The organism is Bordetella sp. 2513F2 (assembly GCF_054642735.1).
Map to the genome: position 1 here is coordinate 54,205 of NZ_CM137755.1, position 55,786 is coordinate 109,990.

The window sequence follows — 55,786 nt, forward strand, 5'->3', positions numbered from 1 at the left end:
TCGAACACGCTGATGTTGGTGGAAATGCGCGGCAGCACCATGTCGCCCGAAATCAGCACGCGGTGCGCCGCGCTGTAGAGCGATACGTGCTCGGGAGCGTGGCCGTAGCCCACGACGACTTCCCAGTCGTGGCCCCCGATGCGTACCGCGTCGCCATGCAGCATGCGCACGTAGCGCGCCGGCATGGACGGCACCAGGTCGGGGTAATAGCCCGCGCGCTGGCGGATCTTCTCCTGGGCCTCGGGATCCGCCAGCCCGTGGCGCGCGAAATGCCGCACGGCCGCTTCGCCGTTGGGGCCGGCGCCGTCCTTGCGCGCCGACCACAGGCAGGCCAGGGCGTAGTCCGTCATGCTCATCCACAGCGGCGCCTCCCAGCGGCGGCACAGCCAGTCGGCCAGGCCGACGTGGTCGGGATGCATGTGGGTCACCAGCACGCGCAGCACCGGCAGGCCCTCCAGGGCGTGCTCGAACACCTGTTCCCACAGTTCCCGCACCGGCTCGCGCGAGACGCCGCAGTCGACGATGGTCCAGCCGTCGCGGCCGTCGACGTGATCGCGCAGCAGCCACACATTGATGTGATCCAGCGCGAAGGGCAAGGGCAGGCGCACCCATTTCACGCCCGGGGCCACCTCCAGGGCGCGGCCGGGTTCGGGCTGGGTGTCGCCCCAGGGATACTGCAACTGGTGTTCGTTGGGGTTCATGGCGTATTTCCCTGCTTGACGTGTGTATCCGGGCCATCATAATTTACGTTTACGTAAACTGCCAGTTCCGGTATGCCGCCTGCCACCTGGACCATTTCAGAACTCGCGCGCGAGTTCGAGGTCACGCCCCGCACCATACGTTTCTACGAAGACCAAGGCATCGTCAGCCCGGCTCGCGAGGGGCGCAACCGGGTCTACGGCGCGCGCGACCGCGCCCGCCTCAAGCTGGCGCTGCGCGGCAAGCGGCTGGGGCTGCAGTTGTCGGAGATCCGCACGCTGATCGACATGTACGACGGGCCGGGCGACACCGAGCCGCAATTGCGCGAATACCTGGGCGTGCTGGCCCGCCACCGCGCCGCGCTGGAGCAGCAGCGGCGCGACATCGAGGAGACGCTGGCCGAGATCGACGAGCAGGAGCGCCAGTGCCGCATGCTGCTGCAGCAGCATGCCTGACGCCTGGCCCGGCGGCCACCGTCGGCCCCGGGGGTGCTATTGCGCGTGGATCCCGGCTTGCTGGATCACCAGACGGTTGCGCTCGTAGTCGGCGCGCACCTGGCTTGCGAAATCCGGCCCGATGCCGGTGCCGGGCTGCAGGGCGTGCCTGCGCAAGGTCTCCTGGAACCTCGGGTCGGCCAGGGCCTCGGCCAGTTCCGACTGCACGGCGTTGACCACGTTGGCCGGCATGCCGGTGGGTGCGAACAGCCCGAAGTTGGAGTAGTACCGCACCTCGGGCATGCCCAGGTCGGCCATGGTCGGCACATCGGGCCAGGCCTCCAGGCGTTCCGGCGCCATCACGGCCAATGGCTTGAGCGTGCCGGCCCGCACGTGCGGCAGGGTGATGTCGGTGTTGACGACCAGCAGGTCGACCACGCCGCCCAGGCCGTCGAAGACCGCCTTGCTGCCGCCCTTGTAGGGCACCTGCAGCATGTCCAGGTCCAGCCTGCGGTTCAGGTGCGCCATGCCCACATGGGCCACCGAGCCGACGCCGGGCACGGCGTAGGCGAGCCTGCCGGGATAGCGGTGGACGTGGTCGACCAGGCCGGCGAAGTCCCGTACGTGCAGTGAGCGGGTGGCCAGGATGGCCACCGGCCCCACCGCCACGCTGGCCAGCGGCACCAGGTCGCGCAGCGGGTCGTAGGTTGTTTTCACCAGATGCGGGAAGATCACCAGCGGACTGGTGGCCGACAGCAGCAGGGTGGCCCCGTCGGGCCGGGCGCGCGCCACGGCGTCGGCGCCCAGGCTGCCGCCGGCTCCCGGCCGGTGCTCGATGATCACCGTGGTGCCGTGGGCCTCGCGCAGGATCTCGCCCAGCGTATGCCCCAGGATGTCGCTGGTGCCGCCCGCCGAGTAGGGCACCACCAGCGTCAGCGTCTTGCCCGGCCAGTCGGGCTGCGCCGGTGCCGCCGGCGTGGCCGCCCCCAGCAGCAGCGCGGTTGCCGCCGTCAGCAGGTGTCTGAGCTTGCTCATCGTCGCTCCGGTCGTGGGCTGATGAGGAACGCCGTTCCGCCAGGGCTGCGGCCGGTTGCGCTGCCAGCTTGCGGCGGCATGCCCGCCGCGATTCTCACATGCGCGGGCGGGGTTGTGTGCCATGCGTCATGGAAAACCCGGATCTGTTTTACGTTTACGTAAACGTAAAATGATTCCATATTTCCGGGCCGGCCGCCTTCGGGCATGATGGACCGCGTCGGCCGCGCGTGCGCAGGCCGGCGTTGCCCGCCGCTCATAATGCGAGCACTTACTATCACGGAGACTTCCATGAACCTTCCCGGGCTGGACTTTGATCTGGGCGCAGACCTGGACATGCTGCGCGACGCGGTGCGCGCCTTCGCACAGGCAGAGATCGCGCCGCGCGCGGCCGAGATCGACCGCACCGACCAGTTCCCCATGGACCTCTGGCGCAAGTTCGGCGAGCTCGGCGTGCTGGGCATGACGGTGGACGAGGCCTATGGCGGCACCAACATGGGCTACCTCGCCCACATGGTGGTCATGGAGGAAATCTCGCGCGCCAGCGCCTCCGTGGGCCTGTCCTATGGCGCGCATTCGAATCTCTGCGTCAACCAGATCCATCGCAACGGCACCGCCGCACAGAAAGAGCGCTACCTGCCCAAGCTGGTATCCGGCGAGCACGTGGGCGCGCTGGCCATGAGCGAGCCGGGCGCGGGATCCGACGTGGTCAGCATGAAGCTGCGCGCCGACAAGAAGGGCGACCGCTACGTGCTCAATGGCTCCAAGATGTGGATCACCAACGGGCCCGACGCCGATACGCTGGTGGTGTACGCCAAGACCGACCCGCAGGCGCACCAGCGCGGCATCACCGCCTTCCTGGTCGAAAAAGGATTCAAGGGCTTCTCGGTGGCGCAGAAGCTCGACAAGCTGGGCATGCGCGGCAGCCATACCGGGGAACTGGTGTTCCAGGACTGCGAAGTGCCCGAGGAGAACGTGCTGGGCGAGGTCGACGGCGGGGTCAAGGTGCTCATGAGCGGCCTGGACTACGAACGCGCGGTGCTGTCGGGCGGGCCGCTGGGCATCATGCAGGCCGTGATGGACGTGGTCGTGCCCTACGTGCACGACCGCCAGCAGTTCGGCCAGCCCATCGGCCAGTTCCAGCTCATCCAGGGCAAGCTGGCCGACATGTACGCCGCGCTGCAGGCCAGCAGGGCGTTCTGCTACGCCGTGGGCAAGAACCTCGACAGGCTGGGTGTGGGGCACGTGCGCCAGGTGCGCAAGGATTGCGCGGCGCTCATCCTGTATACCGCCGAAAAGGCCACCTGGATGGCCGGCGAAGGCGTGCAGATCCTGGGCGGCAACGGCTACATCAACGAGTACCCGGTGGGCCGCCTGTGGCGCGACGCCAAGCTCTACGAGATCGGCGCCGGCACCAGCGAGATCCGCCGCATGCTGATCGGCCGCGAGCTTTTCAACGAGACTGCCTGAGGCCCGGCCCATGTCCGCCGACGTCCTCTACATCGAGCCGCTGCCGGCCCCTGCGCCGCAGCCGCGGGATGTCGCGGGCCTGATCCTGGCCGGCTTCGAGCGGCACTATGCGCTGTTCCGCTACAGCGCGCAGCGGGCCAAGTCGCTGTTCGAATCCGGCGACTGGCACGGCATGCAGCGCCTGTCGCGCGAACGCATCGAGTACTACGACATGCGGGTGCGCGAGTGCGCCAGCCACATAGAAGGCGTGATGCGCCGCGGCGGCGCGGCCGCCGGGGCAGCCCCGCTCGACGAGGCGCAGACCGTCTTCTGGCAGGCGGTGCGCCAGGAATACGTGGCCCTGCTCGCGGGGCACCGGCAGCCGGAGTGCGCCGAGACTTTCTTCAATTCGGTGTCGTGCCGCGTGCTGCACCGCGACTACTTCCACAACGACTTCCTCTTCGTGCGGCCTGCCGTGGCCACCGACCACCTCGACAGCCGGCTGCCGGCGTACCGCGCCTACTATCCGCTGGCCGAAGGGCTGCGCGCGAGCCTGGCGCGCATGGTGGCCGATTTCGGCCTGGCCGCGCCCTACGCCGACCTCCCGCGCGACATCCGCCTGCTGGCGCGCAAGGGGGTGGCCCACCTGCGCGCCGCGCTGTCGCGGTTGGGCGGCCCCCGGCTGGCGGCCGACTGCCAGCTGCATGCGCTGGGATCGCTGTTCTTCCGCCAGACGGGCGCCTACATCGTGGGCCGCCTGGTCAACCAGGGCGCGGTGCACCCCTTCGCGGTGGCGCTGCGCCGCGATCCGGCCGGGCAGGTGACGCTCGACGCCCTGCTGCTGGGCGCCGACGATCTCAGCCGCCTGTTCAGCTTCACGCGCGCCTATTTCCTGGTCGACATGGAAACCCCGGCCGCCGTGGTGGACTTCCTGGGCAGCCTGCTGCCGGCCAAGCCCAAGGCCGAGCTCTATTCCATGCTGGGCCTGCAGAAGCAGGGCAAGACGCTGTTCTACCGCGACTTCCTGCGCCACCTCGAGCACTCGCACGATCGCTTCACGCGCGCCCCGGGCATACCCGGCATGGTGATGGCGGTGTTCACGCTGCCCTCGTATCCATACGTCTTCAAGCTCATCAAGGACGAGATCGAGAAGGACGGCATGGACCGCGCCACCGTGCAGCGCAAGTACCAGATGGTCAAGCGCCACGACCGCGTGGGCCGCATGGCCGACTCCTGGGAGTACACGCTGGTGGCCCTGCCGCGGGCACGCTTCGAACCCGCGCTGCTCGACGAGCTGCGCCGCGTGGCGCCCAGCCAGCTCGAAGAAGACGGCGACACCGTGGTGATCCGGCACGTGTACATCGAGCGGCGCATGATGCCGCTGAACCTGTACCTGCGCCGCGCCTCGGCCGCACAGCGCGCCCATGCCATGCGCGAATACGGGAACGCCATCCGCGAACTGGCGGCGGCCAACATCTTTCCGGGCGACATGCTGTACAAGAACTTCGGCGTCACCCGGCTGGGCCGCGTGGTGTTCTACGACTACGACGAGATCCAGCCCCTCACCGCCATGCACTTCCGGCGCATCCCGCCGGCGCCCAACGAGGAGGCGGAACTGGCGGGCGAACCCTGGTATGCGGTGGGTCCGGATGACGTGTTCCCCGAGGAATTCGCCCGCTTCCTTCTGGCCGATCCGGCCATGCGCGCCGATTTCCTGCGCCATCATGCGCCGCTGCTCGAGCCGCAGTGGTGGCAGGCCTGCCAGGCCCGCGTGGCGCAGGGGAAGGTGGAGGATTTTTTCCCTTACGATACCGACAGGCGGTTGCGCGCCGGCCCTGCCCGACTGCGCCGTGCCGGCACGACCGCGCCGTATCTGTCTTGATTTCCAGGAGCCTATCATGTCCGATCCCGTCGTCATCGTTTCCGTCGCCCGCACGCCCATGGGCGGCATGCTGGGCAGCCTGTCCAGCCTGGCCGCGCACGAACTCGGCTCGGTGGCCATCAAGGCCGCCGTCGAGCGCGCAGGCCTCAAGCCCGAGCAGGTCGACGAAGTCATCATGGGCAACGTGCTGCAGGCCGGGCAGGGCCAGGCGCCCGCGCGCCAGGCCGCCCTGGGCGCCGGCCTGCCCCTGGGCGTGTCGTGCACCACCATCCACAAGGTCTGCGGCTCGGGCCTGAAGGCCGCCATGTTCGGCCACGACCTGCTGCTGGCAGGCACGGCCCAGGTGGTGGTGGCCGGCGGCCAGGAAAGCATGAGCAATGCGCCCTACCTGATGCTCAAGGGCCGCCAGGGCTATCGCTACGGCCACGCCACCGTGTACGACCACATGGCGCTCGACGGCCTCGAAGACGCCTACGACCGCGGCAAGGCCATGGGCGTGTTCGCCGAGGACTGCGCCAGCAAGTACGAATTCTCGCGCGAGGCCCAGGACGCGTTCTCGCTGGAATCGCTGCGCCGCGCCCGCGCCGCCACCGAAGACGGCAGCTTCAAATGGGAGATCGCCCCCGTCACGGTGGCCGGCCGCAAGGGCGACACCGTGGTCGACATCGACGAGTCGCCCACCAAGGCCATGCCCGAGAAGATTCCCACCCTCAAGCCGGCCTTCAAGAAAGACGGCACCGTCACCGCGGCCAATTCCTCGTCCATCTCCGACGGCGCCGCGGCCATGGTGCTGATGCGCGCCTCCACCGCCGAGAAGCTCGGCGTCAAGCCGCTGGCGCGCATCGTGGCCCATGCCCAGCACTCGCAGGAACCGGCCTGGTTCACCACCGCGCCGGTGGGAGCGCTGAAGAACCTGTTCGGCAAGACGGGCTGGAAGGCCGAAGAGGTGGACCTGTATGAAATCAACGAAGCCTTTGCGGTGGTCACCATGGCCGCCATGAAGGATTTCGGCCTGCCCCACGAGAAGGTCAACGTGCATGGCGGCGCCACGGCGCTGGGCCATCCCATCGGCGCCTCCGGCGCGCGCCTGGTTGCCACGCTGGTCGGCGCCCTGCGCAAGACCGGCGGCAGCAAGGGCGTGGCCACGCTGTGCATCGGCGGCGGCGAAGCCGTGGCCATGGCCATCGAGATGCTGTAGGCCCCTCCCGCACCGGTGCCGGGCGCCATGGCGCCCGGCACCGGGAGGAGCCGCCGCAGGTCCGCAACACAAGCAACAAGGCTGCCTCGAGCGGCCGGAACGAGACAACGCGCTGACGCGCCCACACAGGACGACGGTTCATGCCACGCATCGAATCCCGCATCAATCCGCGCTCGCCCGAGCATGCGGAAAACGCGCGCGCCATGCAGGCGCTCATCGACGATCTGGCCCGGCGGCTGGCGCAGGTGGTGCAGGGCGGCAGCGAGGCGGCGCGCGCCAAGCATGTGGCGCGCGGCAAGCTGCTGCCGCGCGAGCGGGTCGAGCGCCTGGTGGATCCGGGCAGCCCCTTCCTGGAGCTGTCGCCGCTGGCCGCCTACGGCATGTACGATGACGAGGCGCCCGGGGCGGGCATCATCACCGGCATCGGCCGCATCGCCGGCACGGAATGCGTGATCGTCTGCAACGACGCCACGGTCAAGGGGGGCACCTATTACCCCATGACCGTCAAGAAACACCTGCGCGCCCAGGAAATCGCCGCCCAGAACCGCCTGCCCTGCGTCTACCTGGTGGATTCGGGCGGCGCCAACCTGCCCCGCCAGGACGAGGTCTTCCCCGACCGCGACCACTTCGGCCGCATCTTCTACAACCAGGCCGTGATGTCGTCGCAGGGCATCGCGCAGATCGCCGTGGTGATGGGTTCCTGCACGGCGGGCGGCGCCTACGTGCCGGCCATGAGCGACGAGTCCATCATCGTGCGCGAGCAGGGCACGATCTTCCTGGGCGGGCCGCCGCTGGTGAAGGCCGCCACCGGCGAGGTGGTCAGCGCCGAAGACCTGGGCGGCGGCGACGTGCACACGCGGCTGTCCGGGGTGGTGGACCACCTGGCCGCCAACGACCTGCACGCGCTGCAGCTGGCGCGCAATGCCGTGGCGCGCCTGAACCGGCAGAAGCCGCAGCCGCTGGCGCTGGCGCCGGTGCGCGAGCCCCACTACGACCCGGCCGAGCTCGACGGCATCATTCCGGCCGACACGCGCAAGCCCTACGACGTGCGCGAAGTGATCGCGCGCATCGTGGACGCTTCGGAATTCGACGAATTCAAGGCGCGCTTCGGCACCACCCTGGTCACGGGCTTCGCCCACATCCACGGCATGCCGGTGGGCATCGTCGCCAACAACGGCATCCTGTTCTCGGAGTCGGCGCAGAAGGGCGCGCACTTCATCGAGCTGTGTGCCCAGCGCAAGATCCCGCTGGTGTTCCTGCAGAACATCACGGGCTTCATGGTGGGCCGCAAGTACGAGAACGAGGGCATCGCCCGCCACGGCGCCAAGATGGTGACCGCAGTGGCCACCGCGGCCGTGCCGAAGTTCACCGTGATCATCGGCGGCTCGTTCGGCGCCGGCAACTACGGCATGTGCGGCCGCGCCTACTCGCCCCGCATGCTGTTCATGTGGCCCAACGCACGCATCTCCGTCATGGGCGGCGAGCAGGCGGCCAGCGTGCTGGCCACGGTGCGGCGCGACGGCATGCAGGCCAAGGGCCAGGACTGGAGCGCGGAAGAGGAGGAGGCCTTCAAGGCCCCCATCCGCAGCCAGTACGAGCGCGAGGGGCATCCCTATTACGCCACCGCCAGGCTCTGGGACGACGGCATCATCGCCCCCGCCGAGACGCGCCGCGTGCTGGGGCTGGCCTTGTCGGCCGCGCTCAATGCGCCCATCGACGACACCCGCTTCGGCGTCTTCCGCATGTAGGAATGCCGCAGGTGCCCCGCACCTCGCGATATTCCTCCAGGCATCCATCCATCAGGAGCTACCGTGTTCTCGACCTTGCTGATCGCCAACCGCGGTGAAATCGCCTGCCGCGTTGCCGCCACCGCCCGCCGCCTCGGAATCCGCACGGTGGCGGTGTACTCCGACGCCGACGCCGGCGCGCGCCACGTGGCGGCCTGCGACATGGCCGTGCGCATCGGCGGCGCCGAGCCGCGGGCCAGCTACCTGCGCGCCGAGGCCATACTCGAGGCGGCGCGCCAGACCGGTGCGCAGGCCATCCATCCGGGCTACGGCTTCCTGTCGGAGAACGAGGCGTTCGCCCGCGCGGTGGAACAGGCGGGCATGCGCTTCGTGGGCCCGCCCGCCTCGGCCATCGCCGCCATGGGCAGCAAGTCGGCCGCGAAGGCGCTCATGGAGACCGCAGGCGTGCCGCTGGTGCCCGGCTACCACGGCGAGAACCAGGACCCCGCCTTCCTGCAGGCGCAGGCCGACGCCATCGGTTACCCGGTGCTGATCAAGGCCAGCGCCGGCGGCGGCGGCAAGGGCATGCGGGTGGTGGAATCTTCCGCCGCCTTTGCCGAGTCGCTCGCCTCGTGCAAGCGCGAAGCCGCCTCCAGCTTCGGCGACGACCGCGTGCTGATCGAGCGCTACCTGCAGAAGCCGCGCCACATCGAGATCCAGGTATTCGCGGATACCCACGGCAATTGCGTATACCTGTTCGAGCGTGACTGCTCGGTGCAGCGGCGCCACCAGAAGGTCATCGAGGAGGCACCCGCGCCGGGCATGACGCCCGAGCGCCGCCGGGCCATGGGCGAGGCGGCCGTGGCCGCCGCCCGCGCGGTCGGCTACGTGGGCGCCGGCACGGTGGAGTTCATCGCCGAGCCCGACGGCCGCTTCTACTTCATGGAGATGAACACGCGCCTGCAGGTGGAGCATCCCGTCACCGAGATGATCACCGGCCACGACCTGGTGGCCTGGCAGCTGCAGGTGGCCGCCGGCCTGCCGCTGCCGGCCGGGCAGGACGCGTTGCGCATCGAAGGCCACGCCATCGAGGCGCGCATCTATGCCGAGAATCCGGACAGCGGCTTCCTGCCGTCCATCGGCACCCTGGCGCGCCTGGACCTGCCCCAGCATGTCGCCTTCACCCACGGCGCGGTGCGGGTGGACGGCGGCGTGCGGGCGGGCGACGCGATCACGCCCTATTACGATCCGATGATCGCCAAGCTCATCGTGCACGGCGCCGATCGCGACGAGGCGCGGCGCCTGATGCTGCAGGCGCTGGCGCAGACGCGCGTGGTGGGCGTGCAGACCAACGTGGCATTCCTGGCGCGCCTCATGCGCGACGAGGCCTTCGCGGCCGCCGACCTGGATACCGGCCTGATCGAACGCCGTCGCGCAACGCTGCTGCCGCCGCCCGCGGCGGCCGGCGCGGAGGTGCTGGCGCTGGCCACGGCGGCCGAGCTGGCCCGCCAGGGCCTGGCAGGTCCGGCGCCGGCGCCGGCGGCCGACCCCTGGGATGCGCGCGACGGCTGGCGGCTGGGCGGCCGCTATACGCAGCGCTTCGACTGGCGAGAGCACGGCGAGCTGCGCGGCGCCGTGCTCTCGCGCGACGGCGCCGGCTGGCAGCTCGATTGCGGCGCCGGCCCGCAGCCCTTCCACTGGTCCGGCGATGGCGCGGACGGATGGCGCGTGACGCTGGGCGGGCACGCGGCAACCGGCACCGTGGCGCTGCATGGCGATCGGGTGCATGTGTTCCGCGATGCGCTGGTGCATGTGCTGGAACGGCATGACGCCCTGGCGCACGCTGCCGACGACGCGCAGGCGCATGCCGGAGGGCTGGTGGCGCCCATGCCCGGGAAGATCATCGCCATTTCGGTCCGGCCCGGCGACGCCGTGTCCAGGGGCCAGCCCCTGCTGGTGATGGAGGCCATGAAGATGGAGCACACCATCTCGGCGCCGGCCGACGGCAAGGTGGAGTCGGTGTTCTACGGCGTGGGCGACCAGGTGGCCGAAGGCGCCGAACTGGTGGCCATCGCGGTGGAGGCGGCAGCCGCGGCCTGACGTACCCCGGTCTGACGTGCCCCGGCCTCGGGGCCCGGATGCCGGGGCTGCCTGGCGTACACGCGCAGCCGGTGTCCGTCGGGATCCAGGGCAACGAAGGTGTGGCCGAACGCCAGCGTGGTGGGCGGCTGCGCGATGGCCAGGCCGCGGCGCGTCCAGTGGGCGTGCAGCGCTTCCACGGCCTGCATGTCGGCCACCGGGAATACGATCTCCACCCCCGAGCCCCGGCTCTTCAGCAGCGGCGCGACGTCGTGCCGTGCCCAGAGCCCGAGCCTCAGGCCGGAGTCCAGGATGAACAGCGCGAAGTCGGGCGTGTTCTCGACCGGATCCCGGCCGAGCAGGCCGGCATAGAAGGCGGCGCTGGTCTGCGGCGCGTCGACGTAGAGGATGATGAAATCGGGATCGGACATGTCTGCGCTCCGTCGTGGTGATGTGCCGCTCGTGCATGGGCGGCTGACACGATGCTAGGCGCAGGCGCTGTCAGTTTCTGTCAGTGGCGCGGCGGCGGCTGCATGGCGGCGTTCTCAGCCTCGCGCCAGGCCTTGAGCAAGGCCTGCCGACGGCCAGGATAAGGCTGTCCGGTGAGCAGCAGGCCGGTGATGCGGTCCACGCGGAAATTGCGGAAGGCCTGGCGCAGTTCGCACCACGCCAGCACGATGAGGGCATGATCGAAGAAGCCCAGGGCGAAGGGCCAGATCGTCCGTGCGGACGGCGCCCCGTGCTGGTCGCGGTAATCGATCTCTACCTTGTGTTCGGCGCGTATGGCCTGGCGCAGCAGCGCCACCTGCGCTTCGTCGGTGGCCGCGGCGCTGCCGGGGCCGACCAGCAATGTGGAGGCATCGAGCGATTCGCGCAGCGCGTCGGGCAATACGGCTGCGATCTTGGCCAGCGCATTGCGCGCCGCCGTCGCCAGGCTGTCGCCGGCGCGGCGCGCCACCCAGCGCGACCCCAGCACCAGGGCCTCGATTTCTTCTTCGGAGAACATCAGGGGCGGCAGCACGAAGCCGGGGCGCAGCACATAGCCCATGCCCGGTTCGGCGTCGATGCTCGCACCCTGCGCCTGCAGGGTGGCGATGTCGCGATACAGGGTGCGCAGGCTGATGCCCAGCTGCGCGGCCAGCACCGCCCCGGGCACGGGGTACCGATGGCGGCGCAGGATCTGGATCAGGTCCAGCAGGCGCTGGGCGCGCGCCATGGCCCGTGGTGCAGCCTCAGCGCAGCGCGCCGATCAGGCCGTCGAGCTGCTCCAGCATGCGCGCCATTTCGGCCTGCGTGACGTTCAACGCCGGCATGAAGCGCAGCAGGTTGGGACGCGGGGCATTGAGCAGCAGGCCTTCGGGGTCGAGGCGGCGGGCGGCGTCGACGATGGCCGGGCCGTTGTCGCGGTCGAGCACCAGGGCGCGCAGCAGCCCCATGCCGCGCTCGCCGCCCAGGCCCCACTTGGCCGACAGGGCCAGCAGGCCGTCGGACAGCTGCTGGCTGCGTTCGCGCACGCCGTCCATGAAGCCTGCGGAGGCCAGCGTGTCGAACACGGCCACGCCCACCGCGGCCATGAGAGGGTTGCCGTTGTACGTGCCGCCCTGGTCGCCGTGGGCGAACACGCATACCGCCTGGCGCGCCAGCAGTGCGGCCAGCGGCACGCCGCCGCCGATGCCCTTGGCCAGGGTCATGATGTCGGGTTCGACGCCGAACTGCTGGTAGGCGAACATCGTGCCGGTGCGCCCCATGCCGGTCTGCACTTCGTCGACGATCAGCAGCAGGCCGTTCTCGTCGGCCAGGCGGCGCAGGCCCTGCATGAACGCCTGCGTGGCCGGGATCACGCCGCCCTCGCCCTGCACGGGCTCGAGCATGATCGCGACCGTCTGGTCGTCGATCAGGGCGCGCACCGAATCCAGGTTGTTCAGTTCGGCCTTGGGGAAGCCCTCGACCTGCGGGGCGAACATCTTGTCCCAGCCGGGCTTGCCCGAGGCCGACATGGTGGCCAGGGTGCGGCCATGGAAGCCGTGGTCCATGGTGATGATCTTGTATGCGCCCTTGCGGTTCACCTGGCCCCACTTGCGCGCCAGCTTGATCGCGCCTTCGTTGGCTTCGGCGCCGCTGTTGGCGAAGAACACGCGGTCGAAGCACGAGGCGCCGGTGAGGCGCTGCGCCAGCTCGATCGAGGGAATGTTGTAGAAGGCCGGCGACGGGTTCATCAGCACCGCTGCCTGTTCGGTGAGCGCGCGCTGCATCTCGGGCGCGCAGTGGCCCAGGGTATTGACGGCCCAGCCCTGCACGAAGTCCAGGTATCGCTTCCCGGCGTGATCCTCCAGCCACGAGCCCTGGCCTCGCACGAACACGAGGTCCGGGCGGGCGGTGATCTCCATGAGGGCATTGACATTGAACTGGCTGAATTCCATGGCGGTTCCTGCGGAAGGATGAAGGGCAAGAGAAGCTAGGGCGGATCACCGCTAGCGGGCGCGAATGCGGAAATTTAGCACCCTCCGGTAATGTTATCGTGTTGCCCGACCACAAAAAACGGCATGGCGGCGGCCCACAAGGCCATCCGACCGAGCCAGCCCCGGCGGGTCCGAACCGGCGCCCCGCCCCGAGACCCTTCCTTTTCGAGTACTGCCAAGATGAAACGCCTCCTCCGCGGCCTGGGCGCCGGCCTGCTGCTGGCCGTCAGCCTGAACGCCCATGCCGATTTTCCCGAACGCGCCCTGCGCCTGATCGTGCCGTTCCCGCCCGGCCAGGCCACCGACATCTTTGCCCGCGCGCTGGCCGAGCGCCTGGGTACGGCGCTGAAGCAGCCGGTCGTGGTGGAGAACCGCGCCGGCGCCGGCAGCAATATCGGCATGGAGCAGGCCGCCCGGGCCCCCGCCGACGGCTATACCCTGGTGGTGGCCGGCAGCGCCGCGGCCGTGAACCAGACCCTCTACAAGAACGTCGGCTATCGGCTCACCGAGGATTTCGCGCCCGTGTCCGGCGTGTTCTCCGTGCCCCTGGTGTTCCTCGCCACCCCGGCCTCGGGGATTGCCAGCCTGCAGGAGCTGGTGCAGCAGGCGCGGGCCCGGCCCGACGAACTGGCCTATGCCAGCGCCGGCATAGGCGGGACCCAGCACCTGTCGGCCGAGATGTTCAAGGCCGCCGCCGGCATCGAGATCCGGCACATCCCCTACAAGGGCAGCGGGCCGGCCCAGGCCGATTTCCTGGGCCACCAGGTGCCGCTGATGGTGGACTCGGTGACTGCCGCGCTGCCGCACATCCGCACGGGCAAGGCCGTGCCGCTGGCCGTCACCACCGCCGGCAGGCTGGCGCAGCTGCCGCAGGTGCCCACCGTGGCCGAGTCGGGCTATCCCGGCTTCGAGGCGATCGGCTGGGCCGCCGTGCTGGCGCCGCGCGGCACGCCGCCGGAAACGGTTGCGGTGCTGAACCGCCATATCGTGCAGGTGCTGGAGCGACCCGACATGCGGGATTTCCTGCGCGACCGGGGCGCCGAACCCATGCCGTCCTCGCCGGAGGACACCGCCGCCTTCATCGGCCGCGAAGTGGCCAAATGGGGCGAGGCGGTACGCCGCTCCGGAGCCCAGGTGGATTGAATCCCGTTCCCCGGGCAGGCCCCGGGGCGGGGGCGGGGGCGGGGCGTCGCGGCATGGTTATTGCTTATCTCCTGCGATCGCTTCGAAAGATGTACGCGCGATCCCTCTATTTCACGTCATCTTTCGGTAATCCGCATGAACGCCACCCAGAATGTCGCCGCGCTTTCCCAGCGCATCGACCACATCACCTCCAGCAAGATCCGCGACATCCGCGAGATCACGCTGGAGACCCGCCTCCTCAGCCTGAACGCCGCCATCGAGGCCTCCCACGTCGGCGAAGCCGGCCGCAGCTTCGCCGTGGTGGCCGGGCGGGTGCGCGAAGTCTCCGACCGCATCGAAATGCTGGCCGGCGAACTCCAGGCCGAGTTGCGCGACATCGGCGTGCACATGCAGCAGGCGCTGCGGCGCGCGCGCGGCCAGCGCCTGGCCGACCTCGCGCTCAACGTCATCGAGACCATCGACCGCAATCTCTATGAGCGCACCTGCGACGTGCGCTGGTGGGCCACGGAAGCCGCGGTCCAGGAGGCCGCCGCCGAACCGCATCCGCGCACCGCCGCCAGCGCGCGCCGGCGGCTCGGGGTGATTCTCGATACCTATACCGTCTACCTGGACATCTGGGTCATCGACCCCGCCGGCAAGGTCCTGTGCAACGGGCGCCCCGATGCCTATCCCGGCGTGGCGGGGCACGACGTGTCGGGCCAGCGGTGGTTCCGCGAAGCCCTGGCCGGACGCGGGCTGGAAGCCTATGCCGCCGGCGACGTGCAGCCGGTGGCGCCGCTCGACGACGCCCCTTGCGCCATCTATGCCGCCGCCATCCATGCCGATCCGGCTGCGCAGGACACGCCGCGCGGCGTGCTGGCGGTGTTCTTCGACTGGCGCAAGCAGGCAGCCGCGGTGGTCGACGGGATACGCCTGTCGGAAGACGAGGCGGCCACCGTACGCTGCATGGTGGTGGATGCGCGCCAGCGCGTGATCGCCGCGAGCGGCGACGACGCCCCGGCCGCATTCCCGCTGCCCGCCACGCAGGACAGCGGATTCTTCTCCGACGGCGAGATGCTGGTGGGTTATGCCCGCACGCCGGGCTACGAAACCTATCGCGGGCTGGGCTGGTATGGCGTGGTGATAGACCGCGCAGGGTGAGCCGGGGCGGTGCATACCGCCCCATTGTGGGGCGGCATGGCGCCGTCGTGGTGCGCGCCGGGCGTGCGAGCTGCGGCATTGCCCCGGGCCGCAGCTCGCACACAGATGGCATGGAACTTGCTCCGGTCTATTTTGTATACCGATATCGTGTGCAAAGTCCTACACAGCGCCGTCCGGCGCGGGAGAGAACCATGAAACGTCGCATCGCCCTGCTGTCCCTGCTCGGCGCCGCCGCCCTGCTGTCCGCGCCGCTCGTCCATGCCGACGCGCTGGCCGACATCCAGAAGGCCGGCGTCATCAAGATCGCCGTGCCCCAGGACTTCCCGCCTTTCGGCTCGGTCGGCGCCGACATGAAGCCGGTGGGCTACGACATCGACACCGCGCTGCTGATCGGCAAGAAGCTCGGCGCCAAGGTCGAGCTCGTGCCCGTCACCAGCGCCAACCGCATCCCGTACCTGCAGACGGGCAAGGTCGACCTGGTGATCTCCAGCCTCGGCAAGAACCCCGAGCGCGAAAAGGCCATCGACTTCTCCGACGCCTACGCGCCCTTCTTCAATGGCGTGTTCGGCCCGGCCGACATGCCGGTGAAGGGCGCGGCCGACCTGGCCGGCAAGACCATCGGCGTCACGCGCGGGTCGGTCGAAGACATCGAGCTTTCCAAGATCGCGCCGGCCGAGGCCACCATCAAGCGCTACGAAGACAACAACGGCACCATCACCGCGTTCCTGTCCGGGCAGGTGCAGCTGGTGGCCACGGGCAACGTCGTGGCTGCCGCCATCCTGGCCCGGAACCCGGCCAAGAAGCCCGAGACGAAGTTCCTCATCAAGAACTCGCCCTGCTATGTGGGCCTGAACAAGAACGAACCGCAGCTGCTGGCCCGGGTCAACGCCATCCTGGCCGAGTCCAAGAAGGACGGCAGCCTGGGCGCCGTGGCCGAAAAGTGGCTGGGCGCGCCGCTGCCCGCGGACCTGTAGCCCCGGCACGGCCGGCATGGGCTATCAGTTCGACTTCGCCGCGGTCTTCGGCTATGGGCCCGTCCTGCTGAAGGGGGTGGGCATCACGCTGCTGCTCATCGCCTTCGGCGCCGTGGTCGGGGTGGCCGTAGGCATCTTCTGCGCCTGGGCGCGCACGCAGGGCCCGGGCTGGGTGCGCCCGCCCGTGGCCGCCTACGTCGAGCTGGTTCGCAACACGCCGTTCCTGATCCAGCTTTTCTTCATCTTCTTCGGCCTGCCGTCGCTGGGCGTGCGCATGGACGAACTCAGCGCCGCCTGCCTGGCCATGGCGCTGAACCTGGGCGCCTACAGCGCGGAGATCATCCGCGCCGGCATCGACGCCACGCCCCGCGGCCAGTATGAAGCCGGGCTCAGCCTGGCCATGAGCCGCCTGCAGGTATTCCGCCACGTCGTGCTGATGCCGGCGCTCACGCGCGTGTGGCCGGCGCTGTCGTCGCAGGTCGTGATCGTGATGCTGGGTTCGGCCGTGTGTTCGCAGATCGCCGCCGAGGAACTCACCTTCGCCGCGAACTTCATCCAGTCGCGCAACTTCCGCGCCTTCGAGGTGTACTTCGTCACCACGGGCATATACCTGGTGCTGGCGCTTGCGCTGCGGCAGCTGCTGCGCATGCTGGGCCGGCACCTCTTCCGGAGCGTGCGTCCATGATCAGCTTCACGCTCTGGGACATCGTGCGCAACCTGCTGCTCGCCACGCGCTGGACGGTGGTCCTGTCGCTGGTGGCGTTCGCCGGGGGCGCCCTGCTGGGCCTCGTCGTGCTGTTCCTGCGCACATCCAGGATCCCGCTGCTGCGGCGCCTCAGCTGGGCCTACATCGAGCTGTTCCAGGGCACGCCGCTGCTCATGCAGCTGTTCCTGGCGTTCTTCGGCCTGTCGCTGCTGGGCATCGAAGTGCCGGCCTGGCTGGCCGCGGGCATGGCGCTGGTGCTGTGGTCGGCGGCCTTCCTGGCGGAAATCTGGCGCGGTTGCGTCGAGGCCATCCCGCGCGGCCAATGGGAAGCCTCGGCCAGCCTGGCCATGGGCTACGTGCAGCAGATGCGCCACGTGGTGCTGCCGCAGGCCGCGCGCATCGCGGTCGCGCCCACCGTGGGCTTCGCGGTGCAGATCGTCAAGGGTACGGCGCTCACGTCCATCATCGGCTTCACCGAGTTGTCCAAGGCCAGCACCATCATCACCAACGCCACGTTCCAACCCTTCACCGTCTATGCCTGCGCCGCGCTGATCTACTTCGCGCTGTGCTGGCCCTTGTCGCGCCTCAGCCTGCGGCTGGAAAGGAAGTTGCATGCCTCTCATCGCACTTGAAGACGTACGCAAGCGCTACGGCGACAACGAAGTGCTCAAGGGCGTCACCCTGCGGGTCGAGCCCGGGGAAGTGATCGCCATCATCGGCAAGAGCGGGTCGGGCAAGAGCACCTTGCTGCGCTGTATCAACGGCCTGGAAACCATAGACTCGGGCGCCGTGATGGTGGCCGACGCCAAGCTCGTGCCCGACGACCTGCACCTGCGGGCGCTGCGCCTGAAGGTGGGCATGATCTTCCAGCAGTTCAACCTGTTTCCCCATCTCACGGCGGGGCGCAACGTGATGCTCTCGCCCATCGTCGCCAAGCGCATGCCCGAAGCCGAGGCGGAGGCGCTTGCGCGCGCCATGCTCGAGCGCGTGGGGCTGGGGCACCGCTTCGATGCCTGGCCCGCCGAGCTCTCCGGCGGCCAGCAGCAGCGCGTGGCGATCGCCCGCGCGCTGGCCATGCAGCCCATGGCCCTGTTGTGCGACGAGATCACTTCCGCCCTGGATCCGGAGCTGGTCAACGAAGTGCTGGCGGTGGTGCGCGAACTCGCGGCCGACGGCATGACGCTGCTGATGGTGACCCACGAGATGCGCTTCGCCCGCGAGGTCTGCGACCGCGTGGTCTTCATGCACCAGGGCCGCATCCACGAATCGGGTCCGCCCGAAGCGGTGTTCGCCCAGCCCCGCACCGCCGAACTGCGGCAGTTCCTGGGCATGCTGTAGGCCTCGGGCTGCGCGGGCCGGCCCCTCACCGGCTCAGGCCGCGCGCGGCGATGGGCCAGACGTCCACCACGGTGTCGTCCCGATACACGACCAGTTCGTCGTGCAGATTGAAGGTCGGGTCCACGTGCGAGGGAACCAGTTTCAGCATCTCGCCCGGCGCCGGGGCAGCCGCGCCGGCGTCGATGCGCAGCACGCCGTGCTCGTCGTTGGCGGCCACGTAGTGCACGCCGGCGCGGCCGTGCACGGCGGGCAGGCCGCATTCCACGGTGGTGGATTTCAGGCCGGCGTCCAGCACCGCGCGCCCGGGCGCGGCGGCGCTCATCACCCCGGACAGCAGGAACAGGCTGTGGCCGAAGGCCAGGGCGCCGTCCCAGGCATTGGCGCCGTAGTCGCCGTCCATGAAGGCATAGGAGCCCGGCTGCAGCTCGGTGTAGACGCCGCCCGGCGCGTCGAATTCGGCCGTGCCCGTGCCGCCGCCGGTGATCCGCTCGCAGGGCAGGCCGTTGGCGGCCAGCAGGGCGGCGCACGAGGCGGCGCGTCGGGCCGCCTGTGCGCAGGCGGCTGCCCGTTCGGCGCGGCTGCGCAGGTGCTGCGCCGCGCCGTGGTAGGCCTGCAGGCCCCCGAAGCGCAGCGCGGGCGCCGCCGCGATGCGGCGGGCCAGCGCGAGCGCGGCGTCCGCACCGGCCACGCCGCAGCGTCCCTGGCCCACATCAATCTCGACCAGCACAGTGAGGGCTGCGCCGGTGCGCTGCATGGCGGCGGACAGCGCATCGACGTTGGCGGCATCGTCCACGCACACGCTCATGGCGGCCATGCCCGCCAGCCGGGCCAGGAGTTCCACCTTGGCCGGGCCCACCACCTGGTTGCTGATGTGGATGTCGCGCACGCCCGCGGCCACGAACGGGACGGCTTCGCTCGCCTTCTGGCAGCATATGCCCGCCGCGCCCGATGCCAGCTGGCGCAGCGCGATCTCAGGGCATTTGTGCGCCTTGGCATGCGGCCGCAATGCCACGCCATGGCGATCGGCCCAGTCCTGCATGACGCGCAGATTGCGCTCGAACACGTCCAGGTCCAGTGCCAGCGCGGGCGTGTCCACCCGGGCCAGCGCATCGCCCGGCCGTGCCAGGGGAAAATCGGGAATCCGCATCGAAACTCCAGTGCACGGCAGCCGGCCCATAACCTGGTCTGCACGGGTCATAACAAAAATTCGGGTTTACCCCCAGGTAAACCATAGGCGGGTAAACGGTAGCGCAGGACGGCGTCGCGTGACAAAATTCCGAACCTGCAAAAAAGCACAACAACCAGCCCTCTCTTTTACCCGGAGAAGCTTCATGTCCCTCAAAAAGTGGATCAAGACCCTGGCCCTCGCAGCGGCCGTCGCCGGCGCCGCCACCTCGGCCCAGGCCCAGCAGTTCTTCCGCATCGGCACCGGCGGCACGGCCGGCACCTATTATCCCGTCGGCGGCGTCATCGCCAACGCCGTCTCCGAACCGGGCAAGCTGATCGCCACGGCCGTGGCGTCCAACGGCTCGGTGGCCAACATCAACGGCATCCTCGGCGGTTCGCTCGAGGCCGGCTTCACGCAGTCCGACGTGGCCTACTGGGCCTATAGCGGCACCGGCACCTTCGAGGGCAAGCCCAAGGCCGAGGGCCTGCGCCTGATCGCCACGCTGTATCCCGAAAGCATCCACCTGGTGGCACGCAAGGGTTCCGGCATCAAGTCGGTGGCAGACCTGAAGGGCAAGCGCGTTTCCATGGACGAGCCGGGCTCCGGCACCCTGGTCGACGTGCGCCTCATCCTGTCGGCCTACGGCATGTCCGACAAGGACATCAAGGCCGAGTACCTCAAGCCCAACCAGGCGGGCGACAAGCTCAAGGACGGCGGCCTCGACGCGTTCTTCTTCGTGGGCGGCGCACCCGCGGGCGCCATCGCCGAGCTGGCCTCCAGCGGCACCGGCATCGAGCTGGTGCCCCTGGTCGGACCGGAGATCGACAAGCTGCGCAGCCAGCAGCAGTTCTTCACGCCCGACACCATCGCCGCCAACACCTACCAGGGCATCGGCGAGATCAAGACCATCGCGGTCGCGGCCCAGCTGGTCACCTCCGACAAGATGTCCGAAGACGTCATCTACGGACTGACCAAGAAGCTGTACAGCGACGCCACCCGCAAGGTGCTCGACAGCGGCCACGCCAAGGGCAAGCTGATCACCGCCCAGAACGCGGTCACCGGTGCCGGCATCCCGTTCCATCCGGGCGCCGAGAAGTTCTACAAGGAAGCCGGTCTGCTGAAGTAAGGCAGGCCCGTCCGGCGCCGCGGGGCGATGGCCGGCGGCGCCGGGCCCGCACCGCCGGCCATCGCCCCGGGCGCCGCTTCGCCGCAGCCCCGGCGATTACACAGGCAGGCGCGAGTATCCCCGTATACTCGCGCTTTTTTGCCGGCCCGCGGCGATTCCGCCCGTCCGTGCCCGATCCTCCCGAATTCCCGGCCATGCAGATAGACCTCGAAAAAACCCAGCAGCTCGCGGAGAAATACGACTCCGAGATCCGCTTCCGTCCGCTGGACAAGATCGCCGCCGGCATCGTCTCGGTGCTGCTCGTGGCGCTGTCGATCTTCCATTACTACACGGCCGGTTTCGGCCTGCTGCGCGAAGCCACGCACCGCGGCGTGCACCTGGCCTTCGTGCTCAGCCTGATCTTCCTGGTCTTCGGCTTCAGCAAGGCGCACTACCAGCGCGAGCCGAAGTCCACCTGGTACGCCCCTGGCGGCGTGCCCCTGTACGACTGGATCATCGCCATCGCGCTGGCTTTCAGCGTGCTGTACATCCCGTACATCTTCGAAGACCTCGCGTTCCGCGTGGGCAATCCCATGCCCATGGACGTGGCAATGGGCACCATCCTCATCGTCGGCCTGCTCGAGGGCACGCGCCGCGCCATGGGATGGCCGCTGCCCATCATCGCCCTGGTCTTCATGGCCTACGCGGCCTTCGGCCAGCTGTTCCCGGGCCTGCTGCAGCATGCCGGCAACAGCTGGTCGCAGATCGTCAACCACATGTACCTCACCAGCCAGGGCATCTACGGGGTGGCGGTGGGCGTGGTGGCCACCTACGTGTTCCACTTCGTGCTGTTCGGCGTGCTGGCCACGCGCATAGGGCTGGGCCAGCTGTTCCTCGACACCGCCTCCGCCGTGGCCGGCCGCTATGCGGGCGGCCCGGCCAAGGTCTCGGTGTTCGGCTCGGCCATGTTCGGCATGCTGTCCGGGTCGTCGGTGGCCAACGCCGTCACGGTGGGTTCGCTCACCATTCCCGCCATGGTGCGCATCGGCTATCCGCGCCACTTCGCGGCTGGCGTGGAAGCCGCCTCCAGCACCGGCGGCCAGATCACGCCGCCCATCATGGGCGCGGCCGCCTTCCTGATGATCGAGTTCCTGGGCATCCCCTACCAGCAGATCGCCATCGCCGGCATCGTCCCCGCCTTCCTGTACTTCTTCGGCATGTTCATGCAGGTGCACTTCGAAGCCAAGCGCGAAGGCCTGCGAGGGCTCACCGAAGAGGAAATGCCGCGCCTGGGCGAATCCTTCAAGAAGCGCTGGCCCACGCTGCTGCCGCTGATCCTGCTGATCGGCGTGCTGGCCAGCGGACGCACGCCCTACCTGGCCGCCTTCGCCGGCATCACGGGCTGCATCCTGGTCGGCCTGCTGAACCCGGTGCAGCGCCTGCGCCTGCGCGACCTCTACGAAGCCTTCGAGACCGGCGCCAAGTACGCGCTGGCGGTGGGCGCGGCGGCCGGCACGGTGGGACTCATCATCGGCGTGGTCACGCTCACCGGCGTGGGCTTCAAGGTCTCGTACATCGTCATCTCGGCGGCCCAGGCCATGGCCGGCGGCGTGGCCCCCTTCGTGCCCGATTTCGTCGCCTCGACCCAGAGCCTCACGCTGATTGCCGCGCTGGTCATGACGGGCCTGGTCTGCATCCTGATGGGCTGCGGCATTCCCACCACCGCCAACTACATCATCATGGTGGCGGTGGCGGCGCCCACGCTGGTGCAGCTCGGCGTGCAGCCGATCGCGGCGCACTTCTTCGTGTTCTACTTCGGCATCCTGGCCGACATCACGCCTCCGGTTGCGCTGGCGGCGTATGCGGCGGCGGGCATGGCGGGCAGCGACCCCTTCAAGACCGGCAACACGGCGTTCCGCCTGGGCATCACCAAGCTCATCGTGCCCTTCGTGTTCGTCTTCTCGCCCTCGCTGCTGATCTCGGTGGAAGGATTCACCTGGTACGCGTTCGCCACCACCTTCGTGGGCTGCATGGTGGGCCTCACTCTGCTCTCCGCTGCCTTCTCGCGTTACATGCTGGTCGAGATGAAGTCCTGGGAGCGTTGGCTGTGCACCATCGGCGCGCTGCTCACCATCATGCCCGGCCTCACCAGCGGCCTCATCGGCCTGCTGGTGGCCTCGCCGGTGTTCGTGCACCAGTTCATGAACCGCGCGGGCCAGGCGCCCAAGCCGGCTTGAAGCGGCTGGCGGCGCGCACTGTTGCGCGCCGCCTACGAAAGTCCATGGGCTTGCCCGGCGGGCAGCCCATGCCGCATACGGTAGCCGCGGCAGGCTCCGGGGCAGCAAGTTGCCCCGGGTGACAAAACGGCGTAAAGTAAATTTACGCTTGCTGGTTTGCCGATATGCGGGCCGACTGTGCAAGCGGGCACTTTAACGCGCCATATGTTCGATATCCTGGTTTATCTGTTCGAGAACTACTACACGCCACAGGCGTGTCCCGCGGCCGATGTGCTGGCCAAGCGGCTCGCCGCCGCCGGTTTCGAGCATGAAGACATCGACGACGCGCTGGGCTGGCTCTACGGGCTGGCCGAAACCACCGAACGCTGCGTCGAACTGGCCCAGGCCCCGAGCACCGGGGTCCGCATCTACACCGATTCCGAATATCAGCAACTGGGCACCGAATCCATCGGCTTCATCGCCTTCCTGGAATCGGCGGGCGTACTACCCGCGCCGTTGCGCGAGATCGTCATCGACCGGGCCCTGGCGTCGCCCGAAACCCCGGTGTCGCTGTCGCGCATCAAGATCATCGCCCTGATGGTCCTGTGGAGCCAGGAAGCCGAGATCGACAACCTGGTGCTCGAAGAGCTGCTCGACGACGAGGGCGTGCGCCGCCTGCACTGATCCGTCCCCGTTCCTTGCGGGCCGGGGCGCGGCAGCCGGCGCAGGCCTGCTACCGCAATGCCTGCTTCCCCCATCCCATACGTCGGGCGCTTCGCGCCCAGTCCCAGCGGGCCGCTGCATGCGGGCTCGCTGGTGGCCGCGCTGGCCAGCTACCTGGACGCCCGAGCCCATGGCGGCCGCTGGCTGCTGCGCATCGAGGACGTGGACACGCCGCGCACCGTGGCCGGCGCGGCCGAGACGATCATGGCGCAGCTGCGGGCCTTGTCGCTGCACTGGGACGGCGAGGTCATGTGGCAGTCCCGGCGCGGCGACGCCTACCAGGCGGCCTTCGATGCGCTGGCCGCCCGCGGGCTGGTCTACCCCTGCGGCTGCACGCGCCGGGAAATCGCCGATTCGGCACGTTCCGCGCCGGGGGCCGATGGCGAGCGCCCGTATCCCGGCACCTGCCGGGCGGGGCTGCCTGCGGGCCGCCAGGCGCGCGCCTGGCGGCTGCGCGTGCCGCCGGGCACCGAGACCTTCCAGGATCGCTGGCTGGGCCCCCAGCAGCAGGACGTGGCCCAGGCCGTGGGCGATTTCGCGCTGCGCCGGGCGGACGGCCTGTGGGCCTACCAGCTCGCCGTCGTGGTCGACGATGCCGCGCAGGGCGTCACCGACGTGGTGCGCGGGGCCGATCTCCTGGGCTCCACCGCGCGCCAGCGCGTGCTGGGGCGCCTGCTGGGGCTGCCGCTGCCGCGCGTAATGCACGTGCCGCTGGTGGTGGACCCGGAATCGGGTCTGAAGCTGTCCAAGCAGAACGGCGCCCCGGCGCTCGACACGGCGCACCCGTTGCGCTGCCTGCAGCAGGCCTGGCGCGACCTCGGTTTCGGCCCCCTGGGCGCCGGGACGCCCGCCACCTTCCTGGAGCAGGCTGCGCTCGCGTGGCACGCCCGTTTCGGCGCAGCGGCGCAGCTTGCCGGGCGGGCGGAAGACGTCTAAACTTGTATTGATATCAATACAAGCAGAGGAGATGCTCATGCCGACCTTGTTGCGTCGCGCCGCCGGCGCGTTCGCGTTCGCCTTCACCACGCTCCTGCCGTTCGCGGTCCAGGCCCAGGGCAAGCCCGTCAAGCTGGTGGTGGGCGCGCCGCCCGGGGGAACCACCGACATCGTTGCGCGCGCCATCGGCCAGTCCATGAGCGATACGCTCAAGCGCACCGTGCTGGTCGAGAACCGGCCCGGCGCGGGCGGCAACATCGCCGCCGACTACGTGGCCAAGCAGAAGGACGACGACACGCTGCTGGTGTCGTTCACCAGTTTTTCCATCAATGCGTCGCTGTATCCCAGCCTGCCGTTCGATCCGATGCAGGACTTCACGCCCATCAGCATGCTGGCCAAGGTGCCCAGCGTGCTGGTCGTGCGCAAGGATTTCCCGGCCGCAGACATGGCGCAGCTGGTGGCCGAGGTGAAGGCGCATCCCGGCAAGTACACGATAGGCATAGGCGCGCTGGGTTCGTCGCTGCACATGGCGGGCGAGAGCATGAAGATGCTGTCCGGCATGGACATCCTCAACGTGCCGTACAAGGGCACCGCCCCCGCCATGAGCGACCTGCTCGGCGGCCAGGTCGACATGATGTTCGCCAGCGTGGTGACCGCGCTGCCCCAGGTCAAGGCCGGCGCGGTGCGCATCATGGGCGTGACCAGCACGGGGCGCCTGGCGCCGTTCCCGGACGTGCCGCCGATCGGCGATACCATCAAGGGATTCGAGTCCACCGCATGGTTCGCCCTGTTCGGCCCCGCCGGCATGGCGCCCGCGAAGCTGGCGGAGCTCAATGCCGCCGCCCGCAAGGCCGTGGCCACCGAGGCCTTCCGCAAGCTGATGGAGACCGACGCGGCCACGCCGGTCAGCAGCAGCCCCGAGGAGCTCGACAGCTTCGTGCGCGAGGATATCGCCCGCTACGCCGACGTGATCCGGCATACGGGTGCCACCGTGAACTGACAAGCCTGGAGAGCGCGTTGTCCGAGAACCCCCTGCCGCTGTATCACCGCGTCTACCTGCTGCTGAAGGAACGGCTGGCGGCCGGCGGCTATCCGCCCGACCAGCCCATGCCGGGGGAGAACGCGCTGGCCGCCGAATACGGCGTATCGCGGCTGACGGTGCGGCGCTCGCTCGAGGCGCTGGAGGCCGAAGGCTGGATACGGCGGCAGCAGGGGCGCGGCACCTATCCCGCGGAGCCGCCCGGCATGTCGGCGCCGCAGCAGGGCGCCGACATCGACGCGCTGATGACGCACCTGGCCATGATGGGCATGCAGACGCAGGTGCGTCTGCTGTCGCTCGAGGTCGAGCCGGCCTCGGCGGCGGTGGCGGCCCGGCTGGAACTGGCAGTGGGGGCGCCCGTGCACCGGGCGCTGCGCGTGCGCAGCTATGACGGCGTGCCGTTCTCGCTGCTGACCACCCACGTGCCCGATGCGATAGGCCGGCGCATCACGGCCGAGGACCTGGCCGCGCGGCCGCTGCTGGCCATTATGCGCGGCCTGGGCGTGCAGGTGGCGCGCGCCGAGCAGGCGCTTTCGGCCACGCTGGCCGATCCCGCCGCGGCGCAGGCGCTGGACGTGCCCGTGGGGTCGGCGCTGCTGCGGCTGCACCGGCTGGTGCGCGACGCCGACGGCACGCCGGTGGAATCGCTGCATGCGCTGTACCGGCCCGACCGATATGAATACCGCATGGACGTGCAGGCCCACGATACCCAGGGCGAACCCACCTGGGTGCCGGCCGCCATGCCTGCCCGCGATGCCGATGGAGGCCGCCATGCCAGCTGAAATGCCTGCCGCACCCCTGCCCCAGACCCTGGCCCAGAAGCTGCTGGCGGCCGCCAGCGGACGCAGCGAAGTCCGCATCGGCGAGATCGTCACCTGCAAGGTCGACCTCGCCATGTTCCATGATTCCAGCGGGCCGCGCCGGCTCAAGCCCATGCTGGAGTCGCTCGGCACCGGCATCTGGGACCGCTCGCGCATCGTCCTGGTCATGGACCACTACGTGCCGGCGGCCGACGACGAATCGCGCAACATCGTGCGCATCGCGCGCGACTGGGCCCGCGACCAGCGCCTTCCGCACGTCTACGACTCGGTGGGCATCTGCCACGTGGTCGTGCCCGAGCACGGCCACCTGCGTCCCGGCATGTTCTGCGTCGGCGGCGATTCGCATTCGCCCACGGGCGGCGCCTTCGGTGCATACATGTTCGGCGTGGGCAGCACCGAGATGCTGGGCGTGGTGGCCACCGGGGAGATCTGGGTGCGGGTTCCCGAGACCATTGCCATGGACTGGCAGGGCCGGCTGGCCGACGGCGTCACGGCCAAGGACATGGCCCTGCACATGATCGGCCGCTTCGGGATGAGCGGCGGCCGCTACCAGGCCATCGAGTTCTGCGGCGAAGCCGTGCGCGCGCTCTCCATGCAGGAGCGCATGACGCTGTCGAACATGTCGGCCGAACTGGGCTCGCAGGTGGGGCTGGTCGCGCCCGACGAGACCACGCGGGCCTACCTGCGGGAGGCCGGCGTGGCGCAGGCCGCCGATGCCGACTGGTCGCGCTGGCATACCGATCCGGGCGCGGCGCTGGAGCGGCACGTCTTCGACGCCGCTACGCTGGCGCCGCAGGTGGCTGCGCCGCACAGCCCCGCCAATGCCGCGCCGATCGCCGACTACCCGGCCACGCCGGTGCAGGCCGCCTACATCGGCGCCTGCACCGGCGCCAAGCTCGAAGACCTGCGCGCAGCCGCGCGGGTGCTGCGCGGCCGCCGCGTGGCTGCCGGCGTGAAGCTGATGGTGGCGCCCGCCAGCCAGCGCGACCAGGCCCGGGCCCGCGAAGAAGGCATCATGCAGGTCCTGGAAGAGGCCGGCGCGGAGGTGCTGCCTACGTCGTGCGGCGCCTGTTCCGGCTATGGCGGCGCGATCCCGGAGGGAGCCAACGTGGTGTCCACCACCGCGCGCAATTTCAAGGGGCGGATGGGGTCGGCCACGGCCCAGGTCTACCTGGCCTCGCCCTACACCACTGCGGCTTCCGCGCTGGCCGGCCGGCTGCTCGACCCCAGGGAGGTGCTGGCATGAAACATCCTGCGTCGTATCCCCATGGCGGGGCCGGATCCCCGGGCGGCGCGTCCGGACCGCATCGCGTGTGGCGCGTGGGCGACGACGTCGACACCGACCAGCTCGCGCCCGGCGCCTACATGAAGTTCGGCATCGACGAGATCGCGCGGCACTGCCTGGAGCGCGTCCGCCCCGATTTTGCTGCCGGCGTGAAACCCGGCGACGTGCTCGTGGGCGGCAGCGGCTTCGGCATCGGATCCTCGCGCGAGCAGGCCGCGGCGGCCCTGGTGGCGCTGGGCGTCCATGCCGTGGTGGCGCGCAGCTACAGCGGCCTCTTCTTCCGCAATGCCTTCAATCTGGGCCTGCTGCTGGTCACCTGCCCCGAGGCCGACGCGCTGCAGGAGGGCGATGCCATCCGCATCGACCTCGACGCCGGGCGCCTGCTGCTGTCCGACGGACGCACGCTGGCGTGCGAACCGATACCCGATTTCCTGCGCGACATGGTGGGCGCGGGCGGGCTGCTGCCGCTGCTGCGGCAGCGCCTGGCCGACGGCACGCTGGCGCGTCATCCCTTGTGAGCATCATGTCCGATTCCACGCTTGCCCATCGCCTTGCCCAGGGCCAGACCGTGCTCGCCGCCGGCGTGTACGACGCCCTCTCCGCCTTGATCGCCGAGCAGGCCGGCTTCGATACGCTCTACCTGTCGGGGGCCTCGATCGCCTACAGCCGGCTGGGGCGTTCCGACGTGGGCCTGACCACGTATACGGAAGTGGCCGAGACGCTGGCCTGCATCACCGAGCGCGTGCGCGCCGCGGTCATCGTCGATGGCGATACCGGCTTCGGCAACGCGCTGAATGTGCAGCGCACGGTGCGCGGCTTCGAGCGCGCCGGGGCATCCATGATCCAGCTCGAGGACCAGGCCTTTCCCAAGCGCTGCGGCCACCTGGCCGGCAAGCGCCTGGTCCCGGCCGACGAAATGTGCGGCAAGCTGAAGGCTGCGGTGGACGCCCGCCAGAGCCGGCAGACCCTGATACTCGCCCGTACCGACGCGGTGGCCGTGGAAGGCCTGGACGCGGCGCTGGAGCGCGCCGAGCGCTACCTGGAGTGCGGTGTGGATGCGCTGTTCATCGAGGCGCTGCGCAGCGGCGGGCAGATGGACGCCGCGTGCGGCCGTTTCGCGGCGCGCGTGCCCCTGCTGGCCAATATGGTGGAAGGCGGCCAGACCCCGGTGGAAAGCGCCGGCGAACTGTGGCAGCGCGGCTTTCGCATCGTGATCTTCCCGGGCGGGGCCGCGCGCGCCGTGGCGCATGCCCTGCAGGGCTATTACGGCGCGCTGCGGGCCCATGGCACCACCGCACCCTGGCGCGAGCGCATGCTCGATTTCGACGGCCTGAACCGCGTCATCGGCACGCCGGAGCTGCTGGAGCGCGCGGCACGCTACGACTAAGCCGCCGCCTGCGCGCCATCGGACGCCGCGCGCCGCTACAGGGGCTGGAGGTCGGGCCCCAGCATGCGCACGAGCAGCCCCGTGCCGTCTGCATCCACGCGCAATTCGCCGTAGCGGGCCTGCGCATAGTGGGCAGCCCGTCCCTCGGGGAAGAAATAGGCGTCGGTGACGATGCGCACGCCGTCCTGGCGGGCGCGGTAGCGCAGCGGGATCTCGCCCGGCGCATGCGGCTGCGGCGCGTCCTGCACGCGTACCGTGCGGGCCACGCCGCGGGCGTCGGGCGCCAGCACCAGATAGCCGTCGACGGGCGCGTCGCGGTACTGCGCGAGATCGCGGCCCGCAGTGAAGCGCAGCGCCATGTAGTCGCCCTGCATGAGCGAGCGCGGATCGGAGGGCGCCAGTTCCAGGATGACCACGCGGCCGGACTCGAGCAGGCGCTCATGCTGCCAGATACTGGCGTTGGCGGCCGCCAGGGCTGCGCACAGGCCCGCCAGTGCGATGGCGACGCGCCGGTGTGCCGCCGGCCCGGGCGGCTGGGGCGCGGGCGCCTGGCCGGCCGCCGGGGCCCTGCGGGGCGAGCGCCGCAGCAGGACGCGCAGGAACAGCAGCAGCAGACCGGCCGCCCCCAGCCACAGGGCCTTCTGCAGCAGCGGCACGTCGAGCTGGTAGTAATAGAAGCCCAGATAGGCCAGCAGGCTGAGGACGCCGAAGGCGCGCAGGCGGGACAGGCCCAGCCCGAAGCCCAGCAGCATCCAGGTCAGCGCGAAGGCGATGCCGGGGCTGGGCAGCCAGAGCAGGGCCAGTGCCAGCAGGGCCAGCGGCACGCCGACCTGCAGGGCGGCAGCGGGCATGGCGGGCTGGCGCCGCAGCACCGCCAGGGCCGCGACGGCCGGCAGCAGGGCCGCGGCCGCGTTGCTCGCGGCAGCCGGCGGATGCAGCGCCCACAGCGCCGGCCATTGCGGCAGCGGCACGCCCGAGGCCAGCCAGGCCATGGCCTGCACCGCCAACGCCAGTGCCCAGCCCAGCGGCTCCAGCGGGAGCCGGCGTCCGGCCACCGGACGATGCGCCAGGTAGAACGAGATGGCGGCGCTCCAGGCCGTCACCACCGCCACGGGCGTCCAGACGAACGCTGCCCGCAGGACGTCGTTGCGCAGCATCAGCTCGAGCATGCCCTGGTCGGCGGCCAGCGAGGGCGCCAGGGCCCACCATACCAGGCCCGTCCCGCCCAGCGCCATGAGCAATCCGCTCAGGAAGCGCAGCAGGGTGTCGGCGCACCAGGCATAGACCACGATGGCGATCAGCAGCACGAAGAGGCAGGCCCCCGCCATCGAGGCAGCATCGTAGATGCCGAACACGATCAGCAGTTGCCCTGCAAAGCCCATGGCGGTTGCGCATTGGCGCCAGAACGGCCCGGTCTGGCCGCGCAGCACCGCCACGCCTGCCGCACACAGCACCAGGCCCGTGACCAGCGCCTCCTGCTGGTTCACCACGATGCCCGATATTGCCAGGAACAGCAGCAGGAGCAGCGTGGCCAGCCAGGCGCTGAGCCCCAGCAGTCCGTGCACGTACCAGGGCGCCCGGCCATCGGACGCCGCGGGCGGCATGCCGGCTTGCGGGGCGCCAGGCTCCGGTTCGACGGTGACGCCGGCCGACGGGCCCGCGGGTTCGGGGTCGGCCATTGCGCCGGGCCGGGGTTCGGCGGCCAGCCGGCGCAGCCAGCGCGCGGCCCAGGCGGCCTGCGCCATGAGCAGTCCCGCCAGCGGCAGCGCGGTCCAGATGCCCGGCTCCAGGGCGATCAGCCATTCGCCCGCCAGGCGCAGCGACACGCAGATCACGCCGGCGGCCAGCATGGCCAGGATCACCAGGTCGCGCCGCACGCGCTGATAGAAATAGCCCAGGCCCAGCGTGACGGCCAGCCAGGCCACGCCGGTGCGGGCGCCAAGCCCCTGCAGTGCCCATTCCCGCAACGTCAGCGAGCTCACCAGCACGCCCACGGCCAGCCCTGCCAGCACCCGCGGACCGACCCGCGTGCCGACCTGCCAGCGATGCACGGCGAATTCCCAGGCGGCCAGCAGGGCGAGGTTCAACGCGGCGATCAGGAGGTCGGCCGCGCCGAGGCTCGCGAACATCAGCCAGCCGGGCAGCGTGCGCTCCCCCAGCCACAGGGCGGCGGCCAGGTTCACGACCAGCACCCACAGCAGCCATACCGGCTGGCTGGCGGCGGCCATGGCCCAGGGCAGCAGCAGCAGCGCCCACCAGGCGTACAGTTCCCAGGCGTCCGCGCCGGTCTGGTAGGTCTGGCCCAGCAGCGCCAGCAGGGCGCCCAGGACCACGCCCGCCAGGGCGAGCATGGCGCCCGCGACGTGGCGGCGGGTATCTGCGCCGGCGCGCAGCCGCAGCGTCGCCCACGCGGCCGCCAGCACGATGGCAGCCAGCAGGCCCTGGGCCAGGGCGAACCGCTGGAATTTGTCGAGGGCGGACCAGTTGGCCGCCACGGCGCAGATCACGCCGCTGCCCGTCAGCAATACCCCCAGCCACAGCGTCTTTTGCGCGAGGAAATCATGCCAAGTGCGCGCTTCCCGTCCCGCTGCTGCGTAAGTGCCGACTTGCATGCTGCGAATTTCCCCTCTTATCATCCGCGCTAGTCAAGGCGGGTCTTCCGCCTAATCGGATACTCATGAACAAAACGCTGATCATCGCCGAGAAGCCCTCGGTAGCCCTGGATATATCACGCGCCCTGGGAGGTTTTACGCGTGAGGGCGACTATTTTGAAAGCGAACGTTACGTCCTGGCTTCCAGCATCGGCCACCTGCTCACCCTGGTCGCGCCCAACGATCCCGTGAAGGGCAAGTGGAGCTTCGCCCACCTGCCGGTGATCCCTCCGGCGTTCGAACTCGGCCCCACCGACAAGCGCTCGGCCGAGCGGCTCAAGCTGCTCGTGCGCCTGGCCAAGCGCAAGGATGTCGGCTCGCTCATCAATGCCTGCGACGCGGGGCGCGAGGGCGAACTCATCTTCCGCTACATCGTGCAGTACGCCGGCGTGAACAAGCCCATCCAGCGCCTCTGGCTGCAGTCGATGACGCAACCGGCGATCCGCGAGGCCTTCCAGAACCTGCGCGACGACGTGCAGCTCAAGCCGCTCGAGGCCGCCGCGCGTTCGCGCGCCGAGGCCGACTGGCTGGTGGGCATCAACGGCACGCGCGCCATGACGGCCTTCAACAGCAAGGATGGCGGCTTCTTCAAGACGCCCGTGGGCCGCGTGCAGACGCCCACGCTGGCCATCGTGATGGAGCGCGAGGACCGCATCCGCCAGTTCGTGCCGCGCGACTACTGGGAAGTGCACGCCACCTTCGTGGCGGCTGCGGGCCTGTACCAGGGGCGCTGGATCGATCCCGAGTTCAAGCGCGACGAGCGCGATCCCGAGAAGCGCGAGTCGCGCCTGTGGTCGCAGGCCGCCGCGCAGAGCGTGGTGGCCGCCTGCCGCGGGCAGTCCGGCAGCGTGACCGAGGAGTCCAGGCCGTCCACGCAGATGGCGCCTGCCCTCTACGACCTCACCTCGCTGCAGCGCGAGGCCAACGGCCGCTTCGGCTTCTCGGCCAAGACCACGCTGGCGCTCGCCCAGACGCTCTACGAGCGGCACAAGGCGCTCACGTATCCGCGTACCGACTCCCGCTACCTGCCTGAAGACTACGTCGGTACGGTGCGCCAGACCATGGAGGCGCTGGCGCGCGGCGAATCCAACGCAGTGGGCGGGCTGTCGCGCCACGCGGGCACCATCGTGCAGCGCGACTGGGTCAAGCCCAACCGTCGCATCTTCGACAACAAGAAGGTGTCCGACCACTTCGCCATCATTCCCACGCTGCAGATCCCGCGCGACCTCAGCGAGGCCGAGGCCAAGCTGTATGACCTGGTCCTGAAGCGTTTCCTGGCCGTGTTCTTCCCGGCCGCCGAGTTCCGCCTCACCACCCGCCTCACCGAGGTGCAGGGGCACCGCTTCAAGACCGAAGGCAAGGTGCTGGTGTCGCCGGGCTGGCTGGCCATCTACGGCAAGGAAGCCCAGGGCGAGGACGCCAACCTGGTGCCGGTGGGCGACGGGGAAACCGTGCGCACCGAGGACATCGACGCCGTGGGCCTGACCACCAAGCCGCCGGCGCGCTACAACGAAGCCACGCTGCTGTCGGCCATGGAAGGCGCCGGCAAGCTGGTCGACGACGAGGAGCTGCGCGAAGCCATGTCCGAGCGCGGCCTGGGCACGCCGGCCACGCGCGCCGCCATCATCGAAGGCCTGCTCAACGAAAGCTACCTGCGCCGCGAGGGCCGCGATCTCGTTCCCACTGCCAAGGCGCGCCAGCTCATGACGCTGCTCTCCGGGCTGGACGTGTCCGAGCTCACTTCGCCCGAACTGACCGGCGAGTGGGAGCACAAGCTCAAGCAGATCGAGCAGGGCGGCCTGGACCGCGCGGCCTTCATGCGCGAGATCGCCCAGATGACCCAGGTCATCGTCAAGCGCGCCAAGGAGTACGAGCGCGACACCGTGCCGGGCGACTACGCCACGCTCAAGACCCCATGCCCCAAGTGCGGCGGCGTGGTCAAGGAGAACTACCGCCGCTACGCCTGCACGGCCTGCGACTTCTCGATCGGCAAGCATCCCGGCGGCCGCACCTTCGAGCTCAACGAGGTCGAGGAGCTGTTGGCCAAGCGCGAGATCGGGCCCCTGCAGGGTTTCATCAGCAAGATGGGCCGGCCGTTCGCCGCCATCCTGCGCATCAGCGACGAGTACAAGCTGGAGTTCGACTTCGGCCAGAGCGACGAGGACGACAACGAGCCCGTCGACTTCTCCGGCCACACGCCCGTCGGGCCGTGCCCCAAGTGCGGGGCGCGGGTGTTCGAGCACGGCATGAGCTACGTGTGCGAGAAATCGGTCGGCCCCGACAAGACCTGCGACTTCCGCTCCGGCAAGGTCATCCTGCAGCAGGAGATCTCGCGCGCGCAGATGGAGAAGCTGCTGTCCGAGGGGCGTACCGACCTGCTCGACGGCTTCGTGTCCAGCCGTACCAACCGCAAGTTCAAGGCCTACCTCGTGCGCCAGCCCGATGGCAAGGTCGGCTTCGAATTCGAGCCGCGTCCCGAGAAGCCGGGCCGCGCGGGGGCCGCGCCGTCCAAGGCCGCGGCGAAGACGGCCGGCAAGACGGCTGCCAAGAAAGCCACAAAAACGGCCACCAAGACGGCCACCAAGGCCGCCGTATCCGAGACCGCAGGCAAGACCGCCGCGAAGAAGGCGGCAGGCAAGACGGCTGCCAAGAAAGCCACCAAGACGGCAACCAAGACGGCGGCCAAGCGCCCCGCGAAGAAGGCTGCCATGTAGCCTCGTGCCGGGCTGCCATTGCCCGGCACGCCGCCCGGCGGTTTGTGCGGTATCTTGGCAGGCAGCGATACTGCAACGATGAGGACGACATGATCCACACCTCCCACCCCGGCGCCCCGGCGCGCCGGCGCTTCCTCGCGGCATCGGCCGGCCTGGCCGCGTCCACGCTGCTGGCGCCGCGCGCGGCGCTGTCCCGCGGGCTGGGCCGCGCTCCCTATGGCCAGGGCAGCATCGATCCCTTCTTCGCCGCCGGCTACGTCGCGCTCAAGCGCGGGTATTTCGGCGACAACGGGCTGGAGGTGGAGTACCTGAATTCGCAGAGCGGCCCGCGCACCAACCAGCTGCTGGCCGCCGGGCAGATCCTGTTCGGCGCGACCGCCGCCACGTCGGCGCCGGCCATCACGCTGGCCGGCAAGCCCGCCGCGCTGATCTTCGGCTTCGACCGCAAGCTCACCTACGCCAATGTCATCGTGCGCCGTGCCGATTACGAAAGCGGCGCGATCCGCAGCCTGTCGGATCTCGCGGGCAAGCGCATGGGCGCCACCCAGCCGCAGTCCTCCACGTGGTTGATGGCCGTGTACCTCATGCAGAAGGCCGGCGTGGCCGATCGCGTGGACATCCGGCCGCTGGGCGACCTGTCCACCATGCTGGGCGCGCTCAAGACCGGTTCGGTGGCGGCCAGCATGGCCAGCATGTCCATGATGGAACAGGCCCAGGCCGAAGGCTGGGGCATGCCGCTCTTCGACGCCACGGCCGACGACGCTTGGCAGTCGTTCATGGGGGGCGACGTGCCCGGCATCGCCGCGCTCACGCTGCGCCAGACCATAGACCAGCGGCCGGAGGTGGTCCAGGCCTTCGTCGGCGCCTTGGTCCGGGCGCAGGACGATCTCAACACCCTGGGCGCGGCCGAGATCACCGATCTCATCTACGACGACTATCTCCACGCCTTCGGCCGCGCCGCCATCGAAAAGACGATCGCCACCTACCAGCAGACGGTGTTCCTGCGCGACAACATCATCACCGAAGAAGCCTACGGCCGCCTTACCGCCATCATGGGCGACGGGCGCCAGTTCAGCAACGAGGCCCTGCGCGGCGCCGCGTACGCGCAGTGCGTCGACATGCGCTTCGTGCGCAAGGCCCGGGGCATGGCATGATCGAACTCGACGGCGTCGGCAAGGCGTATCGCGGGCGCAACGGCATCACGCACGCCGTGGGCCGGATCGACCTGCGCGTGGCCGAAGGCGAGTTCGTGTCCATCGTGGGGCCGTCGGGCTGCGGCAAGAGCACGCTGCTCAACATGGTCGCCGGATTTCTCCCGCCCACCTCCGGCGCGGTGCGCGTGGCCGGCCAGCCGGTCGACGGCCGGGTGCCTCCGGCGCTGGGCTACATCTTCCAGAAGGACACCCTGCTGCCCTGGTTCACGGTGCGCAAGAACGTGGCCCTGGGCCTGCAGTTCCAGGGCGTGCCGGCGGCCCGCATTGCCGCCCGCGTGGCGCAGCTGCTCGAGATGGGCCACCTGGAGGGTTTCGCGGACGCTTATCCGCACCAGCTCTCGGGCGGCATGCGGCGCCGCGTGGCGCTGCTCATGAGCCTGGCGGTGGAGCCGCGCATCCTGCTGCTGGACGAGCCGTTCGGCGCGCTCGACACCCACACCAAGACCCACCTGCACCGCGAGCTGCTGGAGATCTGGCGCAAGCTGGGGCAGACGGTGCTGATGGTCACGCACGACCTGGACGAGGCCATCACGCTGTCGGACCGCGTCGTGGTGCTGTCGGGTTCGCCCAGCCGGGTGCTGCACGACGAGCGCATCGCCATCCCGCAGCCGCGCGACGTCTTCACGCTGCGCGAGACGCCGCAGTTCGAGACCCATGCCCGCCGCCTGTGGGCGGTGCTGGGCGAGCAGTTCCGCGTGGTGGCCTGATGGCGCAGCAGGATGCTCCCGCGCTGGCGGCGCTGCAGGCCCAGCTGGCGGAAGACCGCCGGGCGGGCGTGCGCCACCGGCTGCGCGTCACGGGCTGGCAGCTGCTGATACTGGCGGTGGTGCTCGGCGCCTGGGAGGGCCTCACCCGGGTGCCCTGGTTCGTGCAGAACACCCTGTTCGATCCCTTCTTCATCAGCCAGCCGTCGCGCGTGGCGGTGCGGTTGTGGGAGTGGGTGCAGCCCGGTCCCGGCTCGGTATGGCCGCACCTGTGGCTCACGCTGCAGGCCACGCTGCTGGGGCTGCTGGTGGGCGCGGGTTCGGGCTTCGCGGTAGGGCTCGCGCTGGCCCGCAGCCGCATGCTCTCGGAGGTGTTCAACCCCTACATCGTGGCGTTCAACTCCATGCCGCGCATCGCCTTCGTGCCGCTGATCACCATGTTCTTCGGCCTGGGCATGGCCTCCAAGGTGGCCACCGCCTGGTTCGTGGTGTTCTTCCTGGTATTTTTCAACACCTACAAGGGCGGGCGCAGCGTCGAGCGCGAGCTGATCGACTTCTGCCGCACGCTGGGCGCCTCGCCGCGCCAGATCCTCTGGCGGGTGCGCATACCCACCGCCGCCGCCTGGACCTTCGCCGCCCTGCCCAACGCCATCAGCTTCGCCCTGATCGGCGTGGTCCTGGCCGAGTTCGTGGGGTCCACCACCGGCATGGGTTACCTTATGATCACGGCATTGGCCACGCTCAACGCCACCGACATGTTCGCCGCCGTGGCCCTGCTTTCGCTGGTGGGCATCGTGCTGGTGTATGCCGTCACCGCGCTGGAACGCCGGCTGCTGCACTGGGCGCCCGAGTTCCGCGAGTGACGCCGCCTGCCTGGCCCGCCATCGTCCCGCACCCTCCATGACCGCCCACGCCTATCTCTCGCAATTCTCGCTGGCCGGCCAGGTAGCCCTGGTCACCGGCTCCGCCCGCGGCCTGGGCCTGGCCATCGCCCGCGCCATGGCCGGCAGCGGCGCCCACGTGCTGCTCAACGGGCGGGACCCGGCCAGCGTGCAGGCCGCGGCCGACGCGCTGCGCGCCGAAGGCCTGGCCGTTTCCGCCCTCCCGTTCGACGTGGCCGACGACGCAGCCGCCGCCCAGGCCTTTGCCCGCATCGACGCCGATTTGGGCCGGCTGGACATCCTCGTCAACAACGTGGGCGCGCGCAACCGCAAGACCCTCCAGGCCATGACGGCCGCCGAGGTGCGCGCGCTCGTCGACACCGACCTGGTGGCCGGCATGCTGCTGTCCAAGCTGGCGGCCGAACGCATGGTGCCCAGGCGCCAGGGGCGGCTGATCGCCATCACCTCGGTGGTGGGCGAGCTGGCACGCGCGGGCGACGCCGTCTACCCGGCCGCCAAGCAGGGCCTCACCGGCATGATGCGTGCGCTGGCGGCGGAGTTCGGCCCGCTGGGCATCACCAGCAACGCCATCGCGCCCGGCACCTTCGCCACCGAAACGAACGCCGACATGGTGGCCGATCCCCGTTTCGGCCCGGCCGTGGCCGCGCGCAATCCCATGGGCCGCTGGGGGCGGCCCGAGGAGATCGCCGGCGCCGCCGTCTTCCTGGCCTCGCCGGCCGCCTCGTACGTGAACGGCCACGTGCTGGTCGTCGACGGCGGGCTCTCGATCCAGTTCTGAACGCAGCGCCCCCGGCGCCCGGGTCCATCGCTGGCATCGTTGCGCGACTTGCGGGGCAGGACTAGTTGAGCCAACCCCCGTCGATCACATGGGCCACGCCGGTGGTGTAGGCCGACTCGTCCGACCCCAGGTATACCGCCAGCGCGGCGAGCTCGTCGGGCCGGCCCAGGCGCCCCAGGGGCTGGCGCGCCACGAAGGCCGCGTACACGTCCTGCTCGCTGCGGCCTTCGGCCTGCGCCTGGGCTGCGATGCGCTGGCGCAGCGAGGGCGATTCCACCGTGCCCGGGCAGATGGCGTTGCAGCGCACGCCGCGCGTGACGTAGTCGGCCGCCACCGACTTGGTGAGCCCGATGACCGCGGCCTTGCTGGCGCCATAGGCGCAGCGATTGGGCACGCCCTTCAGGCTGGACGCCACCGAGGCCATGTTGATGATGGAGCCGCCGCCCTTTTCCAGCATGGCGGGCAGGAAGGCGCGGATCATGCGGTACATGGCCGTGACGTTCAGGTCCAGGGAGCGCGTCCAGGCCGCCTCGTCGCACTCCAGGATGCTGCCGGCATGGACGTACCCGGCGCAGTTGAACAGCACGTCCACGGCGCCCGTCTCGCGCGCCAGCTGCGCCACCGCCCGGCCGTCGGTCACGTCGAGCGGGTACGTGCGTATGCCGGGCTGGGCGGTGGCCAGCGTGTCCAGCAGGCCGGCGTCGATGTCGGTGGCCAGGACGCGGGCCCCCTCGCGGGCATAGGCCAGGGCGGTGGCGCGGCCTATGCCCTGGCCGGCGGCAGTGATGAGGGCAGTCTTGCCTTGCAGGCGCATGGTGTCTCCTTCCCTTGTCGTGGAATTGGTATATTGGCCTGACCAATTTTGCGGGCAAACCGCGCCGCGCACAAGACGGGCCGTCCTGCGGCATGCATGAAAAAAGCCGGACGGCGATGCCGTCCGGCTTGCGGGAAGGGTGCGGGTGGCCGCGGCCTCAGGCCGCGACCGGGTCCTGGTCGGCGGGTACGCTGGCGCCGGCGTTGATATGGCGGTTCACCGCGCTCAGCACGGCCTTGAACGACGCCGTGACGATGTCGCGGTCGATGCCCACGCCGAAGCCGCTGGGAGAATCGCCCACGCGCAGTTCGACGTAGCTGGCCGCGCGCGTGTCGGTGCCGGTGCCGATGGCGTGCTCGTGGTAGTCCATGACGCGCACGGGGGGGATGTCCAGCGCCGCCACGAAGGCCGAGATCGCGCCGTCGCCGCTGCCGGTGATGGTGCGGCGTTCGCCGTTGTAGTCGAGCTCGGCCGTGATGGTGAAGTGCTTGCCTTCGCCGGCCGAGGGGTCGCCGTCGATGCGGTGGCGCACCAGTTTCCAGGGCGCCTGCTGCTGCAGGTACTCGGCGTCGAAGATGCTGTAGACGTCCTCGGCCGTCACCTCGCGGCCGGTTTCGTCGGTGACGCGCTGGATGGCGCGGCTGAACTCGATCTGCAGGCGGCGGGGCAGGACCAGGCCGTGCTCCTGCTCGAGCAGGTACGAGACCCCGCCCTTGCCGGACTGGCTGTTGACGCGGATCACGGCGTCGTAGCTGCGGCCCAGGTCGGCCGGGTCGATGGGCAGGTAGGGCACTTCCCACACGGCGTCGGGCTGCTGGCGGGCGAAGCCCTTCTTGATGGCGTCCTGGTGCGAGCCGGAGAACGCGGTGAACACCAGGTCGCCCGCGTAGGGATGGCGCGGATGCACCGGCAGCTGGTTGCAATACTCGGCACAGCGGCGCACTTCGTCGATGTCGGAGAAGTCCAGGCCGGGATGCACCCCCTGCGTGTACAGGTTGAGCGCCAGCGTGACCAGATCCACGTTGCCGGTGCGTTCGCCGCTGCCGAACAGGCAGCCCTCGATGCGGTCGGCGCCGGCCATCACGCCGAATTCGGCGGCCGCCACGGCGGTGCCGCGGTCATTGTGCGGGTGCAGGCTGACGATGATGCTGTCGCGGCGGGCCAGGTTCCTGCACATCCATTCGATCTGGTCGGCGTAGAGGTTGGGCGTGGTGGCCTCGACCGTGGCCGGCAGGTTCAGCACCAGCTTGCGCTCGGGCGTGGCGTCCCAGGCCTCGGCCACGGCGTTGGCCACGTCCAGCGCCACTTCCGGTTCGGTGGTGGAGAACACCTCGGGCGAGTACTCGTAGCGCCATTGCGTTTCGGGATGCTGCGCCATGTGCTTCATGATGAGCCTGGTGCCCGTGACCGCCAGTTCGCGCACTTCGTCCTTGCTCATGTTGAAGACGATCTTGCGGAAGGCCGGCGCGCAGGCGTTGTACAGGTGCACCATGGCCTGCTTCGCCCCTGCTGCCGCCTCGACGGTGCGCGCGATCAGGTCTTCACGCGCCTGGGTGAGCACGATGATGGTGACGTCGTCGGGAATGCGCTGCTCGTCGATGAGCTTGCGCACAAAATCGAAGTCGGTCTGCGAGGCGGACGGGAAGCCCACCTCGATTTCCTTGAAGCCGATCTTCACCAGCTGCGCGAAGAATCGCAGCTTGCGTTCCACGCTCATGGGTTCGATCAGCGACTGGTTGCCGTCGCGCAGGTCGGTGCTCATCCAGATCGGCGGGCGCGTGATGCGCTTGCTGGGCCAGGTGCGCTCGGCGAAGTCGCGGGCGAACGGTTGGAACGGCACGTATTTGGTGGCGGGGTTGGCGAGCATCATTCGGTACACCTCGATCGGTTCAGACGATATCCCTGCCCGGCGAGCCTGGCTCTGCGGCCCGCGTCGATGGCGGGATTCGGGCAATGGAAGAGCGGGGAAAACGCGTGTGGCGAGCGTACGGCTGCCGAGCTACCACTGGGCGCTAGGCCCGGCAACCGATCGGTAGGTGTAGCGATAGCGCAATGCGGGCGCGCAGGCCGACCGCGCGGGCGCTGCTGCGTCCGGTGCGGGCTGCAGCCAGGGCGGCTGCATGGGAAGTGCGGAATTCGGCCATGACCGCTAGTCAAACATATTTTCGGCAGCCGCGCAAATCAACCGGCCTTCAGGGGGCGGCGCCGATGTGCGGTTCGACGTGGCGCGCCGGCCGGCTCTCGGCGTCGGCCGCGGGGCTGGGGGACGGCGCGGGGATTTCCTGCGCGGGGGCGTCCAGGATGGCGGATTGCTCCTGTACCATGGCGATCTTGCCGATCCGGTCGTGACGCAGTTCGGCATGTGCGCGTTGCAGGTCGCCAAGGGTGAAAGGCTCGGCGCGATCGCCCCAGACCCAGCGCAGCACGCTGCGGGCTTCGTCCGACAGTTGCGTGGCCAGGCCGGAGAGCGCGCCGGCCGGGACGGCGGTGGCGCGGCCGCCGGCGATGATGGCCCGCACGCCCCCGCGCACCAGAAAGAAAACGATGAGGCTCCAGATGGCGACGATGCCCCACCATACATAAGGATTGATGCGCGCCAGGAACTCCACCGATTGCTGTCCCAGGGCCTGCAGGCCGTCGAAGCGCAAGCCGCGCCCGAAGTCCAGCAGCCACGATGCCACCAGCAGCCAGACCAGCACTGCCACCGCCACGGCCAGCGCCGTGACGACGATGCGCCCGAGCGCCAGTTTGTAGAGGGTCTGGCCCACCAGGCGGGTGTCGCGGCGGATGCGGTCAGGCGAAGTCGGCGTCATCATGCAAAATATTGTACCTATGAGTCGTCCTGCTCTCGAACTACGGCCGGGTCAGCATCTCACGCTGACTCCTCAACTGCAACAGTCGATCCGGCTGCTGCAGCTGTCGTCGCTGGAGCTGGAGGCGGAGATCTCGCAGGCGTTGGCGGAGAATCCGTTGCTGGAACGCGACGAAGACCCGGTGCGCGCCGAGGCCGAAGCCAACCCCGAGCGGGAAGCCTCGGTGGAAAACGACGCGGTGCCGGAAGGCGTGCTGCGTTTCGACGAAATGCCGGGCTCGGGCGGCGTCTATCCGGACGACGACGCCGGCCCGGCCCAGGCCGCCCGGCCGGATACCCTGCGCGAGCACCTGCAAGGGCAGCTCGCGCTGACCCGCGCCAGCCGGCGCGACGCGGCCCTGGTGGGCCTGCTGATCGACGAGCTCGACGAGAACGGCTACCTCGCCACGCCGCTCGATGAGATCCTGGGCTGGCTGCCCGCCGAGCTCGAGGCCGACATCGACGAACTGCGGGCGGCGCTGAACCTGCTGCAATCCTTCGATCCGCCCGGCATCGGCGCGCGCGACATGGCCGAATGCCTGCTGCTGCAGCTGCGCACGCCCGACATCGGGCGGCTGCCCGAAGCCGCCGATCCGGCCGTGCTCGCCTGCGCCCGCGAAATCTGCGCCCGCCACCTGCCCCTGCTGGCCGCGGGCAATTCGGCGCGGCTGCGCGAGGCCCTGCAGTGCAGCGAAGCCGTGCTGCGCGCCGCGCATGGCGTGATCGTGCGCCTGGAGCCGCGTCCCGGCCGGGCCTGGACGGTGCCGGCGGCCGACTACGCCATTCCCGACGTGATCGTGCGCAGGGGCCGCCATGGCTGGCAGGCGGTGCTCAACACCGCCGTGGTGCCGCGCCTGCACGTCAACAACCTGTATGCCCAGCTGCTGGGCAACCAGCGCGACACCGCCAACAGCGGCCTGCATGCGCAGCTGCAGCAGGCGCGCTGGATGATACGCAACGTGGAACAGCGCTTCGACACCATCCTGCGCGTGGCCCAGGCCATCGTGGCGCGGCAGTCGGCATTCTTCAGCCAGGGGCCGGCCGCCATGCGCCCCCTGATCCTCAAGGACATCGCCGGCGAGCTCGGCCTGCACGAATCCACCATCTCGCGCGCCACCACGCAGAAATACATGCTCACCCCGTTCGGCACGCTGGAACTCAAGCGCTTCTTCGGCACGGGCGTGTCCACCGACAACGGCGACGCCACCTCGGCCACCGCCGTGCAGGCGGTGATCCGCCAGATGGTGGCCGAGGAAGATCGCACCCGGCCGCTGTCGGACAACCAGATCATGCAGCGGCTGTCGGACCGCGGCATCGTCATCGCGCGGCGCACGGTGGCCAAGTATCGCGAGGCCCTGCGCATCGCCCCGGCCGCCCTGCGCAAGGCCCAGGCCACCGCCCGCTGAGCGCGCCGGCCGTCCGGCCCAAGAGTGTCCCCTTTATTTTCAGGCACTTGCGTGCGGGCCGCTTGCGCGCGGGCGAATAATTCTCGATAATTATTCGCATGTACATTTGCGTATGCAACGCCGTCACCGAACGCCAAGTCCGCGCCTGCGTGGATGGCGGTGCGTCGTCCCTCGAAGATCTCCAGTTCGAGCTGGGTGTGGCCACCTGCTGCGGCTGCTGCGCCGCCACCGCCGCCGAGTACCTCCCGGGCGGACGCGGCTCCACGGTCTGCGAGATCCGCACCCTCACGGTGGAAGTCGCCGCCTCGGCCGAGGTCGTGCAGCCCGAGCCCGCGGCCAACGGCTTCCCCATCCGGCTGGTCGCCGCGGCCTGACGCCGCAGGGGCCGTCCCCCGCGCGTCCTCAGTCCTCAGGCGGCGAGCCGCGCCGCCGCGTCATTGCAGAAAGCTTCGATACATCCGGCCAGGTCGTGCGCGGCGGCTGCCGCATCGGCGCCCAGGCACAGCGCCAGTTCCGTGGGCGCGATTTCGGGCAGCAGCGCATCGACCACGCGGTGCGCCGGGGTGATGCAGCGCTGCTCCAGCAGCGCCACGCCCATGCCGCCGGCCAGCGCGGCCTGCAGTCCCAGCAGGTTCGGGCTTTCATAGGCGATGCGCCAGCGCCGGCCCGCCCGTTCGAGCGCGTGGACGGCACGGTTGCGGTAGATGCAGCCCTGCGGGAACGCCACCAGCGACACCGGGTCCAGCGGCGGCAGCGGATGGTCGCGGCTGGCGATCCAGTGCAGGCGTTCGGGCCACGCCATGCGGGCGGCCCCCGCCATGGGCTCGCGTTTCAGGAGCGCCACGTCGAGGTCGCCGCGCTCCAGGCTGCGCGCCAGCGAGGCGGTGAGGTCGCAACGCACCGAGAGGCGGATGTCGGGACGCCGGCGGGCGAAGTCGGCCACGATGGCCGTGAGGGCATCGACGGCGAAGTCGTCGGGGATGCCCAGGCGCAGCGCCTGGATCCGGTTCCGCCCGCTGACCACCTCGCTCGCTTCGGCAGATAGCGCCAGCATGCGGCGGGCATAGCCCAGCAGCCGTTCGCCATCTTCGGTAAGCCGTATCTGCCGTCCTTCGCGCACGAACAGCGCACAGTCCAGCGCGGCTTCCAGCTTGCGGATCTGCTGGCTTACCGTGGACTGGCTGCGGTGCACGCGTTCGCCGGCGCGGGTGAAGCCGCCCGCGTCCACCACCGAGACGAAGCTGTGCAGCAGGTCCAGGTCCAGCATGCGGCCTCCGGCCATTCGATTTTCAAATACTGTTGATCTCAACAAAGAATTTGTCAATAGATCCGGGCAGGCCGAGAATGGGATCCGACGCCGCTGCGCGCGGCAAGCCTCGGATGGCCCATGAAGACCTTGTCGAGCCCCGCCCTACCGTCCTCCGAGCCGTCGGCCGGCGTGGCCTGGCTGCCCATCGCCGCGTTCTGTTTCCTGTGGAGTTCCGCCTTTGCCGCGGCCAAGATCGCCGTGCAGGACTGCCCGCCCCTGACGCTGCTGACGCTGCGCTTCGTGATCGCGGGCGCGCTCATGCTGGGGCTCGCGGCGGCCACGGGCGGATTGCGCCGCCCTTCCGGACGCGACCTGGCTGCGCTGGCGCTGCTGGGCGTGCTGAACAACGGCATGTACCTGGGGCTGAGCTGGTCGGGCATGACCACGGTCTCTTCGGCCTTCACTGCCGTCCTGATCAGCACCAACCCGCTGCTCATCGGCGTGCTGGCCGGTCCGGTGCTGGGCGAACGCCTGGGCTGGCGCAAGCTGGCGGGCCTGTGCCTGGGCCTGGCCGGCGTGGCGCTGGTGCTGCGCTCGCGCCTGTCCGGCATGAACGAGGACCCGCATGGCACGCTGCTGGTCACGGGCGGGCTGGTCGCGCTGGTGGCCGGCACGCTGCTCTACAAGCGCCTCAGGCCCGTGGCCGGCCTCTGGACCGGCACCGGCATCCAGTCGCTGGCGGGTGCGGCCGTGCTGCTGCCGTTCGCGCTGTCGCATGAAAGCCTGGCCGATGCGCATTTCACGCCCCGGCTCTACTGGAGCACGGCCTACATGATCGTGGCGGTGTCGATGGGCGGCTACTACCTGTGGTTCATGATCCTGGGCCGTTCCAGCGCCACCTCCGCCAGCGCACTGCACTTCCTCATGCCGCCGCTCGGCCTGCTGTTCGGCTGGCTGGCGCTGGGCGAAACCGTGAGCGGCCTCGACCTGCTGGGCATCGTTCCCATCGCGCTCGGCATCTGGCTGGCCACGCGCAACGCGCCCTGAGGTCTGGGCCGTTGCGGGGCCGCAACGCGCCGCCCTGCACGCTTAGGGCCGGATTCTCCGCGCATGGGCCGGCGAGCGGCGCCCCCACGCCTGCGCACCGTCGGCGCCATCGCGGCCGCCTCGCGCGGCGGCAGGCCGCGTCAACCCTGAGCAACGCCTGCAAGCCGTCGACTACGCATACTCATTCTCATTTTCCTGTCGCTTTCGTGTAGCACTACCAAAGCGGTTTACCAAATGCAGGGCCGGTCTAGTCGCGCCGCAGCGGCGGGTGGTAGTCTGCACGGGTTCCCGGGTGCGAGGCGAGCGGGCCTCGCGCGCAGCCGCCGCGAGCCAGATACAAGGAGTTCACCATGAAGGGCGACAAGACTGTCATCCAGTACCTCAACAAGCAGCTCACCAACGAGCTCACCGCCATCAATCAGTATTTCCTGCATGCGCGCATGCTGCGGCACTGGGGCCTGAACAAGCTGGGCAAGCACGAATACGAAGAGTCGATCGGCGAGATGAAGCATGCCGACCGCCTGATCGAGCGCATCTTCATGCTCGACGGCCTGCCCAACCTGCAGGACCTGCACAAGCTGCTGATCGGCGAGGACGTGCCGGAACTGCTGGCCTGTGACCTCAAGCTCGAGCAGGGCGCCCAGGCCACCGTGAAGGAGGCCATCGCCTACTGCGAATCGGTGCGCGATTATGTTTCGCGCGATCTCTTCCAGGCCATCCTCGACGATACCGAGGAACACATCGATTATCTCGAGACCCAGATCGGCCTGATCGACCAGGTCGGCCTGCAGAACTACCTGCAGAGCCAGATGGAAGTGGACTGACGCGGCGCCTGCGGCGCCATGAAGCAAAAGGGCGCATCGTGCGCCCTTTTGCTTGTCGAGCCGGGATGATGCGCCGGCGGCAGCAGGCCTTTACTGCCGCTGCGGGCATTCCTTGATGGTGCCCCAGGCGCGGTTGGGCGCGCAGTATTTGTTGCGGGCGTTCCAGGAACAGGTGGGGCGCTCGAAGAACCCCTGGGTGGCGCAATGGGCCAGCTCGTTGCGCAGTGCCTGCTGCCAGTTGCCCTGGCTGGCCTGCGGATGCGGCGGGGCCACGGGCGCCTGGGCAATCATGGGCTGCTGGGCCATGCCGGGGGCCGCCGGCGCCGGTTGCACGGCCGTGGAGCCGCCGCCGAGCGACTGCAGGTCCAGGGTGGTGACGTCGGAGCCGCCCTGGGGCAGCGGCACGTCGGAGGCGGCCGCGATCTGGCGGGCTTCCTCCATGCTGACGGTTTCGCGCGAGATCCGTACCGACGGGTCGGTGACGGTATCGAACAGCGACACGGTGCTGACTTCCCAGTTGGCGTTGGGGGGGCCGTCAGGCACGCCCAGCGTGCCGTCGACCCGTGGCTGCGGGGGTTGCGCCACGTACGGACGGCCATTGGCGTCGAGCACCGGCTGCTGCGACCACTCGGATTTTTCCTGGCCCGGCGCCGGGCTGGCCTGCGGGGCATGCGCCACCAGCCAGTCGCCGACCTGGATTCCGCCCCATGCGGCCACGCCTATGGCGACCAGGAGCGTTGCGAACAAAAAACGCCAAGACATCGCTAACCTCATATGCCTGCCACCAGGCTACGCCTTGTCCCCGAAGACCTTGCCGCCGTGCTCGCGCATGGCATGGAACTTCACGTCTGGATACAGTTCTTCGGCAACGCGCAACTGTGCGGGCGAGCCGATCAGGAAGGCCGCCGCATCCACCACATCATAGGCGATATGGGCCGCATTCGCATCCATGAACTTGCGCAGCGCCTTGGGGTCTTCGGAGGTGATCCACCGCGCCATGGTGTAGCGTGACGGCAGCATGCGCGCCTCCACGCCGTATTCGGTCTTGAGGCGGTGCGCCACGACTTCGAACTGCAGCTGCCCGACCGCGCCCAGCAGCAGCGAGCCGCCGGCAGCCTCCGGCCGGAACACCTGGATGGCGCCCTCCTCGCCCAGCTGGGTGAGGCCGGTGCGCAACTGCTTGGTGCGCAGCGGGTCTTTCACTTCCACGGCCTGGAACAGCTCCGGCGCGAAGAACGGCAGCCCGGTGAAGCGCAGCGACTCGCCTTCGGTCAGCACGTCGCCCAGCTGCAGCACGCCGTGGTTCGGGATGCCGATGATGTCGCCCGCGTAGGCGTCGTCGAGCAGCTCGCGCCGCTGCGACATGAACGTGACCACGTTGTTGGGCTTGATCTCCTTGCCGGTGCGGGCCACCTTCATGCGCATGCCGCGCTCGAAGCGGCCCGAGCACACGCGCAGGAACGCGACGCGGTCGCGGTGGGCCGGGTCCATGTTGGCCTGCACCTTGAACACCACGCCGGTGAACTTGGGCTCGTGGGGCTCCACGGTGCGCTCCAGCGCCGCGCGCGCGCCCGGCGACGGGGCCTGCTCGACCAGCGTGTCCAGCACTTCCTGCACGCCGAAGTTGTTGATGGCCGAGCCGAACAGGATGGGAGACTGTCGGCCGGCAAGAAAGGCCTCGTGGTCGAACGCGGGCGCGGCCTCGGTCAGCAGGCCGATCTCCTCGCGGGCCTTGGCGAACGCGTCGCCGTACCGGGCGGCGATCTCCGGATTGTCCAGCCCTTCGATGATGTCGTCGTCCTCGCTCAGGCGTTCCTGGCCCGGGCGGAACACGCGCATGCGGTCGCGCCGCATGTCGAACACCCCGCCGAAACCCTTGCCCATGCCCACCGGCCACGAGAACGGCACGGCATCCATGCCCAGGTGCGATTCGATCTCGGCCAGCAGGTCCAGCGGCTCGCGCACCTCGCGGTCCATCTTGTTGATGAAGGTGATGATGGGCGTGTTGCGGGCCCGGCAGACCTGCAGCAGCCGGATGGTCTGCGGCTCCACGCCGTTGGCCGCGTCGATCACCATCAGGGCGGCGTCGACGGCGGTGAGCACGCGATAGGTGTCTTCGGAGAAGTCCTGGTGGCCCGGGGTGTCGAGCAGGTTGATGACGCAGTCGCGGTACTCCATCTGCATCACCGACGAGGCCACCGAGATGCCGCGCTGCTTCTCGATCTCCATCCAGTCGGACGAGGCGTGGCGCGAGGCCTTGCGGGCCTTGACGCTGCCCGCGATCTGGATCGCGCCTGCGAACAGCAGCAGCTTCTCGGTGAGCGTGGTCTTGCCGGCGTCGGGGTGGGAGATGATGGCGAACGTGCGTCGCCGCGCGACTTCTTGGGGGATGTTCATGCGGAAGATTCTACGAAAGCGGTCGCGCCTCAGCCGTGGCGGCGGAACGATGCCAGCAGCACGCCGGCCAGGATGAACAGCGAGCCGAAGATCCGGTTCATCAGGCGGATGTGGCGTGCCTCGCGCAGCAGCCGCAGCACCTTGGCCGCCAGCAGGGTATAGACGCCCATGGCCACGATGTCGGTGAAGGCCAGGGTGGCCGCCAGGGCTGCGTACTGCGGCGCCAGCGCATTGGCCGGATCGACGAACTGCGGCACCACGGCCAGCAGGAACACCGTGCCCTTGGGATTGAGGGCATTGACCAGGAAGCCCCGCGCCACCAGGCTGCGGATCGAGGCCTGCCGGGGATCCGCCGTGTCCACCGCCACGGGGGCGGCGTCGGTGCGGATCTGGCGGATGCCGAGGTATACCAGGTAGGCGACGCCCAGGTACTTGACCACGGTGAACGCCAGCTCCGAGGTGGCCAGCACGGCGCCCAGGCCCACCGCCACCACCATGAACTGGAACAGGATGCCCAGTATCAGGCCGGCCGTGTTCCAGTAGCCCCGGGCGAACCCATGGCGCAGGCCTGCGGACATGGCGGATATGGCCCCCGCGCCCGGAGAGAACGAAATGGCCCAGGAGGCCAGGAAGAACGTCAGCCAGGTGGACAGCGTCATGGCAGGGCTCCGCAGGAAGGGAGGCGTAGTTTATTACTTGCCCAGCAGCACCGGCCGGCCGCTGCGCTGCGGGCCGTTGGCCGGGCGCGGTGCGGCTGCGCCGGCGCGCTGGCCGGCGGGGCGCCCGCCCTCGCCGCGCCGTTCGGCCGGCTTGTCGCCGCCACGGGGAGCGGCATGGCGGGCCGGCTGCGCCGTCCGCGCCGGCGTCTTGCCGCCGGCAGGGTTGCCGGGCCGCGATTCGCCCCGGCCGCCGCCCCGGCGACCGCCGCGCGAGCGCTCTTCGTCGCGCGCTTCGCGTTCCTCGCGCTCGTCGGCTGCGCTGCGCGCCGGCGGCGTCCAGTCGAGCACCGGCTTGCGCTCGATGGGCTTCTTGATCAGGCGCTCGATGGCCTTGAGCAGCTTGATCTCGCTGTCGTCGACCAGCGAGATCGCCATGCCCGTGGCGCCGGCCCGGCCGGTGCGGCCGATGCGGTGCACGTAATCTTCGGGCACGTTGGGCAGTTCGAAATTCACCACCACCGGCAGCTGGTCGATGTCCAGGCCGCGGGCCGCGATGTCGGTGGCCACCAGCACCGTGACGCTGCCGTCCTTGAAGCCGGCCAGGGCGCGCGTGCGCGCGGACTGGCTCTTGTTGCCATGGATGGCGGCGGCGGAAAGCCCGTCCTTCACCAGCTTCTCGGCCAGGCGGTTGGCGCCGTGCTTGGTGCGGGTGAACACCAGCACCTGGTGCCAGCCGCTGGCGCTGATCAGGTGGCTGATCAGGTCGCGCTTATGGGACTGCGCGACCAGGTGCATGGTCTGCGTCACCAGCTCGGTGGCGGTGTTGCGCGGCGTGACCGACACCTCGCCCGGGTCGTTCAGGACGCCGCGGGCCAGGGTGCGGATCTCGTCGGAGAACGTGGCCGAGAACAGCAGGTTCTGGCGCTGCCTGGGCAGCAGCGCGAGCACCTTGCGGATGTCGCGGATGAAGCCCATGTCGAGCATGCGGTCGGCTTCGTCCAGCACCAGGATCTCGACGCCGGACAGGTCGACCGTCTTCTGGCCGGCATGGTCCAGCAGGCGGCCAGGGGTGGCCACCAGGATGTCCAGGGGCTTCTTCAGTGCCGTGATCTGCGGGTTGATGTTCACGCCGCCGAACATCACCATGGCGCTGAGGCCGGTGTACTTGCCATAGGTATGCACCGATTCGGCGACCTGGGCGGTGAGTTCGCGGGTGGGCGTGAGGATCAGGCAGCGCGGGCGGCCCGGCTTGCGCAGGGCAGGCTTGCTCTGCGCCAGGCGCTGCAGGATGGGCAGGGTGAAGCCTGCGGTCTTGCCCGTGCCGGTCTGCGCGGCGGCGAGCAGGTCGCCGCCCTGCAGCACGAGGGGAATGGCCTGGGCCTGGATGGGCGTGGGGGTGGTGTAGCCCGTTTCGGCGACGGCACGCAAAAGCGTATCGGCCAGCCCGAGGTCGGCAAAGGAAGTAGTGGCAGTCAAAACAACTCCAGCGGCAGCCTGTCGCTCAAGTTGAGAGACTCCAATCCAGGCGTACGAGTGAGGAGAAAAGGGAGGGGCCCGATCAGGCCAGGCGTGGCGGCGTGGTGCCGGCCAGCGTAGGTGTGCCGATTGGCTAGGCACACCGCAGGCATTGTAGCCCATGTGGGACCCCTGCGCGACCGCCGCCGCCCGGGGCGGGCAATCGACAGCAGTCGTTACATGCCTGCCTGGGCAAACCCGCCCCGACCTGCTGTAATTGCGACACGCTTGCGGGGCGTCCGTGCGGGCGCCGTCATGCGCAAGCCACGTCCAGGATAGGAATCACGAACATCATGCAAAGCATCTCCCGCTGGCTGGGCCTTTCCTTGTTCGCAATGCTGGGCATCCTGCTGTCCGGCTGCGGCTACAACAGCATCCAGGCTGCAGACGAACAGGTCAAGGCGGCCTGGTCCGAGGTCCTGAACCAGTACCAGCGGCGCGCCGACCTGGTGCCCGCGCTCGTCAAGTCGGTGGACGCCTACATGACGCACGAGCGCGAGGTGCTCACGCAGGTCACCGAGGCGCGCAGCAAGGTGGGCAGCGTGCAGGTCACGGCGGAGCAGCTCGAGGATCCCGAGGCGGTCAGGCGTTTCCAGCAGGCCCAGGGGGAACTCTCGTCGGCGCTGTCGCGCCTGATCGCCGTGTCCGAGAACTATCCCCAGCTCAAGGCCGACGGCCTGTTCCGCGACCTGCAGGTGCAGCTCGAGGGCACCGAGAACCGCATCGCGGTGGCGCGCGGCCGCTACGTGGAGTCGGTGCAGGCCTACAACGTGCTGGTGCGTCAGTTTCCCGGCCTGATCACCGCCAAGATCTTCGGCTACGCGCCCAAGGCGAACTTGGGCGTGGAGAACGAGGCCGCCATTTCCCGTCCGCCCGAGATCCGCTTCAGCAATGACCCTGCTGCTCCCAAGCCTGCCCAGTAAGCGCCTCTCCGTGGCCGCGATGCGTGCGGCGGCCTGGCTGGCCGTGTTGCTGGCCCTGTGGTTCATGCTGGCCTGGGGCGCCGCGCAGGCCCAGCCGGCTGCCGTCCAGGCGCCGGCGGTGCCCGCCCTGCAGGCGCGCGTCACCGACCTCACCGGCACGCTGGACGCCACCCGCCGCCAGGGCCTGGAGCAGCGCCTGGCCGCGCTGGAGCAGCGCAAGGGCGCCCAGGTGGCGGTGCTGGTCGTGCCCAGCACCGCGCCCGAAACCATCGAACAATACGCGATCCGGGTGTTCGACCAGTGGAAGCTGGGGCGCGAGCAGACCGACGATGGCGTGCTGCTGCTGGTGGCCAAGAACGATCGCGCCCTGCGCATCGAGGTGGGTTACGGCCTGGAGGGCGCCATACCCGACGCCATGGCCGGCCGCATCATCCGCGAACAGATCGTGCCGCGATTCCAGTCCGGCGACTATGCCGGCGGCATCGAGGCTGGCGTGGCCGCGATCGAGAAGCTCGTCGACGGCGAACCCCTGCCTGCGCCGGCTGCGCAGGCGCAGGACGAGGCGCCCGCCGACCTGTGGGCATTCCTGCTGATGGCCGTGGTGTTCGTGCTGGGGGCGCCGGCCATCATGGCGGGCGCCGCCTCGGCCATCGTGTCGTATATCGCCTTCGGGACCTGGTGGGCTGCGCTCGCCGGCGGCGTGGCGGGCTTCGCAGTGAGCGGGCTGCTGGGGGTGCTGGGCATCAAGCGCCGGCTGCGCAGCGCCGCCAACCGCGGCGGCCGGGGCGGTGGCGGCGGCGGCTTTGGCGGTGGCTTCGGCGGCGGGTTCGGCGGCGGGTTCGGCGGAGGCCGGCGCGGCGGTGGCGGCTTCGGCGGCTTTGGCGGCGGAGGCGGCCGCAGCGGCGGCGGCGGCGCGTCGGGGCGCTGGTAGATCTGCCAAGGCGCCGCAGACGCGCCTTGGCGCCTTGGTGTTCGGTGTCTGACACCTGGGTGGGAAAATCAGGGCTGGGCGAGCTCCAGCCCTTCCTGGGACATGACTTGCAGCCGGGGCATCAGGCCCAGCAGGTGGCGGCTGTATTCGTGCTGCGGATTGCTGAAGAGGGTCTCGGTGTCGGCCACTTCGAGCAACTCGCCGCGGCGCATCACGCCCACGCGGTCGCACATCTGGCGTATCACCGGCAGGTCGTGGCTGATGAACAGCATCGTCAGGCCCAGCTGTTCCTGCAGGTCCTTCAGCAGATTGAGGATCTGCGCCTGGATGGAAACGTCCAGCGCGGAGGTGGGCTCGTCGCAGATCAGGAAGCGGGGCCGCGTGGCGAGGGCGCGCGCGATGCAGATGCGCTGGCGCTGGCCGCCCGAGAACTCGTGTGGATAGCGCCGCGCGGCCTCGGCTCCCAGGCCCACCACTTCCAGCAGGTCGGCCACGATGCGCCGCACCTCGGTTTCGTCCTGTGCCAGGCGATGGAAGCGGATGGGCTCGGCCACGATGTCGAGTACGCGCATGCGCGGGTTGACGGACGAATACGGGTCCTGGAACACCATCTGGATCTGGCGGCGAAACGGATTGAGCGCCTTTTCATCCTTCAGGCCCGTGAGCTCGGTGCCGTTGAACACCACGGATCCGGCGCTGGGCGTGTAGAGGCCCGCAATCAGCCGGGCCACGGTGGATTTGCCCGAGCCCGATTCGCCCACCAGCCCGAAGACCTCGCCTTCGGCGATGCCGAAGCTCACGTTCCTGACCGCGTCGAGCGTGCGGCGATTGCGCTTGAGAAAGGCGTTGCGCAGCACGAAGCGCATGCCGAGATCGCGCACCTCCACCAGCGGCCCCGCGCTGCGGCTGCCGAAATCGCGCTGCCTGCCCAGCCAGTGCGTGGCCAGGTCCATGGGGTCGGCCGGCGTGCGCACGTTCTCGATGTAGGTGACCAGCGGGAACCGGCGCAGCTTCACGTCGGGGCGCGGCACCGCCGATATCAGGCTGCGCGTGTACGGGTGGTCGGGGTTGCCGAGTATCTTGGCCGTGGGCCCCTGCTCCACCAGCCTGCCGCGGTACAGCACGGCCACGCGGTCGGTGATGTCGGCGATCACGCCCATGTCATGCGTGATGATGATCATGCCCACCTGCTTCTCTTTGCAGAGCCTGCGCAGCAGGTCCAGGATCTGCGCCTGGATGGAGACGTCCAGCGCCGTCGTGGGCTCGTCGGCAATGATGACCTCGGGCTCGCAGCACAGCGCCAGGGCGATCACCACGCGCTGACGCATGCCGCCCGAGAACTGGTGCGGATACTGCTTCACGCGCAGCTCGGGCTCGTCGATGCCGACCTGGCGCAGCAGGTCCACGGCGCGGGCCTGGGCCTGCGCCTGGGACAGGCGCAGGTGCACCTGGATGGTCTCGACGAGCTGGCTTTCCACCGTCTGCAGCGGGTCGAGCGACGTGAGGGGATCCTGGAAGATCATGCCGATGCGCCGGCCGCGGATCTTACGCTGTTCGGCCGGACCCAGCGCGTCGATGCGCCGGCCGTCGAGCCGGACCTGGCCGCCGGCGAGCCGGCCGGGCGCCTCCAGCAGCCCGATCACGGCGTTGCCGATGGTGGACTTGCCGGCGCCGGATTCGCCCACCACCCCCAGGATCTCGCCCTTCTCCAGGGCCAGTGAGATGCCGTCGACCGCGGTGAGCGTGCCGCGCCGGCTGGGGAATTCGATGCGGATGGCGTCGATGTCGAGCAGGGCCATGGCGTTTCCTGGAGTGGGCAGACGCTAGCGCAGCCTGGGGTTGAGGGCGTCGCGCAGCCAGTCGCCCAGCAAGTTGACGGCGAGCACCAGCACCACCAGCGCGATGCCGGGGAAGATCGAGATCCACCACATGCCGGAGAACAGATAGCTGTTGCCGATGCGGATCAGCGTGCCGAGCGAGGGCGCGGTGGGCGGCACGCCCACGCCCAGGAACGACAGCGTGGCTTCGGTGATGATGGCGATGGCCAGGTGGATGGTGGCGATCACCAGCACGGGTCCCAGGACGTTGGGCAGGATGTGGCGCCGCAGGATCGTGATGGGGCCGATGCCGATGAGCCTGGCAGCCTGCACGTATTCCTTGTTGCGCTCGACCAGCGTGGAGCCGCGCACTGTGCGGGCATACTGCACCCAGCCGGAGATGCCGATGGAGAAGATCAGCACGTACAGCGCCATGTCCTCCTGCATGTGCCCGGGCAGCAGGCCGCGGGCCACGCCGTCGACCAGCATGGCGATGAGGATGGCCGGGAACGACAGCTGCACATCGGCCACGCGCATGATGAAGCTGTCGATCCGCCCGCCGGCGTAGCCGCTGACCAGACCCAGCGTGACGCCCAGCACCAGCGAGAACAGCACCGAGGCGAAGCCCACCAGCAGCGACACCCGCGAGCCGTAGAAGATGGCCGACAGGATGTCGCGGCCCTGGTCATCGGTGCCGAGCAGGAAGTCGGGGTTGCCTTCCGGACTCCAGGCGGGCGGCGTATTGGCGTCCATGATGTTCAGCGACGCCAGGTCGAAGGGATTGTGCGGCGCCACCACGGGGGCCAGCACCGCGCCCAGTACGATGGCCAGCGTGACGGCGGCCGACACCACGGCGGTGGGCGTGCGCCAGAAGCTGTGCCAGACGTCGTTGTCGGCAAGCCCGGAGAGATAGCTCTTGATGCGGTCGGTCATGGTTCTTCCAGGGCCGGGGCCTTATTTGCTCTGCACGCGCAGGCGGGGATCGACGGCGAAATACAGCAGGTCCACGACCAGGTTGATGAGCACGAACAGGAACGACACCAGCACGAGATAGGCCGCCATGACCGGGATGTCGACCATGCCGATGGCCTGCACGAAGAGCAGGCCCATGCCGGGCCACTGGAACACCGTCTCGGTGATGATGGAGAAGGCGATGATGCCGCCCAGCTGCAGTCCGGTGATCGTGATCACGGGAACCAGCGTGTTCTTGAGGGCATGGTGCAGGTTGATCATGCGTTCGGGCAGCCCCCGCGCGCGGGCGAACTTGATGAAGTCTGCGCGCAGGACCTCGAGCATCTCGGCGCGCACCAGCCGCATGATGAGCGTGGTCTGGAACAGCGCCAGCGTGATGGCCGGCATGACGAGCGCCTTCAGGCCCGAGACGGTGAGCAGCCCCGTGGTCCAGCTGCCCAGTGCCACGACCTCGCCGCGGCCGAAGCTGGGCAGCCAG

At 69.6% G+C, this 55,786-nt stretch carries 50 protein-coding genes (2 of these 50 running past the window's edge); 32 read left to right on the top strand and 18 right to left on the bottom strand.

The genetic code is table 11. The features are described from left to right. Positions 1–701 carry the 5' portion of an MBL fold metallo-hydrolase gene (locus ACYBYQ_RS00265; RefSeq protein WP_459616372.1) on the bottom strand. Its footprint begins 358 nt before the window's first position, so only the first 701 of its 1,059 coding nucleotides appear in the window; it begins with the start codon at positions 699–701; the stop codon falls past the left edge of the window. A 72-nt stretch (positions 702–773) separates the two neighbouring features. Here ACYBYQ_RS00265 and ACYBYQ_RS00270 point away from each other — a divergent pair, with 72 nt between their 5' ends. Continuing rightward, complete coding sequence (locus tag ACYBYQ_RS00270; protein WP_459616373.1) at positions 774–1,154, top strand: MerR family transcriptional regulator; 381 nt, start codon at positions 774–776, stop codon at positions 1,152–1,154. Positions 1,155–1,190: 36 nt separating this feature from the next. Here the strand turns inward: ACYBYQ_RS00270 and ACYBYQ_RS00275 are convergent, their stop codons facing one another. Further along, positions 1,191–2,168 (bottom strand): Bug family tripartite tricarboxylate transporter substrate binding protein, encoded by a 978-nt coding sequence (locus tag ACYBYQ_RS00275; RefSeq protein ID WP_459616374.1) that lies wholly within the window; start codon positions 2,166–2,168, stop codon positions 1,191–1,193. A gap of 288 nt (positions 2,169–2,456) precedes the next feature. Here ACYBYQ_RS00275 and ACYBYQ_RS00280 point away from each other — a divergent pair, with 288 nt between their 5' ends. The 5 genes from ACYBYQ_RS00280 (at position 2,457) to ACYBYQ_RS00300 (ending at position 10,521) form a co-directional block, all read left to right on the top strand. After that, on the top strand, positions 2,457–3,635 hold the full coding sequence (locus ACYBYQ_RS00280) for an isovaleryl-CoA dehydrogenase (RefSeq protein WP_459616375.1): 1,179 nt from the start codon (positions 2,457–2,459) through the stop codon (positions 3,633–3,635). 10 nt (positions 3,636–3,645) lie between these two features. Continuing rightward, entirely contained in the window at positions 3,646–5,496 is a 1,851-nt protein-coding gene (aceK, locus tag ACYBYQ_RS00285; protein WP_459616376.1) for a bifunctional isocitrate dehydrogenase kinase/phosphatase, read from the top strand. A 16-nt stretch (positions 5,497–5,512) separates the two neighbouring features. Next, positions 5,513–6,694: an acetyl-CoA C-acetyltransferase gene (locus tag ACYBYQ_RS00290; RefSeq protein ID WP_459616377.1), complete on the top strand. Its 1,182-nt coding sequence runs from the start codon at positions 5,513–5,515 to the stop codon at positions 6,692–6,694. Positions 6,695–6,834: 140 nt separating this feature from the next. Beyond that, entirely contained in the window at positions 6,835–8,442 is a 1,608-nt protein-coding gene (locus ACYBYQ_RS00295; protein ID WP_459616378.1) for a carboxyl transferase domain-containing protein, read from the top strand. A gap of 63 nt (positions 8,443–8,505) precedes the next feature. Continuing rightward, positions 8,506–10,521 carry an acetyl/propionyl/methylcrotonyl-CoA carboxylase subunit alpha gene (locus tag ACYBYQ_RS00300; RefSeq protein WP_459616379.1) on the top strand — a complete coding sequence of 672 codons (2,016 nt, stop codon included), beginning with the start codon at positions 8,506–8,508 and terminating at the stop codon, positions 10,519–10,521. Here ACYBYQ_RS00300 and ACYBYQ_RS00305 read toward each other — a convergent pair. From ACYBYQ_RS00305 to ACYBYQ_RS00315, 3 genes are all read right to left on the bottom strand, one after another. Continuing rightward, a complete protein-coding gene (locus ACYBYQ_RS00305; protein ID WP_459616380.1) occupies positions 10,446–10,931 on the bottom strand; it encodes a VOC family protein in 486 nt (161 codons plus the stop codon). The genes ACYBYQ_RS00300 and ACYBYQ_RS00305 overlap by 76 nt on opposite strands. Positions 10,932–11,011: 80 nt before the next feature. Next, positions 11,012–11,716 carry a helix-turn-helix transcriptional regulator gene (locus tag ACYBYQ_RS00310; protein ID WP_459616381.1) on the bottom strand — a complete coding sequence of 235 codons (705 nt, stop codon included), beginning with the start codon at positions 11,714–11,716 and terminating at the stop codon, positions 11,012–11,014. 16 nt (positions 11,717–11,732) lie between these two features. Further along, positions 11,733–12,920, bottom strand: coding sequence for an acetylornithine transaminase (locus ACYBYQ_RS00315; RefSeq protein WP_459616382.1), 1,188 nt, complete (start codon positions 12,918–12,920; stop codon positions 11,733–11,735). A 219-nt stretch (positions 12,921–13,139) separates the two neighbouring features. Between ACYBYQ_RS00315 and ACYBYQ_RS00320 the strand changes: the two genes are divergently transcribed. The 6 genes from ACYBYQ_RS00320 to ACYBYQ_RS00345 all read left to right on the top strand — a co-directional run bounded on the left by ACYBYQ_RS00320 (position 13,140) and on the right by ACYBYQ_RS00345 (position 18,260). Then, a complete protein-coding gene (locus ACYBYQ_RS00320; RefSeq protein ID WP_459616383.1) occupies positions 13,140–14,102 on the top strand; it encodes a Bug family tripartite tricarboxylate transporter substrate binding protein in 963 nt (320 codons plus the stop codon). A gap of 135 nt (positions 14,103–14,237) precedes the next feature. Continuing rightward, entirely contained in the window at positions 14,238–15,242 is a 1,005-nt protein-coding gene (locus tag ACYBYQ_RS00325; protein WP_459616384.1) for a methyl-accepting chemotaxis protein, read from the top strand. Between the two features lie 191 nt (positions 15,243–15,433). Further along, positions 15,434–16,216 carry a transporter substrate-binding domain-containing protein gene (locus ACYBYQ_RS00330; RefSeq protein ID WP_459616385.1) on the top strand — a complete coding sequence of 261 codons (783 nt, stop codon included), beginning with the start codon at positions 15,434–15,436 and terminating at the stop codon, positions 16,214–16,216. Positions 16,217–16,232: 16 nt separating this feature from the next. After that, positions 16,233–16,901 (top strand): amino acid ABC transporter permease, encoded by a 669-nt coding sequence (locus ACYBYQ_RS00335; protein ID WP_459616386.1) that lies wholly within the window; start codon positions 16,233–16,235, stop codon positions 16,899–16,901. Continuing rightward, positions 16,898–17,554, top strand: a complete 657-nt coding sequence (locus tag ACYBYQ_RS00340; protein WP_459616387.1) for an amino acid ABC transporter permease — start codon at positions 16,898–16,900, stop codon at positions 17,552–17,554. Before ACYBYQ_RS00335 ends, ACYBYQ_RS00340 begins: the two co-directional genes overlap by 4 nt. Beyond that, the gene (locus ACYBYQ_RS00345) at positions 17,535–18,260 is read left to right on the top strand and encodes an amino acid ABC transporter ATP-binding protein (RefSeq protein ID WP_459616388.1); all 726 of its coding nucleotides are present in this window, start codon (positions 17,535–17,537) and stop codon (positions 18,258–18,260) included. Before ACYBYQ_RS00340 ends, ACYBYQ_RS00345 begins: the two co-directional genes overlap by 20 nt. A gap of 25 nt (positions 18,261–18,285) precedes the next feature. Here the strand turns inward: ACYBYQ_RS00345 and ACYBYQ_RS00350 are convergent, their stop codons facing one another. After that, positions 18,286–19,407, bottom strand: a complete 1,122-nt coding sequence (locus ACYBYQ_RS00350; protein ID WP_459616389.1) for a DSD1 family PLP-dependent enzyme — start codon at positions 19,405–19,407, stop codon at positions 18,286–18,288. 184 nt (positions 19,408–19,591) lie between these two features. Between ACYBYQ_RS00350 and ACYBYQ_RS00355 the strand changes: the two genes are divergently transcribed. From ACYBYQ_RS00355 to ACYBYQ_RS00395, 9 genes are all read left to right on the top strand, one after another. Continuing rightward, positions 19,592–20,554, top strand: coding sequence for a TAXI family TRAP transporter solute-binding subunit (locus ACYBYQ_RS00355; RefSeq protein ID WP_459616390.1), 963 nt, complete (start codon positions 19,592–19,594; stop codon positions 20,552–20,554). A gap of 194 nt (positions 20,555–20,748) precedes the next feature. Further along, the gene (locus ACYBYQ_RS00360) at positions 20,749–22,770 is read left to right on the top strand and encodes a TRAP transporter permease (RefSeq protein WP_459618669.1); all 2,022 of its coding nucleotides are present in this window, start codon (positions 20,749–20,751) and stop codon (positions 22,768–22,770) included. A 204-nt stretch (positions 22,771–22,974) separates the two neighbouring features. Beyond that, positions 22,975–23,433 (top strand): Smg family protein, encoded by a 459-nt coding sequence (locus ACYBYQ_RS00365; protein WP_459616391.1) that lies wholly within the window; start codon positions 22,975–22,977, stop codon positions 23,431–23,433. 57 nt (positions 23,434–23,490) lie between these two features. Then, on the top strand, positions 23,491–24,408 hold the full coding sequence (gene gluQRS, locus ACYBYQ_RS00370; protein ID WP_459616392.1) for a tRNA glutamyl-Q(34) synthetase GluQRS: 918 nt from the start codon (positions 23,491–23,493) through the stop codon (positions 24,406–24,408). Between the two features lie 37 nt (positions 24,409–24,445). Continuing rightward, entirely contained in the window at positions 24,446–25,408 is a 963-nt protein-coding gene (locus ACYBYQ_RS00375) for a Bug family tripartite tricarboxylate transporter substrate binding protein (protein WP_459616393.1), read from the top strand. 17 nt (positions 25,409–25,425) lie between these two features. Then, on the top strand, positions 25,426–26,229 hold the full coding sequence (locus ACYBYQ_RS00380; protein ID WP_459616394.1) for a GntR family transcriptional regulator: 804 nt from the start codon (positions 25,426–25,428) through the stop codon (positions 26,227–26,229). A 1-nt stretch (position 26,230) separates the two neighbouring features. After that, entirely contained in the window at positions 26,231–27,514 is a 1,284-nt protein-coding gene (locus ACYBYQ_RS00385) for a 3-isopropylmalate dehydratase large subunit (RefSeq protein WP_459618670.1), read from the top strand. Next, entirely contained in the window at positions 27,511–28,071 is a 561-nt protein-coding gene (locus ACYBYQ_RS00390) for a LeuD/DmdB family oxidoreductase small subunit (protein WP_459616395.1), read from the top strand. The genes ACYBYQ_RS00385 and ACYBYQ_RS00390 overlap by 4 nt, the downstream gene beginning before the upstream one ends. A gap of 5 nt (positions 28,072–28,076) precedes the next feature. Beyond that, the gene (locus ACYBYQ_RS00395; protein ID WP_459616396.1) at positions 28,077–28,940 is read left to right on the top strand and encodes an isocitrate lyase/PEP mutase family protein; all 864 of its coding nucleotides are present in this window, start codon (positions 28,077–28,079) and stop codon (positions 28,938–28,940) included. 35 nt (positions 28,941–28,975) lie between these two features. Here ACYBYQ_RS00395 and ACYBYQ_RS00400 read toward each other — a convergent pair whose 3' ends face one another. Beyond that, positions 28,976–31,552 (bottom strand): GDYXXLXY domain-containing protein, encoded by a 2,577-nt coding sequence (locus ACYBYQ_RS00400; RefSeq protein ID WP_459616397.1) that lies wholly within the window; start codon positions 31,550–31,552, stop codon positions 28,976–28,978. Positions 31,553–31,617: 65 nt separating this feature from the next. Here ACYBYQ_RS00400 and ACYBYQ_RS00405 point away from each other — a divergent pair, with 65 nt between their 5' ends. The 5 genes from ACYBYQ_RS00405 (at position 31,618) to ACYBYQ_RS00425 (ending at position 37,903) form a co-directional block, all read left to right on the top strand. Beyond that, the gene (locus tag ACYBYQ_RS00405) at positions 31,618–34,305 is read left to right on the top strand and encodes a DNA topoisomerase III (protein ID WP_459616398.1); all 2,688 of its coding nucleotides are present in this window, start codon (positions 31,618–31,620) and stop codon (positions 34,303–34,305) included. An 89-nt stretch (positions 34,306–34,394) separates the two neighbouring features. Next, entirely contained in the window at positions 34,395–35,459 is a 1,065-nt protein-coding gene (locus ACYBYQ_RS00410) for an ABC transporter substrate-binding protein (protein ID WP_459616399.1), read from the top strand. Beyond that, positions 35,456–36,226 carry an ABC transporter ATP-binding protein gene (locus tag ACYBYQ_RS00415; protein ID WP_459616400.1) on the top strand — a complete coding sequence of 257 codons (771 nt, stop codon included), beginning with the start codon at positions 35,456–35,458 and terminating at the stop codon, positions 36,224–36,226. Before ACYBYQ_RS00410 ends, ACYBYQ_RS00415 begins: the two co-directional genes overlap by 4 nt. Beyond that, positions 36,226–37,086 carry an ABC transporter permease gene (locus ACYBYQ_RS00420; RefSeq protein ID WP_459616401.1) on the top strand — a complete coding sequence of 287 codons (861 nt, stop codon included), beginning with the start codon at positions 36,226–36,228 and terminating at the stop codon, positions 37,084–37,086. The genes ACYBYQ_RS00415 and ACYBYQ_RS00420 overlap by 1 nt, the downstream gene beginning before the upstream one ends. 37 nt (positions 37,087–37,123) lie before the next feature. Further along, the gene (locus tag ACYBYQ_RS00425) at positions 37,124–37,903 is read left to right on the top strand and encodes an SDR family oxidoreductase (protein WP_459616402.1); all 780 of its coding nucleotides are present in this window, start codon (positions 37,124–37,126) and stop codon (positions 37,901–37,903) included. Between the two features lie 61 nt (positions 37,904–37,964). On the opposite strand, the gene ACYBYQ_RS00430 is transcribed toward ACYBYQ_RS00425, so the two are convergent. From ACYBYQ_RS00430 to ACYBYQ_RS00440, 3 genes are all read right to left on the bottom strand, one after another. After that, positions 37,965–38,717: an SDR family oxidoreductase gene (locus ACYBYQ_RS00430; RefSeq protein WP_459616403.1), complete on the bottom strand. Its 753-nt coding sequence runs from the start codon at positions 38,715–38,717 to the stop codon at positions 37,965–37,967. A gap of 157 nt (positions 38,718–38,874) precedes the next feature. Further along, positions 38,875–40,587: a 2-isopropylmalate synthase gene (gene leuA / locus ACYBYQ_RS00435; protein WP_459616404.1), complete on the bottom strand. Its 1,713-nt coding sequence runs from the start codon at positions 40,585–40,587 to the stop codon at positions 38,875–38,877. Positions 40,588–40,909: 322 nt separating this feature from the next. Beyond that, positions 40,910–41,533: a hypothetical protein gene (locus ACYBYQ_RS00440; RefSeq protein WP_459616405.1), complete on the bottom strand. Its 624-nt coding sequence runs from the start codon at positions 41,531–41,533 to the stop codon at positions 40,910–40,912. 16 nt (positions 41,534–41,549) lie between these two features. On the opposite strand from ACYBYQ_RS00440, the gene rpoN reads away from it, so the two are divergent. Both rpoN and ACYBYQ_RS00450 read left to right on the top strand, forming a co-directional pair. Continuing rightward, positions 41,550–42,974, top strand: a complete 1,425-nt coding sequence (gene rpoN / locus ACYBYQ_RS00445) for an RNA polymerase factor sigma-54 (RefSeq protein ID WP_459616406.1) — start codon at positions 41,550–41,552, stop codon at positions 42,972–42,974. Between the two features lie 98 nt (positions 42,975–43,072). Next, complete coding sequence (locus ACYBYQ_RS00450; RefSeq protein WP_459616407.1) at positions 43,073–43,348, top strand: (2Fe-2S)-binding protein; 276 nt, start codon at positions 43,073–43,075, stop codon at positions 43,346–43,348. 35 nt (positions 43,349–43,383) lie between these two features. Here the strand turns inward: ACYBYQ_RS00450 and ACYBYQ_RS00455 are convergent, their stop codons facing one another. Then, positions 43,384–44,241 (bottom strand): LysR family transcriptional regulator, encoded by an 858-nt coding sequence (locus ACYBYQ_RS00455; RefSeq protein ID WP_459616408.1) that lies wholly within the window; start codon positions 44,239–44,241, stop codon positions 43,384–43,386. A gap of 120 nt (positions 44,242–44,361) precedes the next feature. Between ACYBYQ_RS00455 and ACYBYQ_RS00460 the strand changes: the two genes are divergently transcribed. Then, positions 44,362–45,270: a DMT family transporter gene (locus ACYBYQ_RS00460; RefSeq protein WP_459616409.1), complete on the top strand. Its 909-nt coding sequence runs from the start codon at positions 44,362–44,364 to the stop codon at positions 45,268–45,270. A gap of 350 nt (positions 45,271–45,620) precedes the next feature. Then, a complete protein-coding gene (bfr, locus tag ACYBYQ_RS00465) occupies positions 45,621–46,094 on the top strand; it encodes a bacterioferritin (RefSeq protein WP_459616410.1) in 474 nt (157 codons plus the stop codon). A gap of 90 nt (positions 46,095–46,184) precedes the next feature. On the opposite strand, the gene ACYBYQ_RS00470 is transcribed toward bfr, so the two are convergent. Genes ACYBYQ_RS00470 through ACYBYQ_RS00485 form a run of 4 tightly spaced genes read right to left on the bottom strand, consistent with a single transcriptional unit; the run spans position 46,185 to position 50,626 of the window. Beyond that, positions 46,185–46,868: a hypothetical protein gene (locus ACYBYQ_RS00470; RefSeq protein WP_459616411.1), complete on the bottom strand. Its 684-nt coding sequence runs from the start codon at positions 46,866–46,868 to the stop codon at positions 46,185–46,187. 15 nt (positions 46,869–46,883) lie between these two features. Then, positions 46,884–48,491: a peptide chain release factor 3 gene (locus ACYBYQ_RS00475; protein ID WP_459616412.1), complete on the bottom strand. Its 1,608-nt coding sequence runs from the start codon at positions 48,489–48,491 to the stop codon at positions 46,884–46,886. 29 nt (positions 48,492–48,520) lie between these two features. Next, a complete protein-coding gene (locus ACYBYQ_RS00480) occupies positions 48,521–49,150 on the bottom strand; it encodes a LysE family transporter (RefSeq protein ID WP_459616413.1) in 630 nt (209 codons plus the stop codon). 33 nt (positions 49,151–49,183) lie between these two features. Next, positions 49,184–50,626: a DEAD/DEAH box helicase gene (locus ACYBYQ_RS00485; RefSeq protein WP_459616414.1), complete on the bottom strand. Its 1,443-nt coding sequence runs from the start codon at positions 50,624–50,626 to the stop codon at positions 49,184–49,186. A 332-nt stretch (positions 50,627–50,958) separates the two neighbouring features. On the opposite strand from ACYBYQ_RS00485, the gene ACYBYQ_RS00490 reads away from it, so the two are divergent. Then, positions 50,959–51,588: a LemA family protein gene (locus tag ACYBYQ_RS00490; protein WP_459616415.1), complete on the top strand. Its 630-nt coding sequence runs from the start codon at positions 50,959–50,961 to the stop codon at positions 51,586–51,588. 64 nt (positions 51,589–51,652) lie between these two features. Further along, positions 51,653–52,519 carry a TPM domain-containing protein gene (locus tag ACYBYQ_RS00495; protein WP_459618671.1) on the top strand — a complete coding sequence of 289 codons (867 nt, stop codon included), beginning with the start codon at positions 51,653–51,655 and terminating at the stop codon, positions 52,517–52,519. A 68-nt stretch (positions 52,520–52,587) separates the two neighbouring features. Here ACYBYQ_RS00495 and ACYBYQ_RS00500 read toward each other — a convergent pair whose 3' ends face one another. The 3 genes in view from ACYBYQ_RS00500 to ACYBYQ_RS00510 are tightly spaced (at most 24 nt apart) and all read right to left on the bottom strand, a layout consistent with a single transcriptional unit that may run on beyond the window. Further along, a complete protein-coding gene (locus ACYBYQ_RS00500; protein ID WP_459616416.1) occupies positions 52,588–54,318 on the bottom strand; it encodes an ABC transporter ATP-binding protein in 1,731 nt (576 codons plus the stop codon). Positions 54,319–54,342: 24 nt separating this feature from the next. Beyond that, complete coding sequence (locus ACYBYQ_RS00505; protein WP_459616417.1) at positions 54,343–55,269, bottom strand: ABC transporter permease; 927 nt, start codon at positions 55,267–55,269, stop codon at positions 54,343–54,345. Positions 55,270–55,290: 21 nt separating this feature from the next. After that, on the bottom strand, positions 55,291–55,786 hold the 3' portion of the coding sequence (locus tag ACYBYQ_RS00510; RefSeq protein ID WP_459616418.1) for an ABC transporter permease. 476 nt of this gene lie beyond the right edge of the window; only the last 496 of its 972 coding nucleotides appear in the window; the start codon falls outside the window, past its right edge — the gene reads right to left on this strand; the stop codon is at positions 55,291–55,293.

Bases quoted from the DNA above. Each gene is read 5' to 3' on its own strand.
- ACYBYQ_RS00270 (WP_459616373.1), top strand. From the start codon at position 774: ATGCCGCCTGCCACCTGGACCATTTCAGAACTCGCGCGCGAGTTCGAG.
- ACYBYQ_RS00275 (WP_459616374.1), bottom strand. From the start codon at position 2,168: ATGAGCAAGCTCAGACACCTGCTGACGGCGGCAACCGCGCTGCTGCTG.
- ACYBYQ_RS00280 (WP_459616375.1), top strand. From the start codon at position 2,457: ATGAACCTTCCCGGGCTGGACTTTGATCTGGGCGCAGACCTGGACATG.
- aceK (WP_459616376.1), top strand. From the start codon at position 3,646: ATGTCCGCCGACGTCCTCTACATCGAGCCGCTGCCGGCCCCTGCGCCG.
- ACYBYQ_RS00290 (WP_459616377.1), top strand. From the start codon at position 5,513: ATGTCCGATCCCGTCGTCATCGTTTCCGTCGCCCGCACGCCCATGGGC.
- ACYBYQ_RS00295 (WP_459616378.1), top strand. From the start codon at position 6,835: ATGCCACGCATCGAATCCCGCATCAATCCGCGCTCGCCCGAGCATGCG.
- ACYBYQ_RS00305 (WP_459616380.1), bottom strand. From the start codon at position 10,931: ATGTCCGATCCCGATTTCATCATCCTCTACGTCGACGCGCCGCAGACC.
- ACYBYQ_RS00310 (WP_459616381.1), bottom strand. From the start codon at position 11,716: ATGGCGCGCGCCCAGCGCCTGCTGGACCTGATCCAGATCCTGCGCCGC.
- ACYBYQ_RS00315 (WP_459616382.1), bottom strand. From the start codon at position 12,920: ATGGAATTCAGCCAGTTCAATGTCAATGCCCTCATGGAGATCACCGCC.
- ACYBYQ_RS00320 (WP_459616383.1), top strand. From the start codon at position 13,140: ATGAAACGCCTCCTCCGCGGCCTGGGCGCCGGCCTGCTGCTGGCCGTC.
- ACYBYQ_RS00325 (WP_459616384.1), top strand. From the start codon at position 14,238: ATGAACGCCACCCAGAATGTCGCCGCGCTTTCCCAGCGCATCGACCAC.
- ACYBYQ_RS00330 (WP_459616385.1), top strand. From the start codon at position 15,434: ATGAAACGTCGCATCGCCCTGCTGTCCCTGCTCGGCGCCGCCGCCCTG.
- ACYBYQ_RS00335 (WP_459616386.1), top strand. From the start codon at position 16,233: ATGGGCTATCAGTTCGACTTCGCCGCGGTCTTCGGCTATGGGCCCGTC.
- ACYBYQ_RS00340 (WP_459616387.1), top strand. From the start codon at position 16,898: ATGATCAGCTTCACGCTCTGGGACATCGTGCGCAACCTGCTGCTCGCC.
- ACYBYQ_RS00345 (WP_459616388.1), top strand. From the start codon at position 17,535: ATGCCTCTCATCGCACTTGAAGACGTACGCAAGCGCTACGGCGACAAC.
- ACYBYQ_RS00350 (WP_459616389.1), bottom strand. From the start codon at position 19,407: ATGCGGATTCCCGATTTTCCCCTGGCACGGCCGGGCGATGCGCTGGCC.
- ACYBYQ_RS00355 (WP_459616390.1), top strand. From the start codon at position 19,592: ATGTCCCTCAAAAAGTGGATCAAGACCCTGGCCCTCGCAGCGGCCGTC.
- ACYBYQ_RS00360 (WP_459618669.1), top strand. From the start codon at position 20,749: ATGCAGATAGACCTCGAAAAAACCCAGCAGCTCGCGGAGAAATACGAC.
- ACYBYQ_RS00365 (WP_459616391.1), top strand. From the start codon at position 22,975: ATGTTCGATATCCTGGTTTATCTGTTCGAGAACTACTACACGCCACAG.
- gluQRS (WP_459616392.1), top strand. From the start codon at position 23,491: ATGCCTGCTTCCCCCATCCCATACGTCGGGCGCTTCGCGCCCAGTCCC.
- ACYBYQ_RS00375 (WP_459616393.1), top strand. From the start codon at position 24,446: ATGCCGACCTTGTTGCGTCGCGCCGCCGGCGCGTTCGCGTTCGCCTTC.
- ACYBYQ_RS00385 (WP_459618670.1), top strand. From the start codon at position 26,231: ATGCCTGCCGCACCCCTGCCCCAGACCCTGGCCCAGAAGCTGCTGGCG.
- ACYBYQ_RS00390 (WP_459616395.1), top strand. From the start codon at position 27,511: ATGAAACATCCTGCGTCGTATCCCCATGGCGGGGCCGGATCCCCGGGC.
- ACYBYQ_RS00395 (WP_459616396.1), top strand. From the start codon at position 28,077: ATGTCCGATTCCACGCTTGCCCATCGCCTTGCCCAGGGCCAGACCGTG.
- ACYBYQ_RS00400 (WP_459616397.1), bottom strand. From the start codon at position 31,552: ATGCAAGTCGGCACTTACGCAGCAGCGGGACGGGAAGCGCGCACTTGG.
- ACYBYQ_RS00405 (WP_459616398.1), top strand. From the start codon at position 31,618: ATGAACAAAACGCTGATCATCGCCGAGAAGCCCTCGGTAGCCCTGGAT.
- ACYBYQ_RS00410 (WP_459616399.1), top strand. From the start codon at position 34,395: ATGATCCACACCTCCCACCCCGGCGCCCCGGCGCGCCGGCGCTTCCTC.
- ACYBYQ_RS00415 (WP_459616400.1), top strand. From the start codon at position 35,456: ATGATCGAACTCGACGGCGTCGGCAAGGCGTATCGCGGGCGCAACGGC.
- ACYBYQ_RS00420 (WP_459616401.1), top strand. From the start codon at position 36,226: ATGGCGCAGCAGGATGCTCCCGCGCTGGCGGCGCTGCAGGCCCAGCTG.
- ACYBYQ_RS00425 (WP_459616402.1), top strand. From the start codon at position 37,124: ATGACCGCCCACGCCTATCTCTCGCAATTCTCGCTGGCCGGCCAGGTA.
- ACYBYQ_RS00430 (WP_459616403.1), bottom strand. From the start codon at position 38,717: ATGCGCCTGCAAGGCAAGACTGCCCTCATCACTGCCGCCGGCCAGGGC.
- leuA (WP_459616404.1), bottom strand. From the start codon at position 40,587: ATGATGCTCGCCAACCCCGCCACCAAATACGTGCCGTTCCAACCGTTC.
- ACYBYQ_RS00440 (WP_459616405.1), bottom strand. From the start codon at position 41,533: ATGATGACGCCGACTTCGCCTGACCGCATCCGCCGCGACACCCGCCTG.
- rpoN (WP_459616406.1), top strand. From the start codon at position 41,550: ATGAGTCGTCCTGCTCTCGAACTACGGCCGGGTCAGCATCTCACGCTG.
- ACYBYQ_RS00450 (WP_459616407.1), top strand. From the start codon at position 43,073: ATGTACATTTGCGTATGCAACGCCGTCACCGAACGCCAAGTCCGCGCC.
- ACYBYQ_RS00455 (WP_459616408.1), bottom strand. From the start codon at position 44,241: ATGCTGGACCTGGACCTGCTGCACAGCTTCGTCTCGGTGGTGGACGCG.
- ACYBYQ_RS00460 (WP_459616409.1), top strand. From the start codon at position 44,362: ATGAAGACCTTGTCGAGCCCCGCCCTACCGTCCTCCGAGCCGTCGGCC.
- bfr (WP_459616410.1), top strand. From the start codon at position 45,621: ATGAAGGGCGACAAGACTGTCATCCAGTACCTCAACAAGCAGCTCACC.
- ACYBYQ_RS00470 (WP_459616411.1), bottom strand. From the start codon at position 46,868: ATGAGGTTAGCGATGTCTTGGCGTTTTTTGTTCGCAACGCTCCTGGTC.
- ACYBYQ_RS00475 (WP_459616412.1), bottom strand. From the start codon at position 48,491: ATGAACATCCCCCAAGAAGTCGCGCGGCGACGCACGTTCGCCATCATC.
- ACYBYQ_RS00480 (WP_459616413.1), bottom strand. From the start codon at position 49,150: ATGACGCTGTCCACCTGGCTGACGTTCTTCCTGGCCTCCTGGGCCATT.
- ACYBYQ_RS00490 (WP_459616415.1), top strand. From the start codon at position 50,959: ATGCAAAGCATCTCCCGCTGGCTGGGCCTTTCCTTGTTCGCAATGCTG.
- ACYBYQ_RS00495 (WP_459618671.1), top strand. From the start codon at position 51,653: ATGCTGGCCTGGGGCGCCGCGCAGGCCCAGCCGGCTGCCGTCCAGGCG.
- ACYBYQ_RS00500 (WP_459616416.1), bottom strand. From the start codon at position 54,318: ATGGCCCTGCTCGACATCGACGCCATCCGCATCGAATTCCCCAGCCGG.
- ACYBYQ_RS00505 (WP_459616417.1), bottom strand. From the start codon at position 55,269: ATGACCGACCGCATCAAGAGCTATCTCTCCGGGCTTGCCGACAACGAC.